At 58.7% G+C, this 56,212-nt stretch carries 62 protein-coding genes (1 of these 62 cut by a window edge); 41 read left to right on the forward strand and 21 right to left on the reverse strand.

What is annotated here, in order from left to right; all coding sequences use genetic code 11:
• Positions 1-187 precede the first annotated feature (187 nt).
• Entirely contained in the window at positions 188-1,462 is a 1,275-nt protein-coding gene (locus tag PAF17_RS15805) for a tyrosine-type recombinase/integrase (RefSeq protein ID WP_271890071.1), read from the forward strand.
• A gap of 11 nt (positions 1,463-1,473) precedes the next feature.
• Here the strand turns inward: PAF17_RS15805 and PAF17_RS15810 are convergent, their stop codons facing one another.
• From PAF17_RS15810 to PAF17_RS15905, 20 genes are all read right to left on the reverse strand, one after another.
• On the reverse strand, positions 1,474-1,869 hold the full coding sequence (locus PAF17_RS15810; RefSeq protein ID WP_271890072.1) for a hypothetical protein: 396 nt from the start codon (positions 1,867-1,869) through the stop codon (positions 1,474-1,476).
• 241 nt (positions 1,870-2,110) lie between these two features.
• The gene (locus PAF17_RS15815; RefSeq protein WP_271890073.1) at positions 2,111-2,401 is read right to left on the reverse strand and encodes a hypothetical protein; all 291 of its coding nucleotides are present in this window, start codon (positions 2,399-2,401) and stop codon (positions 2,111-2,113) included.
• 20 nt (positions 2,402-2,421) lie between these two features.
• Positions 2,422-2,742 (reverse strand): hypothetical protein, encoded by a 321-nt coding sequence (locus PAF17_RS15820; protein WP_271890075.1) that lies wholly within the window; start codon positions 2,740-2,742, stop codon positions 2,422-2,424.
• Between the two features lie 12 nt (positions 2,743-2,754).
• Complete coding sequence (locus PAF17_RS15825) at positions 2,755-3,030, reverse strand: hypothetical protein (RefSeq protein WP_271890076.1); 276 nt, start codon at positions 3,028-3,030, stop codon at positions 2,755-2,757.
• Positions 3,031-3,032: 2 nt separating this feature from the next.
• A complete protein-coding gene (locus tag PAF17_RS15830) occupies positions 3,033-3,731 on the reverse strand; it encodes a hypothetical protein (RefSeq protein WP_271890077.1) in 699 nt (232 codons plus the stop codon).
• Positions 3,728-3,856, reverse strand: a complete 129-nt coding sequence (locus PAF17_RS15835) for a hypothetical protein (RefSeq protein ID WP_271890078.1) — start codon at positions 3,854-3,856, stop codon at positions 3,728-3,730. The genes PAF17_RS15830 and PAF17_RS15835 overlap by 4 nt, the downstream gene beginning before the upstream one ends.
• Positions 3,856-4,074 (reverse strand): hypothetical protein, encoded by a 219-nt coding sequence (locus PAF17_RS15840; RefSeq protein ID WP_271890079.1) that lies wholly within the window; start codon positions 4,072-4,074, stop codon positions 3,856-3,858. The genes PAF17_RS15835 and PAF17_RS15840 overlap by 1 nt, the downstream gene beginning before the upstream one ends.
• Positions 4,071-4,361: a hypothetical protein gene (locus tag PAF17_RS15845; RefSeq protein WP_271890080.1), complete on the reverse strand. Its 291-nt coding sequence runs from the start codon at positions 4,359-4,361 to the stop codon at positions 4,071-4,073. Before PAF17_RS15845 ends, PAF17_RS15840 begins: the two co-directional genes overlap by 4 nt.
• Positions 4,354-4,605 carry a hypothetical protein gene (locus tag PAF17_RS15850; protein ID WP_271890081.1) on the reverse strand — a complete coding sequence of 84 codons (252 nt, stop codon included), beginning with the start codon at positions 4,603-4,605 and terminating at the stop codon, positions 4,354-4,356. Before PAF17_RS15850 ends, PAF17_RS15845 begins: the two co-directional genes overlap by 8 nt.
• On the reverse strand, positions 4,598-4,810 hold the full coding sequence (locus tag PAF17_RS15855) for a hypothetical protein (protein WP_271890082.1): 213 nt from the start codon (positions 4,808-4,810) through the stop codon (positions 4,598-4,600). The genes PAF17_RS15850 and PAF17_RS15855 overlap by 8 nt, the downstream gene beginning before the upstream one ends.
• Positions 4,810-5,007, reverse strand: coding sequence for a hypothetical protein (locus PAF17_RS15860; protein ID WP_271890083.1), 198 nt, complete (start codon positions 5,005-5,007; stop codon positions 4,810-4,812). Before PAF17_RS15860 ends, PAF17_RS15855 begins: the two co-directional genes overlap by 1 nt.
• The gene (locus PAF17_RS15865) at positions 5,004-5,387 is read right to left on the reverse strand and encodes a VVA0879 family protein (RefSeq protein ID WP_271890084.1); all 384 of its coding nucleotides are present in this window, start codon (positions 5,385-5,387) and stop codon (positions 5,004-5,006) included. The genes PAF17_RS15860 and PAF17_RS15865 overlap by 4 nt, the downstream gene beginning before the upstream one ends.
• Positions 5,387-5,635, reverse strand: a complete 249-nt coding sequence (locus PAF17_RS15870) for a DUF2312 domain-containing protein (protein ID WP_271890085.1) — start codon at positions 5,633-5,635, stop codon at positions 5,387-5,389. Before PAF17_RS15870 ends, PAF17_RS15865 begins: the two co-directional genes overlap by 1 nt.
• 81 nt (positions 5,636-5,716) lie before the next feature.
• A complete protein-coding gene (locus PAF17_RS15875) occupies positions 5,717-6,757 on the reverse strand; it encodes a hypothetical protein (RefSeq protein ID WP_271890086.1) in 1,041 nt (346 codons plus the stop codon).
• Positions 6,757-7,521, reverse strand: a complete 765-nt coding sequence (locus tag PAF17_RS15880; protein ID WP_271890087.1) for a hypothetical protein — start codon at positions 7,519-7,521, stop codon at positions 6,757-6,759. The genes PAF17_RS15875 and PAF17_RS15880 overlap by 1 nt, the downstream gene beginning before the upstream one ends.
• Positions 7,522-7,535: 14 nt before the next feature.
• On the reverse strand, positions 7,536-7,916 hold the full coding sequence (locus tag PAF17_RS15885) for a hypothetical protein (RefSeq protein WP_271890088.1): 381 nt from the start codon (positions 7,914-7,916) through the stop codon (positions 7,536-7,538).
• Positions 7,917-8,013: 97 nt separating this feature from the next.
• Positions 8,014-8,160, reverse strand: coding sequence for a hypothetical protein (locus tag PAF17_RS15890; protein WP_271890089.1), 147 nt, complete (start codon positions 8,158-8,160; stop codon positions 8,014-8,016).
• The gene (locus PAF17_RS15895) at positions 8,157-8,510 is read right to left on the reverse strand and encodes a hypothetical protein (RefSeq protein WP_271890090.1); all 354 of its coding nucleotides are present in this window, start codon (positions 8,508-8,510) and stop codon (positions 8,157-8,159) included. Before PAF17_RS15895 ends, PAF17_RS15890 begins: the two co-directional genes overlap by 4 nt.
• A 379-nt stretch (positions 8,511-8,889) precedes the next feature.
• Positions 8,890-9,045 carry a hypothetical protein gene (locus PAF17_RS15900; RefSeq protein WP_271890091.1) on the reverse strand — a complete coding sequence of 52 codons (156 nt, stop codon included), beginning with the start codon at positions 9,043-9,045 and terminating at the stop codon, positions 8,890-8,892.
• Positions 9,042-9,680 (reverse strand): LexA family transcriptional regulator, encoded by a 639-nt coding sequence (locus tag PAF17_RS15905; RefSeq protein ID WP_271890092.1) that lies wholly within the window; start codon positions 9,678-9,680, stop codon positions 9,042-9,044. Before PAF17_RS15905 ends, PAF17_RS15900 begins: the two co-directional genes overlap by 4 nt.
• 145 nt (positions 9,681-9,825) lie before the next feature.
• On the opposite strand from PAF17_RS15905, the gene PAF17_RS15910 reads away from it, so the two are divergent.
• The 16 genes from PAF17_RS15910 (at position 9,826) to PAF17_RS15985 (ending at position 18,501) form a co-directional block, all read left to right on the forward strand.
• Positions 9,826-10,044, forward strand: coding sequence for a hypothetical protein (locus PAF17_RS15910; RefSeq protein ID WP_271890093.1), 219 nt, complete (start codon positions 9,826-9,828; stop codon positions 10,042-10,044).
• A 244-nt stretch (positions 10,045-10,288) separates the two neighbouring features.
• Positions 10,289-10,660, forward strand: a complete 372-nt coding sequence (locus tag PAF17_RS15915; protein WP_271890094.1) for a hypothetical protein — start codon at positions 10,289-10,291, stop codon at positions 10,658-10,660.
• Positions 10,661-10,862: 202 nt separating this feature from the next.
• Positions 10,863-12,437 carry a DNA cytosine methyltransferase gene (locus PAF17_RS15920; protein WP_271890095.1) on the forward strand — a complete coding sequence of 525 codons (1,575 nt, stop codon included), beginning with the start codon at positions 10,863-10,865 and terminating at the stop codon, positions 12,435-12,437.
• On the forward strand, positions 12,434-12,628 hold the full coding sequence (locus tag PAF17_RS15925; RefSeq protein ID WP_271890096.1) for a hypothetical protein: 195 nt from the start codon (positions 12,434-12,436) through the stop codon (positions 12,626-12,628). The genes PAF17_RS15920 and PAF17_RS15925 overlap by 4 nt, the downstream gene beginning before the upstream one ends.
• Positions 12,625-13,596 carry a phosphoadenosine phosphosulfate reductase family protein gene (locus PAF17_RS15930; RefSeq protein ID WP_271890097.1) on the forward strand — a complete coding sequence of 324 codons (972 nt, stop codon included), beginning with the start codon at positions 12,625-12,627 and terminating at the stop codon, positions 13,594-13,596. Before PAF17_RS15925 ends, PAF17_RS15930 begins: the two co-directional genes overlap by 4 nt.
• Positions 13,593-14,144 carry an MT-A70 family methyltransferase gene (locus tag PAF17_RS15935; protein WP_271890098.1) on the forward strand — a complete coding sequence of 184 codons (552 nt, stop codon included), beginning with the start codon at positions 13,593-13,595 and terminating at the stop codon, positions 14,142-14,144. The genes PAF17_RS15930 and PAF17_RS15935 overlap by 4 nt, the downstream gene beginning before the upstream one ends.
• On the forward strand, positions 14,141-14,440 hold the full coding sequence (locus PAF17_RS15940; protein ID WP_271890099.1) for a hypothetical protein: 300 nt from the start codon (positions 14,141-14,143) through the stop codon (positions 14,438-14,440). The genes PAF17_RS15935 and PAF17_RS15940 overlap by 4 nt, the downstream gene beginning before the upstream one ends.
• Complete coding sequence (locus tag PAF17_RS15945; RefSeq protein WP_271890100.1) at positions 14,437-14,910, forward strand: DUF1064 domain-containing protein; 474 nt, start codon at positions 14,437-14,439, stop codon at positions 14,908-14,910. Before PAF17_RS15940 ends, PAF17_RS15945 begins: the two co-directional genes overlap by 4 nt.
• Positions 14,907-15,236 carry a hypothetical protein gene (locus PAF17_RS15950; protein ID WP_271890101.1) on the forward strand — a complete coding sequence of 110 codons (330 nt, stop codon included), beginning with the start codon at positions 14,907-14,909 and terminating at the stop codon, positions 15,234-15,236. Before PAF17_RS15945 ends, PAF17_RS15950 begins: the two co-directional genes overlap by 4 nt.
• Positions 15,236-16,051: a hypothetical protein gene (locus tag PAF17_RS15955; RefSeq protein ID WP_271890102.1), complete on the forward strand. Its 816-nt coding sequence runs from the start codon at positions 15,236-15,238 to the stop codon at positions 16,049-16,051. Before PAF17_RS15950 ends, PAF17_RS15955 begins: the two co-directional genes overlap by 1 nt.
• Before the next feature lie 10 nt (positions 16,052-16,061).
• Positions 16,062-16,415, forward strand: a complete 354-nt coding sequence (locus tag PAF17_RS15960; RefSeq protein WP_271890103.1) for a hypothetical protein — start codon at positions 16,062-16,064, stop codon at positions 16,413-16,415.
• Positions 16,412-16,708: a helix-turn-helix domain-containing protein gene (locus PAF17_RS15965; protein WP_271890104.1), complete on the forward strand. Its 297-nt coding sequence runs from the start codon at positions 16,412-16,414 to the stop codon at positions 16,706-16,708. The genes PAF17_RS15960 and PAF17_RS15965 overlap by 4 nt, the downstream gene beginning before the upstream one ends.
• Positions 16,696-16,923, forward strand: coding sequence for a helix-turn-helix domain-containing protein (locus PAF17_RS15970; RefSeq protein WP_271890105.1), 228 nt, complete (start codon positions 16,696-16,698; stop codon positions 16,921-16,923). Before PAF17_RS15965 ends, PAF17_RS15970 begins: the two co-directional genes overlap by 13 nt.
• 120 nt (positions 16,924-17,043) lie before the next feature.
• Complete coding sequence (locus tag PAF17_RS15975; RefSeq protein ID WP_271890106.1) at positions 17,044-17,682, forward strand: terminase small subunit; 639 nt, start codon at positions 17,044-17,046, stop codon at positions 17,680-17,682.
• Positions 17,672-18,319, forward strand: a complete 648-nt coding sequence (locus tag PAF17_RS15980) for a hypothetical protein (protein WP_271890107.1) — start codon at positions 17,672-17,674, stop codon at positions 18,317-18,319. The genes PAF17_RS15975 and PAF17_RS15980 overlap by 11 nt, the downstream gene beginning before the upstream one ends.
• Positions 18,319-18,501, forward strand: a complete 183-nt coding sequence (locus tag PAF17_RS15985) for a hypothetical protein (protein WP_271890108.1) — start codon at positions 18,319-18,321, stop codon at positions 18,499-18,501. The genes PAF17_RS15980 and PAF17_RS15985 overlap by 1 nt, the downstream gene beginning before the upstream one ends.
• A 105-nt stretch (positions 18,502-18,606) precedes the next feature.
• Here the strand turns inward: PAF17_RS15985 and PAF17_RS15990 are convergent, their stop codons facing one another.
• Positions 18,607-18,792, reverse strand: coding sequence for a hypothetical protein (locus PAF17_RS15990; RefSeq protein ID WP_271890109.1), 186 nt, complete (start codon positions 18,790-18,792; stop codon positions 18,607-18,609).
• A 78-nt stretch (positions 18,793-18,870) separates the two neighbouring features.
• Here PAF17_RS15990 and PAF17_RS15995 point away from each other — a divergent pair, with 78 nt between their 5' ends.
• The 24 genes from PAF17_RS15995 to PAF17_RS16110 form a co-directional block, all read left to right on the forward strand.
• On the forward strand, positions 18,871-20,115 hold the full coding sequence (locus tag PAF17_RS15995) for a hypothetical protein (RefSeq protein ID WP_271890110.1): 1,245 nt from the start codon (positions 18,871-18,873) through the stop codon (positions 20,113-20,115).
• Entirely contained in the window at positions 20,112-20,612 is a 501-nt protein-coding gene (locus tag PAF17_RS16000) for a hypothetical protein (protein WP_271890111.1), read from the forward strand. Before PAF17_RS15995 ends, PAF17_RS16000 begins: the two co-directional genes overlap by 4 nt.
• A 64-nt stretch (positions 20,613-20,676) precedes the next feature.
• Positions 20,677-22,869 carry a portal protein gene (locus PAF17_RS16005; protein WP_271890112.1) on the forward strand — a complete coding sequence of 731 codons (2,193 nt, stop codon included), beginning with the start codon at positions 20,677-20,679 and terminating at the stop codon, positions 22,867-22,869.
• Positions 22,870-22,882: 13 nt separating this feature from the next.
• Positions 22,883-23,983, forward strand: coding sequence for a hypothetical protein (locus PAF17_RS16010; protein WP_271890113.1), 1,101 nt, complete (start codon positions 22,883-22,885; stop codon positions 23,981-23,983).
• Positions 23,984-23,998: 15 nt separating this feature from the next.
• Positions 23,999-24,217, forward strand: coding sequence for a hypothetical protein (locus PAF17_RS16015; protein WP_271890114.1), 219 nt, complete (start codon positions 23,999-24,001; stop codon positions 24,215-24,217).
• A gap of 61 nt (positions 24,218-24,278) precedes the next feature.
• Positions 24,279-25,391: a N4-gp56 family major capsid protein gene (locus PAF17_RS16020; protein WP_271890115.1), complete on the forward strand. Its 1,113-nt coding sequence runs from the start codon at positions 24,279-24,281 to the stop codon at positions 25,389-25,391.
• A 71-nt stretch (positions 25,392-25,462) separates the two neighbouring features.
• On the forward strand, positions 25,463-25,909 hold the full coding sequence (locus PAF17_RS16025; RefSeq protein WP_271890116.1) for a hypothetical protein: 447 nt from the start codon (positions 25,463-25,465) through the stop codon (positions 25,907-25,909).
• 66 nt (positions 25,910-25,975) lie between these two features.
• Positions 25,976-26,506 carry a hypothetical protein gene (locus tag PAF17_RS16030; protein WP_271890117.1) on the forward strand — a complete coding sequence of 177 codons (531 nt, stop codon included), beginning with the start codon at positions 25,976-25,978 and terminating at the stop codon, positions 26,504-26,506.
• A gap of 12 nt (positions 26,507-26,518) precedes the next feature.
• Positions 26,519-27,217, forward strand: coding sequence for a phage adaptor protein (locus tag PAF17_RS16035; RefSeq protein ID WP_271890118.1), 699 nt, complete (start codon positions 26,519-26,521; stop codon positions 27,215-27,217).
• 6 nt (positions 27,218-27,223) lie between these two features.
• Complete coding sequence (locus tag PAF17_RS16040) at positions 27,224-27,874, forward strand: hypothetical protein (RefSeq protein WP_271890119.1); 651 nt, start codon at positions 27,224-27,226, stop codon at positions 27,872-27,874.
• A 1-nt stretch (position 27,875) separates the two neighbouring features.
• Positions 27,876-29,453, forward strand: a complete 1,578-nt coding sequence (locus PAF17_RS16045; RefSeq protein ID WP_271890120.1) for a hypothetical protein — start codon at positions 27,876-27,878, stop codon at positions 29,451-29,453.
• Positions 29,450-32,800, forward strand: coding sequence for a hypothetical protein (locus tag PAF17_RS16050; protein ID WP_271890121.1), 3,351 nt, complete (start codon positions 29,450-29,452; stop codon positions 32,798-32,800). Before PAF17_RS16045 ends, PAF17_RS16050 begins: the two co-directional genes overlap by 4 nt.
• A complete protein-coding gene (locus PAF17_RS16055) occupies positions 32,797-33,423 on the forward strand; it encodes a hypothetical protein (RefSeq protein ID WP_271890122.1) in 627 nt (208 codons plus the stop codon). Before PAF17_RS16050 ends, PAF17_RS16055 begins: the two co-directional genes overlap by 4 nt.
• A 12-nt stretch (positions 33,424-33,435) precedes the next feature.
• On the forward strand, positions 33,436-33,927 hold the full coding sequence (locus PAF17_RS16060; RefSeq protein ID WP_271890123.1) for a GNAT family N-acetyltransferase: 492 nt from the start codon (positions 33,436-33,438) through the stop codon (positions 33,925-33,927).
• A 5-nt stretch (positions 33,928-33,932) separates the two neighbouring features.
• Positions 33,933-34,889 carry a tail fiber domain-containing protein gene (locus tag PAF17_RS16065; RefSeq protein ID WP_271890124.1) on the forward strand — a complete coding sequence of 319 codons (957 nt, stop codon included), beginning with the start codon at positions 33,933-33,935 and terminating at the stop codon, positions 34,887-34,889.
• Positions 34,890-34,999: 110 nt separating this feature from the next.
• The gene (locus PAF17_RS16070) at positions 35,000-35,620 is read left to right on the forward strand and encodes a hypothetical protein (protein WP_271890125.1); all 621 of its coding nucleotides are present in this window, start codon (positions 35,000-35,002) and stop codon (positions 35,618-35,620) included.
• A 4-nt stretch (positions 35,621-35,624) separates the two neighbouring features.
• Positions 35,625-37,415 carry a hypothetical protein gene (locus tag PAF17_RS16075; RefSeq protein ID WP_271890126.1) on the forward strand — a complete coding sequence of 597 codons (1,791 nt, stop codon included), beginning with the start codon at positions 35,625-35,627 and terminating at the stop codon, positions 37,413-37,415.
• 95 nt (positions 37,416-37,510) lie between these two features.
• Entirely contained in the window at positions 37,511-51,700 is a 14,190-nt protein-coding gene (locus PAF17_RS16080) for a PLxRFG domain-containing protein (protein ID WP_271890127.1), read from the forward strand.
• An 82-nt stretch (positions 51,701-51,782) separates the two neighbouring features.
• Positions 51,783-52,025, forward strand: coding sequence for a hypothetical protein (locus PAF17_RS16085; protein WP_271890128.1), 243 nt, complete (start codon positions 51,783-51,785; stop codon positions 52,023-52,025).
• The gene (locus PAF17_RS16090; protein WP_271890129.1) at positions 52,025-55,357 is read left to right on the forward strand and encodes a fibronectin type III domain-containing protein; all 3,333 of its coding nucleotides are present in this window, start codon (positions 52,025-52,027) and stop codon (positions 55,355-55,357) included. Before PAF17_RS16085 ends, PAF17_RS16090 begins: the two co-directional genes overlap by 1 nt.
• Before the next feature lie 11 nt (positions 55,358-55,368).
• The gene (locus PAF17_RS16095; RefSeq protein ID WP_271890130.1) at positions 55,369-55,596 is read left to right on the forward strand and encodes a hypothetical protein; all 228 of its coding nucleotides are present in this window, start codon (positions 55,369-55,371) and stop codon (positions 55,594-55,596) included.
• A gap of 4 nt (positions 55,597-55,600) precedes the next feature.
• Complete coding sequence (locus tag PAF17_RS16100) at positions 55,601-55,771, forward strand: hypothetical protein (RefSeq protein ID WP_271890131.1); 171 nt, start codon at positions 55,601-55,603, stop codon at positions 55,769-55,771.
• Positions 55,761-56,198 carry a hypothetical protein gene (locus PAF17_RS16105; RefSeq protein WP_271890132.1) on the forward strand — a complete coding sequence of 146 codons (438 nt, stop codon included), beginning with the start codon at positions 55,761-55,763 and terminating at the stop codon, positions 56,196-56,198. The genes PAF17_RS16100 and PAF17_RS16105 overlap by 11 nt, the downstream gene beginning before the upstream one ends.
• Positions 56,195-56,212 carry the beginning of a hypothetical protein gene (locus PAF17_RS16110; RefSeq protein ID WP_271890133.1) on the forward strand. It continues 399 nt past the right edge of the window, so only the first 18 of its 417 coding nucleotides appear in the window; its start codon is at positions 56,195-56,197; the stop codon falls past the right edge of the window. Before PAF17_RS16105 ends, PAF17_RS16110 begins: the two co-directional genes overlap by 4 nt.

Genomic DNA, 56,212 nt, shown 5'->3' on the forward strand with positions numbered 1-56,212 from the left:
AGTGGCGGAGCGAGAGGGCGTCATAACAGAACACCTAAAAACCAATTTCACCCAACATATGCTGGACTTTCCCACATTCACCCCCCGAAATCAATGGCATTTCCGCCACACAGGTTCACATTCAGGTTCACATTTGGGACCACAATAAATGTTGCCGAATCCATCGTTTTCGGGGCATCAGATTAGCATGAAAAAGCCAAAGATCATCATGCGGAACGGCCTGTGGTATATCAGGCGCCGCGTCCCGTCCCGATATGAGCATGTAGAACGGCGCAGCATCGTGCAGATATGCCTGTTCACGGACAGCAAGGAAATGGCCGAACACAAGGCCGCGCAGGTTTGGACGGAAATGCTTGAGGCATGGGAGGCCAAGCTAGAGGGAAAGATTGCACTTTCCACCGAGCGAATGGCCGCGGCGCGAAATCTGGCGCAACGTCTTGGCTATCGCTACATGTCGGCAGATGATGTTGCCCATTTGCCGACGAACGAACTGATTGAACGCATCGAGGCTGTCGTTGATGGAAAAGGTCGCATTGACCACCAGGAAGCCGAGGCGCTTCTTGGTGGGGTGAGCAAGCCGACAATCTATGTATCTGAGTCGCTGGACGAATTTTACAGGGTCGAGGCTGGCCGGCTTGTCGGGAAAAGCCCCGATCAAATGCGCAGGCACAGGGCCCCGCGGCTGAAAGCGATCAAGAACTTCATATCAGTCATCGGTGATCGTCCTATCCACGAAATCACCACGCGCGACATGTTCGATTTTCGCGCCTGGTGGCTGGAAAGGATTGCCGCGGGCGAAGTCACGAAGAATAGCGCGAACAAGGATTTCAGCTATCTTCTGGCCATGTGGCGGGCCTGCGCGCGGGCGCACGATCTGGAACTGCCGTTCAAGACAGACGGTCTGGCCTTCCCCGAAGGCAAGCAAGCAACCCGCCCACCCTTCTCTGTCAAGTGGATCAAGGACAAGCTGCTTTATCCCGGCGCACTGAACGGGCTGAACCTGCAAGCCAGAACCATCCTCATGGTGATGATAAACACCGGCGCCAGACCGTCAGAAATAGCCGCGCTGTCCGAAGAAAGGATCGTCCTCGATGCACCGATACCGTTCATCAGGATCGCTGCGGAAGGCAGGACGCTGAAATCTGAATATGCCGATCGGGACATTCCGCTTGTCGGAGTCAGCCTGGACGCGATCAAGAAATGCAAGAAGGGCTTTCCGACATATGCGGATAGCCCTGTTCTTTCAGATACGGTCAACAAGTTCTTGAAGGAAAACGGGCTTCGCGAAACGCCCGGCCATAGTCTCTACAGCCTTCGACACAGCTTCGAGTCTAGGATGATGAAGGCCGACTTTCCCGAGCGGCTAAAGGCCGATCTGATGGGGCACAGGCTCAAGCGCGAGAGATATGGCGAACTTGAACTTGCGCATGTGCGGGACTGGCTTCTGAAAATCGCAATATAGGCCGATCAAGGTTATCTGGACGGCTCGGCGGCGCGGTTCATGATGTCGTCAAAGGCCAGCTGATCTATGATGATCACCCGGCTCCAATCCTCGTAGTAGGTGACGCAGGTCTGCTTCTTGTTCCATGCGGTAATGAAGGCCACCAATTCGTCGGCATCAACGACCTGATCTGCTGCCGCCTCGTGCATGTCGTCTGTCGCGTTTTCCAGAAGGTTCACCGGGTCGATCTTGAGGGGGCGGCATGTGCAGGGATGGCAGTATGCGGGGACCGGCTCGCCGGCGTCATGGCAGGATTCGATCATCGCGCCGATGTCAGTAGAGTATCCCTCGCCCCATTCCCCGTTGCACTTCGCGCTGACTGGGCCCTTGTATTCCGTCGCGTCAATGACCGTGGCCTTGGCCAGCATCTTGCGCTCACGACATGGCGCGCAAGCGGTCCAGCTTGTGTCGAGTTCAGTGCCGCATGCGCAGAAGCGCGGCTTGCAGCATTCCTCTGCGGTGCGACGGGCGGCGGCGTGGGATATGTCGTCGCGCGCGGCGTAGACCTTGGGAGAGTATGCTTTCCCGCATTTTCCGCAAGCGTATAGCTTCGGATCGCTCTCGCCTTTGAATGTGAGTTCTCGGACTTCCATAGGTGTCTCCCGGCGGTTAACTGGATTGTTCGGCCAGCATGGTTTCAAGTTCGGCAATCCGCCGGCGGAGGCGGCGCTGCATGTTCCAGCTCGCCTTCTGTTCATCGAGCCGCCGGTCTCGCGCTTCGCAGAGCCGCTGAACCTGTCGCTCGGCCTCTGCGCGGCCGCGTTCTGCCGCTTCGATCCGGCTCTCTGGCACAGTGCAGGTGCAGGCGTATGATCCGTAGACGGCGCCGCCGCAGCACATTGGGATGAGAATTTCTTCGCCGTCCTCGTCCTTGAGCCAATGGCAGCGGTCTGGTGTCACAGTGGCCTCCTTGGGGTTTTTTAGGACTGTTCGCTGTCGAACAGGTCTGGTTCGTAAAACTCGCAGACCAATTCGGCAGTGTTCGGGTCGAATGTGACGGACTTGTAATGTGCGACGTTGTGACCAGCGCGGGCGATTGCCGCGAGGTTTTTGCCGATTATTTGCCCGCGCAGGGAGTTTGCCTCCGCGCCGATAGTTGCAATGGCCAGTGCCACGCCGGGGGTCTGGCGCAGCCCGTCTGGCAAGTTTTCCAGCTGCTCGTGGGCGTCCATCATTCCACTCGCGTGGGCCATGTGGAACAGGTGCTTTGGATCTTCGATTTTTACTCTGACTTCGTTCATGGGGTTTTCCTCTCAGGTTCGTTGGGGCTTATTTTCGTCAAAAAGCGGCAATGGCTCCGAGACAGATGCCGCGCGAATAGCCTGCGCTTTCGTCCGTGGCACATATCCGTAGCGCACCAGGTAATCCCGCCGTGCTGATTGCCATGCCTTCTGCGGCCAACTCATTGTGCGCCACGATGATGGGCAGGCATCGGCAATAACCTTTTTCCGTTCGGACAGCGTGGCGTCATCAGGCAGGCAAGCAGTAGCCTGACGGATGATTTCGGCGGCTTCGGCTTTCCATGTCACAGCTATTCCCCCTTCTGTGCGAGGGCGCGGCGATCCTTGGCGGCGTCAATTGCCTCCTGCCGTGTGGCGAAGTGAAGGAACTCGTCATCATCGCTTTCAGGGTCAAGAACTGGCGCGATGAATCCATGTCTAACTGGACCGGTATAACTGCTTGCAATTTCGCAGACACAGTACTGACCGACCATCGCGCGGTTCATTGCCTCATCTGGGCTGTCTCCGCAGTCGTCCGGGTCCATTGTTCGCCAGAACCAATCGGCGTTATCGAACATATCCGCCGCCTCTCTGACCGGATCGGCCTGCGGGGTGGGGGATAGGGCGCGGATGGCTTCACGGGTGGCAATTTTAGCGTGACGAACGCCAGCAGAAAATTCTGTTTGATGCTCAGGAACGGGGCCAACTGAGCAAGTCTGCATAGCCGCTTCGATCCCCTGCGCGAATGTGCCAGCCTGCGCCGCCTCATATTCCGGCTGCGACATTGCTGCTTCCATCACCGCGATTTCGGCGCGGGCAGCGTCACGTTCGGCAACCGCCATTTCCAGCTTGGTCCCGAGTCCATCCAGCCTGCGAAGTTCATGCTTTATCTGTGCCGCAAGCTGCATGTTGAACGGTCGCGTTCCGCTCTGCACCTGATCCAGCGCCCGAGCCAGACGTTCAGCCTTGCTAAGTTCAGACGCGGGGTATCTCATTTTTGCCGCCATCACCGCCCCTCCACATGTGCTTGCGCCTCGGCGTCCAGCGGCTTTTGCAACAGCGCCAGTATGTCCCGCTGCTGAAATGCCGCCTTGGCCCGTGGCAGATCGACGATAACCTCGTTCTTCCGTTCCATCATTGCGCCCTCGCTTGCCTGCGCTGTTCGGCCAGCATCCGTGCCTTGGAAAGCGGATCTTTCACGGCGCTGGCGCGGGCTTTCGTCAGTTCTTCTTCGATCCGCTCAAACACCGGAATAAGCTCGGGGTTCTCGGCAACGCATTCAGCCACGATTGCCTCGCACCGCTCCAAACGCTTGATGTGCGCGGGCGACGGGTGAAAGCCTGGCGTCATCATATCAGTGGCTCCGTTTGCGCCATGTCCTCGATCCGGTCGAGAACCGTGGCAAGTGTTCCTGAAATCACCGTTCGGCCGCGCGCCTCAAACTCGCCGTTGTGAAGGCGCGTCAGGGTCCATCCGTGATAGGCGCCGAGCAAGAAGATCGCGGAGTCTATCTGGTCCTTGACTTCGGCCTCGTCGGCGGCAATGCCGCCAATCGAGTTTTCATCATCCGACCAATAAAACGGGCTCGACAGCATGTCGTATTGACGGATCGAAATGCCGCGATGCTTTGACCTACGCATCGGCCCTGACCTCCTGGAAGATCCCGTATTCCCGATCTGCCTGGTTCTCCTTGATCCGGTCCAGTGCCGCTTTCGCGGACGCGTAGTCGGGGTGTTCGAAGGGAAAGCGGGACGGCCTGATGCGGCCGCTATCGGGATGCCGGCTGAACACGAAGAAACCGCCCCCGATCTTTTCATTCGGGCGAACAAGGGACGGATCTACAAACAGGTCCGTTCGTTTCTTGGCTTGATTTCGTTCAGACATTGTATTTCACCCGCTTCTTGTCTGCATATTCTCTGCTCATAACCGCCGTGAGCATCGGTTTGATTTCTCCCCTGTCGGGGATTTCGACCTCGGATTTATCCAGCCATTGAGAGTTGTAATTCTTGTCCTGCGTGACCAACCATCCGGTGTCTGTTTCATTCAGCAACCGAACCGGAACGCGGATCATTTCATTCTGGGTTTCCATCACATCAGCCCCTTATCTACGGCCAGCCACTCAGGCAGTGTTATTTCCCCGACGCCCCTGTGAAGTTCCCCAACCTCGATTTGAGACAAGGGTAGCCATTCGGCGCTTTCACGGTCGCCGTCAGTGCTGAACAGAATGGCCCGGTCGGTGCGGGCGTGGACCTGACCGCGAAGGTCGATGATTTCGCTGCGGCTCATGCTGCACCCACGTTTTCGGCAAACGCTCTGGCATGGCCTTGTGCCTGTTCGGGAGTGGCCAATTCAAATCGCGGGTGCTTGGTGCCGGATTCGTCCACGACTTCCAGCTTGTGAAGGCTGAACAGACCGCCGAGGGTCCAGTTGCATGGCTTTCCATCGGGTTCTTTGCGAGGCGCCCCAGCTTTGGTCCACCGACCGAAGCAAGAGAAGCCAAGGAACCGTTCCACGGATTCGAAATCCAGTCCTGCACCGGCCGCGATCAGATCGCGGGCACTCTGCACAGTGCCGCACATAGGGCAGATCATGGCTAAATCAGCGCGATCCTCAACGCCCTGCGCTTTCAGTTCTGCATGATATTCGGGGATCGTGAGGGTTTTCATCACGCCATCCCCAGCGCTTCGAGATACATCTGCTCGATCGCTTCTTCTTCCGCGATGTCGTCGCGGTCGCGCTTGCGCCGGGCGATGATCCGCCGCATGACCTTGGTATCGTAGCCACGCGCCTTGGCTTCGGCCATGATCTCCTTTTGGCGATCGGTGATGTCTTTCTTCTCAGCTTCCAGCTGCTCGAACTGCTCGATGAATTGACGCAGTTCGCCGGCTGCAACGCTGTAACTTTGTTCAGTCATGGGTATCTCCTGTAAAAAGGCGGGGGCTTTATTCACCCCCGCCAGGTGCCGCACGGGGACATTTCACGCGCGGGGGAAGGGTCAGCCGTCGCGCTTGGCGGCGAAACTTTTGAAATCTTCGATCATGGCCGCGTGTTCGTCGGCGTCCTGCGACCGGATCGCGTCAAGCTGCGCATCGAACATTTCCAACGCCTCATCGAGCGGCGTCCCTTCGGCCAGCAATTCGCGGATGCTGGTGTCGATCATCTTGATTTGCTCGGACAGCGACGGGGTGAACATGCTGCCCTGCCCGGCATCATCGACCTTCTTCTTGTTCCGCGATGGGCGTTGTTCCTGCGGGGTGTTGTCGGTGTGATCTGCCGCACGTTGCTGGCGCTTTTCCTCCTTCGCGGGCTGGGCATCATGTTTTGACTGTTCCGGCTGGTCATCCTCGACCGTTTCGGCGTCCTCAATCATGGATCCTTCTTGGTCGTCCGCCTCCTGATCGCCCGAAAGGTCGCGTGCAACATCGCGCGCGTGGGTCGGGGTCACGTCCCGCATCCCGTCAGTTTCGACCTCGATACCGAGCGGAATCCCGATCATCACCTCGGGGCAATACATGCGGATCAGCGCGGCGGCGCTGCGATAGCGCAGCATCGTTTCCGGGATGGACTTGTATTTGGTGTTCCGGGTCCAGCCTTCGGCTTTTGCCATTTCCATGTCGGCGGTCATCTGGACGCGCTTGCCGGTGCCTTTCATCACGGCATAGGCGGTGGCGGAAAGCTTGTCGGCAGTGCCGGTCACATCCCAATCAATCGGATCTTTGAAAACCCCGTGAAGGTTCGCCTTGGCGATCATGTAGGTGGTGTTCCAGCCGGGGCGGCCGCCAACAAAGTAGATGTTCTGGGCGACTGTGAGGGGATCTTCGCGCAGGCGCACGGCCATGTTCATCACCAGAACGCCATTGGCGATATTCTGGGCTTCCGAACCCTTGCGCAGATGCTCGGGAAACAGCGGCGAAAGAGCCAACATCTTGCCGACACGCTGCATCTGGTCAAACTGCTGGGGGTCCATCAGAGCCAGCGTCGTGCCTGCCCCGGTTGCTGCTGAGGTCGGGCGAATTGCAGTGGAATGCGCGGTCATTATGCGATGCTCCGGTTTTCAATGAAGTTGACGCCGTTGATTTCCGTGGGGCCGTCCTTGCGGCGACGGGCGGCAGAGGCCAGACGCTCCATTTCGGCAATCAATGGCTCGCGGCTGTCGGGATCAGCCAGCAAGAACCCGAAGGCACGGCGTGCGTTGCTGTCCCCGTCGATCTTCGCGGTGTAGCTGACGCGCTCAGCCATTGTGCGCCCGCCGCCAGACGCGCTGGACACGTTGACCTTTGCATCCTTGGCAGCCGCCTTGCTGGCCTTCTTGGCGGATTTCTGGGCTTCTTCTGCGCGGGCAAGGGCGATTGCGTCGTCAGCTTCTTCCGCCTCTTTGCGGAGTCGCTCTGCCTCGGCTTCTTTGCGGCGGGCTTCTTCGCGCTCGCGCGCTTTCTGCCGTTCGGCTTCGACCCGCTTGGCCTCGACAAATACGCCGAGCATCTGCTTCAATGTGGTGCCTATCTCAGTCAGCGGAACAGTGAGGGCCTTGAACGCGCTGTCAACAGCAGCGCCGGCCTCCAGATGGGGCTGCTTGGCCTTCTTGCGATGGTCCTCAATTTGCTTGTGCGCCTGCCGGGCTTGCGACAGAAAGTCGTTCAGCTTCTCGGCATTTTCTTCGGTTTCGATCGCGCCAAGCGCCAACCATGCCTTGCCGGCTTCGCTGAGTTCGCGGACGCGGGTTTCCAGATCCGCGACAACCTGCGGGTCGTAGGGCGGGGGCGCGTTGTGCCCCATTCCTGCCATTGCTTGATCGTCCATGTCGTGTCCTCCGATTAAGGTCTGATTGCGGCCAACTGGCCGAGGTCGATTTTGGTATGGGTGTCGGCCATTGCTGGGATCGACTGACGGGCCCCGGTCAGAGCGTCGTATTCTTCGGCGCTGATCGGGCGGCAGTAGGTCCAGACTTCGAGCGGGTCGCAGGGATGTGCGTTGCAGATCGCCAGATAGGTTTCGGGTGCCGTAAGTTCGCCCGTGATCGGATCTATTTCTTGATCCATCCAGATTTCGACCGGAACGAATGGCCCGTCTTTGACCATCCGACGCTTGTAAAAACCGGGCTGTGGATCGTCCTCGATGCGCGCCACGCGCTCACCGGAGACGGAACGGCGCCAGAATGAATATTGATCCTCGGCGCTGGTAGGTTGGCGGATCATAGCGCCACCCCGGGCGAACCCGTCCATGCATCCAAAACCAAAAAGGCGGTTGCCAGAAATGCCGCCAGCATTGCGGCGCAGATTGCGGCGTCTCGTATCATTGCGGCACCCCATCAATGATTGCGTCGACCTGGCGGGCGATCTTTGCCAGCGCCTCGGCGTTTTCGTCATTGGCCTTCACGGCGGCGCGGGCTGCGCGATAGGCGGCGTTGTTCAGGTCGATAAGCAATTGCTGGAGGCTCATTGCGCGGCCTCCTTTATCTCGGCGGCCGCGATCTGACAGGCTGTCGAATAAATTGCCTCAAGCTTGGCGTATTCCCCACGCAGACGCTCAATCTCGTCCTGCTGTTCGATCACCTGACGTGCTAGGCTGGGGGCAAGGGCGATCAGGCGGGCATCCGCCTCGGACAAACACCACCGTTCTTCTTTGTGGTTATCCTTGTGTCCCGTCCAGTATCCGACGACACCATGCTGGTCGCTGTAGTGATACCAGTCGAAGCCGTAGATCGGGTCTTCATCGCTGTTCTTCTTGCGAGCCTTCCACTCACCCGGCGTTGCCGCATCCAGCAGCTTTTGCAGTTCATCGACGTTCATTGCGCGGCCTCCACGGCTGCGGCGCATTCCTGCGCGGTGTAGCCGTCACAAACGGTCGGACGCTCAAGATGTGAGCCAAAGGAGTTCGCAATCTGGATTGTCAGAAATGTCCAAAAACCAATCAGGAAAGGGACGCCCAAACAGGCAATGGACAACCATACCAATGACTTGAATTTTAGATCGTCTGGGACGTGCGGTTCAGCATACTTTCGGCTGCTTGTGTGCATAATCTGCATTCCTTCGCATCGAATCTATGCGATCACTATGCATTTATGCATCTCAACCTGTCAATGCAGAAATGCACATTAGAAAAAAATCATGCATTGGCATAAAAAAACCCCGCAAAAGCGGGGCTTTAAGTGCAGTTCTTGCTCTATCGTCAGGTCATAAGCATAAGGATTCCCAATCCTCCGACTCCATATGCCACCCAGCCGAGAACCTTCTTGGCGTCGTCGCTCATTTCAAGGTCATCGCCCTTCTGGGACAAGAACCAGGCGAGAGATGCGCCGGCCAATGTCAGCACGATCCCCGTCATACTTTACGTCCGATCCAGAGGACGCGACCAAGCACATCAAGATCACTCGCAGCTGAGTTTACCGCGCTGTATTCGGTATTGTCCGACCGGACGTTCACCTGTCCCGGCACACCTCCCCGACCAATCCGCTTGATATGTATAGCCGTATTATACCGGATCGCGAAAAGCCCGTCGAAATCAAGATTCTTCTGACCTTGATCGACCAGAACCTGATCACCTTCCAGCAAAGTCGGCTTCATGGAATCGCCCACAACAGGGACGATCACAAGCATTTCTGCCGGGGAATCGGTAATCTGACTAAGTAATGAAGGGGAAAAGGACACAGCAGCTTCCTTGGTGGTTGACGGGTCACCATCGGCGTAAATCCGCCCAGCATGGGCGTCAATGGACCTTATTAGTATCTGATCTTCCCCCACCATTTGCACCACTGTCGTGTCGCCTGGGAACGGAATCCCGCTAACCTCCCTGATCTTTTCAAGAGTTCGCCGGGAAATCGAATAAGGATGATCCCCTTTCGCGTTCAAGGGGCGGGTCAGCGTCGTGCTTGATACACCGGCCCGTGCCGCTAACTCCGTAGCGCTGATGCGGTGCTTCAATAGCACATCGCGAACATAGTCTATCGCCCAATCTGTCATTGCAGCCACTCGTTTCCATTAATTACCACTTCTCATCTGCAAAAAATCATACCGCACAGCGCGGCCCTTCTTAATGTGCAGTTATGCATTGACATGACAAGTGCGCATCTGCATATCTTTTTGTGCAGGTATGCAGGAGCATGGCATGATTTTTTCAAACATTGACCAATACAAGCAGCGTCGTGCCGAGATTGAATCAAGAATCTCGGAAGCCGGGATCACAGAAGAACACTTCTTGAAAGAATCCGGCATCAACAGAACGACATGGCAACGATGGGGCCACGGCAAGTTCATGCCTCGCATGGACAAATGGATGGGGGTCGAAGCCGCGTTTTCACGGTTGATCCAGGAGCGCAAGCAATGACGAGCCTGAAAACCAAGGCCGTCGCCTTCCTGATCTGGCGCGATTGCCAAGACCATGGATGGGACCGGACCACATCGGAGATTGCGAAGGAAATCGGTGAAACAACCCAACGCGTTCGGGCGGTCCTGAAAGCTAAAGGGTGGTCGAACCGAGTCCGATCATCAAAGCCGGATTGCTCTATCGTCCCGGTCTACAACCATGAAATCGCCAGCATCTGCCAATCCGTCGCGCATGGGGTGGGCAGATGATCGATAAAGATGACCTTCGGGCCGAATGGGTCAAAGGAACCGCATCAAAGACCCTCGCTGAAAAATATGGCGTCACCTATCGCGCGGTGAACAGCGCCGCGAAAAAGATGGGACTTCCAGGCAGGGCCCATGCGTCTCAATTGAACAGGCGCGAAAATATGCGTCAGGCGCCGCGTGAGCGGGACGAAAAGTTGCTTCGGGCCTTGTTCTTGAGAAACCGTGGCCTGACGCTCAAGCAAATCGAACAGCGTGTAAGGGTTCCCGTCGCATCTTTGAGTGTCGAACTTCTCGACATTCGTAAAGCCGACATCCGCGAGAGCGGAGAACCAAAAAACGCAGTCTTGTCAAGTTATTGGAGTCAGAAATGACCCAGGACAGGAAGATTGCGCCGTCAACATCATCTCACAACATACTCAAGTATTCCCGCGTCAGTGGCGGGTCGGTGAAGGCCGCAGCCTCCATGCTGCCACGTGATGCCGCAATCGAGTTGGCGGCGGAATGCAACCGCCGCGGATGCTGCATGGCCGTTGCGCTGGTCGACAATTGGGCAAAGCACCACGGGAGCAAGGAATGAGATACCTTTCCGTGTGCAGCGGCATCGAGGCCGCAACGCAGGCTTTCCATCCGCTCGGATGGTCGCCCGTCGCCTTCTCCGAGATCGAGAAGTTCCCCAGCGCAGTTCTGGCGCACCATTATCCGCATGTCCCGAATTGGGGCGACATGACAAAATTCGAGGAATGGCCGGATGAACCAGTTGACCTTCTTTGCGGAGGAACCCCCTGCCAGTCATTCAGCGTTGCCGGATTGCGCGCAGGACTGGCTGATCCTCGCGGAAACCTCATGCTCACCTTTGGTGCCATTGCAGCAAAGTATCGGCCCCGCTGGCTGGTTTGGGAGAACGTCCCCGGCGTCCTGTCATCTAACAGCGGACGAGATTTTGGAACCTTCCTCGGGATGCTGGGGCAACTCGGGTATGGGACCGCCTACCGCGTTCTTGACGCTCAACACGTCAGAACACTGCGCTTCCCATTCGCTGTCCCGCAACGCCGGCGTCGTGTGTGGGTTGTCGCATATCTTGGAGACTGGCGCCGTGCCGCAGCGGTTCTTTTTGACCGCGAAAGCCTGTCAGGGCATTCTGCGCCGCGCCGCGAAACGGGGGAAATCTCTGCCGCGACTCTTGCGGCAAGCACTGGTGGCTGTAGCGGAAAGGACGCCGCTGATCGGAGACTGATCGCCGCGCGCATGGTCGCGTTTGGCGAATACGAGGCCGATGATACCGCCTCGACCGTGAAGGCGCGAGACTACAAGGACGCAACCGATCTGGTGGCACATAGCCTGCGCGGTGAGGGTTTCGACGCATCCGAGGACGGGACAGGGCGCGGAACGCCCATCGTGCCGGTGGCTTTCGTCCAGAACACGCGCGACGAAGTGCGCCTGATGGGCGGTGACGGGCAGATCGTGGGCGCACTTGCCGCAGAAACCGGCGCGAAACAGCAATGCTACGTCGCCACGCAGGCTATCGCGATCCAAGAACGCGCAGTCTGCGAAAACCCGAACGCGGGGCCTGATGGAAAGGGCTATCGTGAGGATGGTGCAGCCTACACGCTGGAATCTCGAACAGTGCCGCAGGCGGTGGCTTTCGACTGCCTGGCGGGTGGGGAAACTGGTTTCTCGATCGGTGATATTCCCGGTGCGCTCCATGGGGGCGGCAAGAGCGGTGGGCGCGCCGCCGTGGCTTTCGATATGCGTGGCCGCGAAGGCGGTGCCATGCCGGAAGGGCCGCACGATACGGTCAGCGTTCGCGCTGCTTCCGGTGGATCTAGCCGCAGTTACGTCGCGCTTCCTTGGGCGGTGCGCCGACTGACGCCGCGGGAGTGTGAGCGACTGCAAGGCTTCCCCGATGATTTCACGCTGATTCCGAATTGGGCTGCTCGGGCATCACGCGAGGATCTTGAGCAAACGGCCCGCTGGATTTGGACCGACGACAACCAAGCCAACGGTATGACGTGGGATGATGCCATGAAACTGGCGCGTCACCCTGACGGCCCGCGATACAAGGCTCTCGGCAACAGCTGGGCGGTCAACTGCGCGGAATGGATCGCGGAGCGTATCGCGATGGTCGATGCGATGGAGGGCGCGGCATGACCCCGCATGAGCAATCCATCGCATTTGTGCGCGCGGCGCGTGGCGCGTCTCGCACACTCCCCGAAATAGCTGACGCGGCCGGCCTGACGCTCGATCAGGCGCGCGAGGTGCTGGCGCGCGGCGTCCAGGCAAAGCGGCTGCGCGTCAATGACAGCGATCGGCAGAACATCATCATTGAGGTGATTTCGTGACCCATCACATCGTCAATATCAGCGGCGGCAAAGACTCGACGGCCTGCTACCTTCTGGCGCTGCAATCTGGCCGGCCTTTCCGGGCGGTCATGGCCGATACCGGCAACGAACATCAGATCACGATGGATTACGCGCAGAGTCTTGCGGCGAAAACTGGCGGACCAGATGTTGAGGTTTTCCGCGCGGATTTTTCAGATCGGATCGCGAAGAAGCGGCGATATGTGGCAGAGAAATGGACGCTAAAGGGGGTTCCTGACGCGACGATCGAGCGCGCACTCGCAGTGCTGCAACCGACCGGCAATCCGTTCCTTGATCTGTGCATCTGGAAGGGGCGTTTCCCATCCCGCCGCGCTCAATTCTGCACTGAGTTTCTGAAATCCGAGGCGATCCAGCAGCAGGTTGTTGATCCGGCGCTGCGCTCCGCCCCTGCGGTCCAGTGGTTGGGCGTTCGACGTGACGAAAGTATCGCCCGTCGCAATGCGCCCATGTGGCAGACGGTCAGAACGCCTGGTCAGCATGTCATGCGGTTTTATCGACCGCTGATCCACTGGACGGCTGAGAATGTGTTTTCTTTCGCCGCGCATCACGGGGTCGATCCCAACCCGCTCTATCTGGAGGGCATGGGCCGCGTCGGGTGCTTCCCGTGCATCAACGCAAGTAAAGCCGAACTGCGCGCCATTGGTCGCCGGTATCCCGAGGCATTCGAGCGCATCGAGGAATGGGAGGCGATCGTGGCGGATGCCAGCAAGAGAGGTGCTGCCACCTTCTTCGCGGCTGATGTGACGCCAGAGGGCGCGAGAATGGCGCGGCGCGGCATCACAGGGGCGCGCGGCGGTCCTCAATATCCGCGCGCCAAGCAGGTGGCGGCATGGGCGCAAACGGATCGCGGCGGGCGTCAGCATAGCTGGCTGATCGACGCCGAGGATGACGGGGTTTCCTGCACTTCACAGTATGGGCTTTGCGAATGATCGACCTTCCAGAAATAGACGGCGGCTGGCAGGTGATCTACGCAGATCCACCTTGGCGCTTTGCCAGCAACAGCGCCAGCAACCCAGGGCGGAACGCACGTCGACATTACGACTGCATGACGGTCGATGAAATTGCCGCTTTGCCGGTCAAGGACGTGGCCGCGCCCGCCGCATTGCTTCTGATGTGGGTGACGGTGCCTTTCGCGCACCGCGCCGACGAGGTGGTCAGGGCATGGGGCTTCCGCACCAAGTCGCAGCTGGTCTGGCCCAAGCAGCGGATCGCAACGGGATATTGGGCGCGCAATCAGCACGAACCCCTAATCATTGCCACGCGAGGCCGATTCCCCTGCCCGCGCCCCGCGCTGTTTCCGACCAGCATCATCCCCGGCGCGCAGCGCGAACACAGTCGCAAACCGGAATGGGTGCCGGATCAGGTCGACACCCGTTTGCCGGGCCTTCGCAAGCTGGAAATGTTCGCGCGCCGGCAGCGCGCGGGCTGGTCCGTGTGGGGAAACCAGACAGACAAATTCGAGAAGGTTGGGGAATGAGTGCGACCACGCATTTCAAGGAGCGCGTTGCGCAGCGCATCGGACCCGATGTTTGCGGTCAGGCTCTTGCAGATCGTCTGGTTAAGGCCGTGGCCGAAGGTGATGAAAAATTCGCCCGCTTCGCCTGCCGGTCGAGAAACGGGCCCGTCTACCGCATCGAGGTCGAGGACAAGGGCACGTTCTACGTCGCCATGAACCGGCTGAAGAACACAGCAATCACGATCCTGCCGGCAGGCGGGACACTGGCCCGCAAAAAGGGCCGGAGAAAAAAGAAACTGCGAGGCACGAAGAAATGACGATCCGCATGACAGCGGCGCAGTTGCAAAACATGCAAGCGCCCAAGAAAGGCAGGAAGCGCGTCCAGAACGCCCAGCCGATCGAGGTTGACGGGCATAAGTTCGACAGCAAGGGCGAGGCGCGCCGCTGGATGGTCCTGAAAGCCCTGGAAAACACCGGCCAGATAACTGAACTGCGCAGGCAGGTATCCATCACCCTGCAAGGCATGAATGGCCCGATCCTGACCCCTTCCGGCAGGCCGATGACGTGCCGGCTGGACTATACCTATATCGACGGCAAGGGGCGGCAGGTGTTCGAGGATTTCAAGGGACACCAGACCGATGAGTCCGTCCTGAAATACGCCATTCTCGCCGCCCAGGGCGTCAAGGTCAGCGTGGTCAAGAAGCCCGGCACCGCGTCGGGACGATGGACCGAGAACGATTACACGGCCTTGCACCGCCGAATTGTCGGCAAGGAGGTGAAGGTATGAGCGAACATTTCACCCTTGAGCGTCACCAGGTTCCTGAACCGCCGCATGAATCCGCGCTCTGGCCGGACTGGCTGCGCTGGCTTGTGGTCGTAATGAACCCTGACGATCCGCAGTTGCATTTTGCAGCGTCACTCCTATCGCACGCCCTGAAAACCGGATCTCTGAGCCAGAAACAGGCGGCCGCAGGAAACAGGATGTTAAACCGCGTTTTTGCGTCCTTTCAGGAGGGTGATCTTCTTTGCCTGAAAACCGATTGCGCTGGGGGGGATGTTGTTTCGTTCACCCCGCACATCGTGGTGGATAACACACAAGAGGACTCACGCTGATGGCGGGCACGGTAAACATATCCCGTGACCTCTGGCACGACGAGGCATTCGCTAAGGAGCCATTCTCGGAGCGCGAGGCATGGATCTGGATGATCTGTGAGGCATCTTGGAAGTCACGCAGGCGCCGCGTCGGTGATTTCGTGGTGGACCTCAAGAGGGGCGAATTGTCCGCTTCGGTGCGCTTCATGGCCGACATATTCGGCTGGCATCGCAGCAAAGTTCACCGGTTTCTTCAAAGGCTTACAAAACTCGAACTTATCGCGATCAAAACCGAGACAGGTGTGAACGTCATAAGTATCTGTAAATACAATGAATATCAGAATGGGCGAGACACGTCCGAGACAGATTCGAGACAGGACCGAGACAGGACCGAGACAAAACAGAAGAAGGGAGAAAGAAGGGAGAAAGAAGGGAGTGATGATGATGACGCCCCCGACCTCGAAATTCGTGAGCGTGTTCTCTCTGCGATGGGCGTCCGTCCTGATGGAGTCATCGGGCCGTCGAAATTCATCGGCGGCACCGGGGACATGTCCGAACTTCGCCGCTGGCTCGACCTTCCGAACCTGACCCCGGACGTGATCTGCGCCGAGGTTGCCAGGATCACGGCCAGAAAGCGCGATGGCCCGCCAAGTTCTTTCACCTACTTCACCGAAGCCATGCGCCGCCTGAGCGGCCAGCTTTCCGCACCCGCCCTGAAACCGATCGAGGGAACCCGACATGACCAGCAACCTGCCCGTGACCGCCGCGCATCTGCCGCCGACGACGCCTTTGTGCGCGTCATCAATGCGGCCGCAGGAACGATCCGACCATCGTAAGAAAATCGCGGTGATCGTGGATATTGAACTCGACGGCTATTTCCGCCCCGACATGGGCGAAGGGCGACGGTCGATGATCCTGGCGCGCTGGTGCGATGAACTTGAGGATTGGCCCGTCGACGCGATCCGCGCAGCCATGGCGAAATGGTGCAGGGATTTTCCACGCATCCGCCCGAACTATGGCGACATTCTCGGCCTGCTGCGCGCCGCATGGGGTGAGCGCAACGCCCACAAGGTCCGCGAGGCACTGTCCAAGGTCGAACAGCACAAAGGCATGAGCCGCGAGGATCACGAACGCATCAGCGCGGAAATGGCCGACAAGCTGGCCTCTTTCGTCAACCGTGTTCCGAAGGTGCAGGAATGAACGCCCATCTGACAGACACCGACATGCGGGCCCTGACAGAACAGGGGGCGGCATGGTCCGAGATCCGCAGCATAGCCGGAGAAGCCGCACGTGTCGCAGGAATGACCCTGGCACGTGTCACCGGCCCTGACAGGTCGGCGCAGGTGGTGCGTGTGCGTGACGTGATCGCCTATCGCGCCCATGCCAATGGCCACAGCTACAGCGAAATCAGCCGCGCCCTCGGGCGCGATCAATCAACGATCAAGGCAAGCATTCGACGCGAAAAAAGCCGGAGGCAGGAATGGACCAAGTAAAACCCGCGAAAACAATCCTCGGACCGTTCATCCGGCGAGGCAATCCAGTCGAGTTGACAGAAATGGATTATGCCAACCGCGCAAAACTGGACAAAATGAAGGCGCGGCAGACACTCACCAAGCTGGCCCAAATGGGGATGATAGATCGCGGGCAAGTCGAAGGCGGTCGCGTTTACACCCTCACAGACAAGGGCCGAAAGACCTACGACGCATGACATAAACCCGCCCTTCGGGGCGGTTTTTTAATGCCGAGCGCAGGGACTAGCGCATAAGGGCTGGTATATGCAAAAATGCATCCTGAATGTGCATCAATGCATAACCGAGATTAACCCGCCATGGCAAAGACAACACCAAAACAGACAGACTTTAGCAAGCCGCTGGATGATGACCGGCGCGAAGCATTTTGCCATGCCTACCTGCAAACATACGAACTGCGCGAGTCCGCTGTGCGCGCTGGATACTCGGAAAAGGCGGCAAAGGTCACCGGCTGCAACATCTACAAGCGTCCAGACGTGCAAGGCCGTATTGCCTACCTCAAGGAGCAGCTGACCGAGCGCATCAACATCCAGTCTGATGACGTGCTGCGCGAATGGGTCCACATGGCCACCGCCAACATCTCTGATGTGATGGATTGGGGGATGGAGCCCGCGACCGATGATGACGGAAACCCGATCCTGTTCAACGGTGTCCAGGTCGAGCGTCCCTTTGTCACCATCAAGGACAGCAAGAAACTTGCCCGCCACATCAAGGCCGGAATCGCTGAAATCACCCTGACCGACAAAGGGTCGTTCAAGGTCAAGATGCACGACAAGAACAAGCCGCTCGAAAGCATGGCCCGCTATCTCGGCATGTTCAAAGAGGACAACGAGCAGGCCGGCGCCGCCGCGGCTGGGACCGTCGCCGCGCTGATCGCCAGCGTCCAAGGCACCCCATTACCAATCTCAACACGTCAGGAGGACGACGATGAAGAATGAAGATAAAGGCGCTTTCAAGGTGAGCATGTCCTTGCGCGAAGGCAGCGACGAAGTTGATACAAGAGAACTGTCATCGTCAATCACGTTCGACGGCACCGGCATCAGCATCGAATACGATATGCGCCACCAGGGTTACATCGGCGCGTTTCTGCATGAGGCGCGGAAAATGCTGCCCGAAGCCCTCGATGCCGTCGCGCGAAATCGGATGGTCGATGAAATCACTTCTTCGGTGACGCTTTCGGTGCCGGAAATCAAGATCGCTACCGGCCAAGGGCCAATGATCGGCGCCGGAAATCAAAATCGCTACCGGTCAGGGGTTGATGAAAAGCCGCAGGAACCGGAGCCCGAAACAGCGCGCGGTATAGATTTGAATAGCCCGCATCAACGGCTGAAATCCAATATCTTGGATACACTGCTCATGGGTTCCTACTGTCGCGATGGCGAGATTGAGCGCGTGGCCGACAAGATTGTGAAAATGGTCGACGGGGATTGCTTGAAAGCAATTCTGAACCTCCATGAGATCTTCCGAGAACGCCCGTATCTATTCAAGGTCTATTCAAACCCTCACCCTGTTCATGCGGGTGTTTATCTTGAAATCGCAAAGATGCAGCTTCGCCAGCTTCGGGTTCTTCTTTGATGCCGCGCAAGAATGCACGGCCGCAGGCCAAGAAGGCGCAAAAGCAGAAGCTGGCGCGCATCGAGGCCAAGAAGGTGCCGGTTCATGATCGGCACCCCAAGAAGGTCATCGCACTTGCGCATGGCAATTCCCGTGCAGGGCTTATCGCGCGGCTGATGGGCCACCTTCTAGGGGCACGGTAATGCATGAGCGCGCCGCCCATCAAAGTCCGATCAAAGCCGGCCCCTGCCCCGCAAACCCCCGCGGAGTGGGAGGAACGGCTATCGGACCCGTGGTGGCGCCTCACATCAGGCGTTCTCTACAAGATCATGGTCAAAGGCGATCCAGACGATCCAGCGGCTTCGTCTGTCATGCCATTCCTGCCAAACGTCAACCAGATCCGGTTCTTGACGGGGATGCACGATCGAAACGTGATCCTGAAAGCCAGGCAGCTTGGGTTCACCACCGCCGCCAGCATCATCGCACTGGATCATGCCCTGTTCGTTCCGAACCAGCGTTGCGGCATCATCGCGCACGAACTGGACGTTGCAGCCGAAATCCTGCGCGACAAGGTGAAATTCGCCTATACCAACATGCCGCCAGAACTGCGCGATTCAATGCCGCTTCTGAGGGAGTCGGCAAAGGAATTGCTCTTTGCTCACAACAACAGCGCAATCAGGGTCGCGACCTCGATGCGTGGCGGCACTATCCACCGTCTGCACATATCAGAAATGGGCAAAATCGCCCGAAAATATCCGGCAAAGGCCACCGAGATTGTGACCGGTGCCCTTCCAGCCGTGCCGGCCAACGGCGTGGCGACGATCGAAAGCACAGCAGAAGGGACGGAAGGCGAGTTCTTCGACATTGCACAAAGGGCGGAGAACATGGCTAAGGCAGGCGTCAAGGCCGGCCCCGGCCAATTCAAGTTCCATTTCTTCCCGTGGTTCATGGACCCCGGCTATGTCGCGAACCCGCGCAAGGTGAAGATCAGCGCGAAGCAACATGAGTATTTCGACAAGCTGGAAATCGAGGTCGATCAGCCCATCAGCATGAGGCAACGCGCCTGGTATGTGCTCAAGATGGAAAACGACTTTTCCGGCGATCAGCAAAAGATGTTCCAGGAGATGCCAAGCACTCCCAAGGAAGCATGGTCGCGCAGCACAGAAGGCACATACCTGACGCCCCAGCTTGACCTTGCGCGCCGGCAGGGACGCATCGGCAATGTGCCATACATGCCAGGCCTGCCGGTTCACACGTTTTGGGACATTGGCGCAGGCGATGGCACCGGCATCTGGCTCATGCAGCAGCATGGGCTTGCCTCGCGCTTCATTCGATACATCGAGGATTGGGGAAAGGGATATTCCCATTACGTCAATGAACTGCGTCGAACCGGATTCGTGTTCGGCCAGATGTATCTGCCCCATGACGCGACACAGACACGCCAGCTGGAAACAAAGATCGGCGCACCGCTCGACATGCTGCAAGACCTCGCCCCCGACTGGTCTTGGCAGATCGTGCCGCGCGTTCACGATTTTCAGGCTGGCATAGAGATCCTGCGCAACCGGTTCTCGGAGGCGTGGATAGACGAGGAAGGATGCAAGGAAGGAATCCAGCACCTCAGCCTCTATCGAAAGAAGTTCAACACCCGCCTTGGTCAATTCATTGACGAACCGGAAAAGCAGGACGGTCATTCCGAAGCGGCGGATGCAATCCGCCAGTGGGCACAGGGCTTCACCCCGTCACTCATTCCCGCAACGGGCGGGAACAGGCGCAGCGGCGGGCGCAAAAGAACTCGCTCAACAGGAATGACCGCATGACAAGCAATTCTATCAGCGTGAGCCGCAGGCCCGTCCTTGATCTGGAACTGCGCGACTTTGAAACGACAATCAACGGAATCCATGTGATCGGCACCTGGTTCATGGACGAGGAAACGCGGCGCAGCCAGCCATGCCTTGTCCTGATGGACGCGACACGCCGCACCAAGCGCGGCCGCGTCATCCCTTGCGTCATCACGCTCGATCAGGCTTGGCGATGGGCCCCCGACATTGGAGAACCCGAACACTGCTGGCCGATCATCCGCGACTGGATCAAACGCGGCGCCCTCCCCGGCAGCGCGGCGAACGATCGCGACCTGTGGGCGGTTCTCGGCGCTGTTCATTCCCGACTGCGCGACATGATGATGATGCCCCCGATACCCGCGAAAGGGGCGATCAAGCACAAATCGTCACCGGAAACCCCTTTCGGCATGGTCACGATCCGCAACGACAGCACCGGCAAGGTGCTGCATCAGGCAGAGGTGACGGGCCATGTTTGAGAGTGATTTCAGCGGCAGGCTTATCATGCCAAAGGGACAGTCTTTCCGGCGCCCCGGAGAGGTCATGTTCAAGGCAGACGGCGCGGCCGCGCAGATCGCCCGTGATCGGGCCGAGGGTCGCACCAGCCAAAGGATGACGCACCCGCTCGATAGCGAACCGGCAATCGCATTGCACAGGCGATTGCTTGCGATCTATCGGTTTGAATTGGAGCGCCAGCTTTCCAACCGCCTCGAAATGGCGACTGATGAAGATTTCTATGACCATATCCAATGGTCAGCCGAGGAAATCAGCGAACTGAACAACCGTGGCCAGTATCCCCTGGTCATGAACCTGATCCAGACAACCGTGAATTGGGTTCTCGGGACGCAGCGCAGATCGTTGCAGGACTACAAGATCCTGCCGAGACGAAAGGACGGGCTGGAGTCAGCCGAACGCAAATCCGAACTTCTGCGCCACCTGCGCGACGAGAATTACGAAGAACAGAAGATCGCCATGGCGTTCACCGATGCCGTCAAGGCTGGCATTGGCTGGCTGGAAACAGGACAAGGTGATCCGGCAGACGGCCCTATCGTGTTCTCTGGCTCGGAGTCCTGGCGCAACATGCTTTGGGACAGCCGCGGCACCGAAGGCTTTGATACCGAAAAGGGCCGATACATCATCCGCTCAAAATGGCTCGACGCGGACACAGGCGCCGCGATGTGGCCGGATCGGCAAGCCCTGATCGAGCAATCGCGCGAACACCTGATGATCGCATCAGGGACAAGCGATTATGGCGACGAGCCCATGGATTCGATCGAGGATGACAGCGAAAGTCACGCCAGCATCGTCACCGCAGGCGGCAGCAGCTTGCGCGACCGTATCCGCGTCATGGAAGTATGGTTCAAAAAGCCTACCATGGTGCCGGTCATGTCGGGCGGCGACTTCTCGCGCGAACTGTTTGACGAATACAGCCAAGGCCATTGGCACGACCTGAAACGCGGCGCGGCAACGCTGGTTCTGCGACCCCGACAGGTCATGAACGTGGCGCTGATGACCGAACGCGGCCTGTTGTCGGTCCAGCAATCGCCATACCGGCACAACCGTTTCCCGTTCACAGCGGTATGGGGCTATCGCCGCGCGCGTGACGGGATGCCCTACGGCCTGATCCGTGGCCTTCGGGGCCCGCAGAAAGACCTGAACAAGCGCGCGTCCAAGGCGCTGCACCACCTTTCAACCAATCGCGTCTATGTCGAGGAAGGCGCGGTCGATGATATTGAGGAACTGCGCGACGAGGCCAACCGGCCGGATTCCGTCATCGTCAGCAAGGCGGGACGCAAGGAACCAAGGATCGAGAACAACACCGAAGTCGCGCAGGCGCACATGGAACTCATGTCGATCGACGCGCAGATGATCCAGCAAGTTGGTGGCGTCACCGACGAGAACCTTGGCCGAAAGACCAATGCCAGCAGCGGCAAGGCCATTGTCGCGCGTCAGGACCAGGGCGCGCTGGCCACGTCCCATTTCTTCGACAATCTGCGCGTGTCCCTGATCCAGCATGGCGAAAAGAAGCTGGTCAACATCGAGCAGTTTTATACCGAAGAACAGCAATTCAGGATCACGGACAGCAGGGGAAACCCGAAATACATCACGATCAACGACCCGTCAGGGCGCAATTCTATCGACGTGTTCAAGGCTGATTTCGTCATCACCGAAGAAGATTGGCGGGCGACGACACGTCAGGCGCAGGCGGAAACCCTGGTCGACCTTCTCAGCCAGCTTGCACCAACCTCCCCCGAGGTTGTCATGGCTGTTCTCGATCTTGTCGTTGAATCGCTCGACGTGCCGAAGCGCGATGAAATGGTGAAGCGGGTCCGTCAGATCACCGGCCAGGCCGATCCCGACGAAGATCCGAACAACCCCAGCCCCGAAACCATCGCAATGCAGGAACAGAAGGCCGAGCAGGCCGACATGCAGAAGCGCGCCGCAGATGCCGAACTGCGCGAGAAGGAGGCCAAGGCATCAAAGAGCGAAGCCGAGGCAAAGCAGATCAGTTTCGATCTACGCGGCGCACCGCTCAAGCACCTGAAAGACGCGATCGACGCAGCCATGCAGATCGCGGGTGCGCCTGCCGTTGGCCAAGCCGTCGACCAGTTGATGCAGCGCGCAAAGGCCGAAGCCGATGCCGACCTGATGAACGAACAACCGCAGCAGGACGGGATGCAAATGCCGTCGCCCGCCATGGGCAGCACCCCGCCGCAGCAACAGCAAATCATGTGAAAGGAGAAAGCGCATGAATACCCAGACCGATGAAGATCTGAAAGCCGCCGCACTTCCCCCGCGGTTCACCTTTGACGAAATCAAAGACATTTTCGAGGATGACGAACTTGTCCGCATGGCGGATGATGGCGAGGTTGATCTTCCCGACGACTTCAAGCGCCCCCAGCCGCGCGAAGAACGCCAGAGCGCGGCACAAACCATCATGGCCGGCGCGCAGCCGGCCGAAGATGATGACCAGGCAGACAACGACCAGACCGGCGAGAATGAAGGTAAAGGCGACGAGGGAGCGCCCGATGGTGACGGGCAATCCGATGCCGATGCCGATGCCTCAAACAAGCCCGAGGACGAGGACGACGCGAAAGCCGAGGACAAGGCAGGCGCGGAAGATGACGCCATGTCGAAAATCCCCGAGCCCGAGCGCGACATTCGGGACGCCAGCGACCACCAGAAGGTCATTGACGAATTTGATGACCGGCTGACCGAAATCAATGATGCATATGATGACGGCGAACTGACCAGCGCCGAAATGCGCGAGAAGATCAAGGATCTGAACAAAGAATACGCGACGGCGCAACGCGAGGTAGGCGACATCGAGCGCCACAACGAACGCCAGGAAGAAGAATACCGCAGCGCGTGGTTCTCGAAAACCGATGCCTTCATGCAGCAGCATCCCGAATATGCCGGCAAAGAAAAGATCGACGGCGTGGACGGCAGCGCGATGGAAGTGTTTGACCAGTCGTTGCGCTTTGTGACCGGCAACGCGAACTATCAGAGCATGACCATGGATCAGAAGATCCGTGAAGCAGCCAAGATCGCGGATGCCTATGTCGAGCAGCAGACCGGCAAGAAGCTGACCGACCCAGCGCCGAAACAGGATGTCGGGAAAGATGGTGGCAAGGCGAAGGAAGCCGATACCGAGACGATTGGTGACGGTCCCAAGCGCGGCCCGCGTCCCGAGGCTCCGCGCACATTGGCGAACGTGACTACCGCGACGGACAATGAAATCACCGATGGCCGCTTCGCTGCCGTCGATCGGGCTGACGGGCTTGAGGCAGAGCGGGAAATTTCCCGAATGTCGGAAGCCGAACGGGAAGCCTATTTGCGCGGCGAATAAGGATCAGGTGCATCAATGCTGGTGAAGAATGTTCAAATGGCGAATGGACCGGTCAGGATCAAGGTCGGGGATACCACCTTTGTCCTGATGCGCGCCCGTGGCCGAACCGTGAAGATCGGCATTGATGCGCCCCGCGAAATCGCCGTCGAGGTCAATTCAGGCGATGACAAGGAAGCCCTCTTGGATGCTGTTGAGAAATCAATTCAGTCTGTGGTAAAAGGGGATCACGACTGATCCGCATAGGACGTGCCGACTAGTCACAAACCCGTTGGTCTGTGATTGAAAGGAACAACCTATGCAGACGATTGTTGGCGTAAACGACCCGCGCGCCGTGAAGCGTTGGGCAAACGCCCTCGCAGCCGATACCGAAAAACAGATGTATTTCACCCGCTTCATCGGCAAGGGTGAAAACAACATGATCGAACGCAAGGTCGAACTGGAATCCGATGCCGGCGACCGCGTGTCCTTCGACCTGTCGATGCGCCTGCGCGGGGGCATGTCCTATGGTGACGAGCCCGTTGAAGGTCGCGAGGAAAGCCTGACCCTCTACACCGATGAAGTTCTGATCGACCAGGCCCGCAAAGGCGCCGACGCGGGTGGCCGCATGTCGCGCAAGCGCACCCTGCACGATCTGCGCATGATCGCGAAGGACCGCACCGCCGAATACGTCGCTGAATGGGGCGATGAACTGTTCATGGTCTATCTGTCGGGCGATGCTGCCATGTCGGCCGCGAACGAGGACGCCAAGATCAAAGGCCCGTTTGCCGGGAATCCGATTCAGGCTCCCGATCCGGCACATATGGCCTATGGCGGTAGCGCAAACTCCAAAGCCACGCTGACCAGCGCCAACAAGATGACCCGTGACTTGATCGAGCGCGTCAGCGTCATCCCCCGGATGATGAACGCAATCGACCCCGATACGGTCAAGATGTCGCCCATCACCGTCGAAGGTGGCGGCAAGCACTTCGTCACGCTGATGTCGCCATGGCAGATGCACGACATGCGCACCGAAGCCGGGGAACGCTCCTGGTCCGAAATGCAGAAGGCCGCAGCTGGCGCCGAAGGCCGCAAGAACCCGATTTTCACCGGCTCGGCCGGCATGATCAACAACGTGGTTCTTCACGAGCATGAAAACGTGCGCCGCTTCACCGATTACGGTGCCGGTCAGGACGTTCATGCGGCGCGCGCGCTGTTCCTCGGCCGTCAGGCCGGTGTGGTTGCCTATGGCGAAGCCGGGAACAAGACCCGTTTCCAGTGGACCGAGGAAACCAAGGACGCCGGCAACCGTGTCGCGATCTATGCAGGTTGCATCATGGGCGCCAAGAAAACCCGGTTCAACGGCCGCGATTTCGGCGTCATCGCCGTCGACACCGCGTCCACGAACCCGAACCCCGTCATCGCAGCGTAAGGGCTGACCTGACCGTGATCCGGTCCCAATAACGGGGCCGGATTCCACCCGCCAATCGCAGGAGAAACGAAATGGCGATCAAGAAATCCAATTTCACGGGCGGCAATGGTCGGCTGCAACTGCACTCGCCCTATGTTGCCAAGGTGCCCGCTGTCGCGATCATCGAACACACCTTCACCGAGGCTGTCGGCGCTGCCGATATTCTCGAACTGGCATATCTGCCGCCCTACTGTCGCATCCTTGAGGCCGAATTGCTGACGGTCGGGACCGCCGCAGTCACCTTCGATGTTGGCCTCATGTCCGGCCCGGTTGGCTCGAACGATCCGGCCCGGACCTGTGGCGCAGAACTGTTCGATTCCGTGACGCCCACCACCCAGGAGAATGCCGAACTGGCCGACCTTGTGGCGATCAGCAAGGCGCAGGAAGCCCGCTCCATCGGCGTTGTTCCTTCCGGCACCGTGGCCGCAGCCGCAGGCACCAAGCTGTATCTGCGCCTCACCTATGCGGTGAACGACTAAGCCCGAACGGGCGAAACATATCCCCGTGCCGCCAAGGCGCGGGGTCTGTCAAACGGAGAGGAACCAATGGAAATCGAACGGATCATTCGCGAACCCAAGGGATCTGTCATCACCCTCGGCGCCGCATCGTATCATTTCAGGCCCATCGAGGTTGACGGCCCCCATGTGGCGAACGTCGATGATAAGGGCCACGCCCGCCTGTTGCTGGGCATCAAGGAAGGCTATCGCCCCTTTGGCGATGACGCAGCCAAGGCGGCAGAAGAACTGTTTTCGACCAGCCAGGCCGGCACCGCGAACAAGCTGGATGGCGAAGAAATCACCAAGGCACTCGCAAAGGCCGCTGATGCGGAAGTCCAGAAGGCCAAGCAGGATCAGCAGGATCAGCAGGGCCAGACTGACACCGAGGCCGACGCGGGCGCGGGCGAAGATGCCCCGAGCGGCGAGCCTGTCAGCGAAGGCGAAGCCGAATTGCAGGCCTTGTCCGATGACGAACTGCGCGCGCGCTTCGAGGAAGCCGTTGGCCGCAAGGCGCATCACCGGATGCTGGCTGAAACCATGATCGCGCAAATCCTCGCAAGCGCCGACTCCGAAGAATAAGGAACCACCCCCATGGCGTTCACGGCTGCATCGGTGATGAAGCGGGCGAATACGATCCTGCAAGACGTTGGTGCAGTCCGTTGGACGGCCCCTGAACTGCGCGACTGGCTGAACGAGGCGCAGCGCGCAATCGTGCTGGCAAAGCCGAACGCCCTCAGTGGATCGGTGACCCTGACACTCGCATCAGGAACCAAGCAGACAATCCCCGCGCAATATACGGTCCTGTCACGGGTCGTTCGCAATGTCGGGAACGGCAACCGCGCCGTTCGGACCATGGCGCGGCGCGAAATCCTCGATTCACAGATCCCCGGTTGGCACGACACGGCCACCCTGCCCTTCGCGGCATCTGTCCAGTATGTCTGGCAAGACCCCATGAGCCCCCGCGAGTTCTATGTGGTCCCCGGAAATGACGGGAATGGAGAGGTTGAGGCACTTGTTGGCCGGAACCCGACCGACATTCCGCTTGCCCCGGGCGGCGGTCTGGACATTGACGATTACACGACTACAAGCGAGTTCGAGGATATTTACCAAGGTATCCTGCTCGACTTCGTGCTGTTCCGCGCCTTCTCGAAAGACGGGGATGCGCCCGACGCCGCGGCGCAGGCCGGAAGCCACCTGACGCTTGCCACCAATGCGCTGACCGCCCTTGGTGCATCGCAGACGGCCGCAAGCCTTGCCATGCAGTATATGACGGCAGCGGCAGCGGGGTAACGGCTCATGCCGACAATGGTAAGCACCCGTGAACTGTTGCCCCTGATCGCGCCTTTCGCGCCGACCTGTCCTGATTTCATCACGGCACAGCAGGCGCGGTTCGCTGCGATCGAGTTCTGCGAACGCAGCCGCGCATGGCGACATGTCGTCACGACCACCGTGACGGATCGGGAAATGACGCCCGTTGTCCCTGACACCGCGACCATCCATGAAATCGAGTTCGCGGAATGGGGCGAAAGTCGCGACAAGCTGACCCCCGTTCAGTTCTCGACCATCAAGGGCGATATTGAAGGCCGGCCGCACTACGTCACGCAGGTAAACCCCCACGCGATCACGGTCAGCCCGTTTGAGGAAGGGGAAATCAGGATCAGCATGTTCCTTAAGCCCCTGTCCGCAACCGAGTATGGAAGCGACCCGGCCAACCCGCTTGAGGATCGGTTCAACGTCATCCCCGATTTCTTTGTGTCGATACATGGCTCGACCCTCGCAGCCGGAACGCTGGCGCGCATCCTGTCTATCCCCGACGAGCCATGGACCAACCCGCAAGAGGCGCAGCGATACTGGATGATCTTCCAGGACAAGCTGAACCAGTCTTTCCGCGCCAACATGCGCGGCCAGCAAAGGGCCCCGATCAGGACCAGATTCAAGGATTTCTGACATGCGGATAAAACTGCAAGGCTTCTCGGGGGAAATGCCGCGTGTCGAACCCTACTATCTTGCCGATCAGGTTCCGGTATCGAACCGCAACGCTGCCATGCGGGGCGGTTCTCTTTCGCCATTCCGGCAAAACTCGCTGACAGTCCATACATTCCCCGCCAACCGGCAATCCATCTATCTTCACGGGGCCGAATGGATCGGCTGGGATCATGTCGTGAATGTGGTTCCCGGTCCCGTCGCTGATGACCGCCTTTACATAACTCATGACAACGCCGCGCCCACGCTGCGATACAATGGCGCTGAATACCCGCTTGCCCTCAACGCCCCCACGCAAAGGCCTGTCCTGACCATCGTTGGCACCGTGGATCAGGATATAGCGGACTATGTGGCCTATGCTTACACATGGGTGACGCAGCTGGGCGAGGAAAGCGCACCGTCGCCCCTGTCTGCCCGCATCCTGTGGTCCGAAGGCACTGACGTTCAGGTTGACAACATGGACGGAACGCCACCGGCCGGTAGGCTGGTGACGCACAAGCGGATCTATCGCGCCGTCACGTCGACAACAGGCGCAACCGATCTGTTCTTCGTGAAGGAAGTCCCAGCCACCGATACCGTCTTTGTCCACGACATCGAGGCCGACCCGATAGCAGAGGCGATACCGACCGCAGATTTCGGGCCGGTGCCAAGCAACCTGCGCGGCATAACGGCAATGCCCAATGGCATCATGGCAGGATTTCGGGGAAAGGAACTGTGGTTCTGCGAACCTTACCAGCCACACGCCTGGCCATCGTCCTACGTCCTGACCACCAATGACCCGATCGTGGGTCTTTCGGCCTTTGGCACCACCCTTGCGGTTCTGACAACGGGAACGCCCTATGTCGTTCAAGGTCTGCACCCTGACAGCATGGCCATGGAAAAGGTCGAACAGCCTTTCCCCTGCATGTCGGCGCGTGGCGTTGTGGATATGGGATATTCCGCCGTTTTCCCGTCGACTGACGGGCTTGTCAGCCTATCCGCCCAAGGTGGCGCGCTTCTGACCAGAAACATCTGGACGCGTGAACAATGGCAGGAGATGCGGCCGACAACGATGCGCGCGGCGCGGTTCGGTTCACTCTATGGGTTCAGCTATATCCCCGCCTCGGGCGGCGGGCGGCGCATGTGTTTCATCGACCCGGCGGCAAGTGAACCATCCGTCATGCGCGTGAACGACAACGGCACGGCATTTTATACCCATGTCGAAAGCGGATTCACCTATATGCTGGCCGACAATCAGCGCGAAATTGTCGCCTTCGATGACGCGACACGTCCAAAGCGGTCTTATGTCTGGCGCTCCAAGCCGTTCCGCCTGCCCTATGAGCAGTCGATGGGCGCGCTAAAGATCGAGACTGACGGCGCGGACGGCGAAACCGTGACCGCATCCATCTATGCAGACGGACAGCTTTTCCATTCCACCAGCACGACCAACAGAGACGCCAGATTGCCCGCAGGTCTGGCAAGGACATGGCAGGTCGAACTTTCAGGAACCGCAACCGTCCTTAGCTTCGCCATGGCGCGCACGATCAAGGAACTGAACCAGTGAACGCCGCGATCGACCCGAAGCTGAAATCTCGCATCGAGGAAGTCTTGGGCTTGCGCGGGCGCAAGGACAATCATGCCGTTCGGTTCAAAGACCTGTCCAAGATCGTCACAGCCACAAATTCGGCGGAAGTGTCAAAGATTGCCGAGCGTGTCGCCCGCGAAATCGCGGAGGGATATGACAATGCGAATGTCGATCTTTCACAGTTGGAAGCGGACATCGATGCAGCCATGCAGCAGGCGGCAGCGGCGGCAGCGGCAGCGGCGAACGCCCAAAGCACCGCAAACAACGCCAACGCATATTCCGACCAGGTATCGCAGCAGGTGCGCGATGATTTGGCGGTTGAGTTCGCGGCAGCACAGCAGGCAGCGGCACAGGCACTTGAACATGCCGACGAAGCCGAGCAATGGGCCATTTCCTCAGAGGCGAATGTTACCCGCCTGTTCCCCAGCGATTTCGGGGATGAAGGTCGGTTCTGGACCAGCGACCGCAGCGCGCGGCCGGAAAATCCGGCAGTCCAGCCCGACGATTCAGAGTTCCTGCAAGAAGCCATCGTTGGGGATTTCATCCGCCTGCACGACATTGCCGATGACAACCAGTTTGTTGTTTCCAGAGGCGTGACCGAGTTCATCCCCGGAAACACCTTGCGCATTACCGTGGTCACACGCCACCTTGGGCAAACATCGTCCAAGCTGCGCACCGTCCTGTGCGGGTTGAGGTCGGATTACTCTTTCCGCCGATCGACGGGTTCCAGAAACGTCATGCCGACCGCCCCGGATGAATGGCAGACGGTCGTTGCCGAGGTCGAGGTTCCAGAGAAGCTGGGCGGCGAGGTCTGGCTGCGCGCGGGCGTTTACACGGCCTCGGGCGCAACACCGGACTCCACGATCGACGTTGCCATGATCCGCATAGAGGATGTGACCGCGCTGAAAGCGGCCGAAGGATCGGCGGCGGCGGCGGAAATCGCCCGCAGCGATGCCGTGGTTGCCTCAGGCAATGCGCAGGGCGCCGCATCGGCAGCAGCGACAAGCCAGAGCCTTGCGGCAGACAGCGCCGCGCAGAGCGCCACCGAGGCGGGTGTGGCAGAGGGTGCAAGGCAGCAGGCCGAGAATAGCGCATCGGCAGCAGCGGACAGCGCCACGACCGCCAGCAGCGCGGCCACGACCGCAGGCAGCAGCGCCTATGCCGCCGATCAGTCCCGCATCGCAGCAGAGGCAGCGCGCGACGGCGCCGATGATGCCAGATCAAGTGCTGAAATCGCGCGCGATGATGCCGTGCTTGCGAGGCAAGATTCCGAGGACGCGGCGGCGGCGGCCCAAACCAGCCTCGAACTGACGGCCGAAGTGTCCGGGCGTGACATGTCGGTAATCAACGACACGTTCCTAATTTCGTCGGACTGGTCAAGATGGTCCAGCCAAGGCGATCTTACGCAGCTTGAAAACAGCGTCTATCCGATCGGACGTGATTGGCGCTTTCAGGTTACGGATACGCAAAGCGACGGCTTGCAAATAGATAGTTCAGCAGATTCAACCTGGTTGGGACAAGTCAACGCCGATGCCTACGCGGTTGAGGTGGAATTTACCTTGAGTTCTGGTTCGTTGGATGGCGCGGCAATCGGCGTAAACTGGACAACGACTCAGGGAGGATTCCACCCTGATAGAAAACTCTTGAAAGATATTGTATCAGGACCAGCCTACATCGGCAAAACACAGCTTGCGCGCGCGATCTTCAAGCGGCCACCAGGTTATCCAAGTTCTCAAGACCACGACAAGACAATCCTGATTGTCAACGCGAATACAGATTGGAACGGCTGGACCCGCGCCGCCAAGACGATCACCTTCCACCGCGTTTCAATCCGGCCGGCATCGCAGGAGGAATTGGGGTCAGGCGAGGTCGAGGCGGGTGTTCGGGCCAATATCCTGCAAGAATACCTGACGGCCGCAGATACCCAGCAGGCGATTGCGGACGTGCAGCAATCCCTGACCGCCAGCATCGGTCAGGTAAGCGCAACGGTCGACAGCCATTCGACCGCGATTGCCGATCTGAACGGGAACGCCAGCGCAATCGTCGGGTTCGCTGTTCAGGCCGGCAATGCTGTTTCCCTGCTCGACCTGATCGCGGGTGACGGTTCGGCGGGCTCTTACTCGATCGCCAAGATTGAAGCGCAACAGATCTTGCTTAAAGGCAGCGTGTCCATGGATATGCTGACGATCATGGACCTTTCGGGAAACATGGTTCCCGATGCGGCAATGGTCAGCGCGAGTTCCTGGGATGTAGAAAATTCCAGCGATTGGACTATGATTTCGCCCCAATCATTTAATTGGGTCAAAGGCGAAAGTGCCGGAGAAATCCGCACCACCCGCACCGGATCTTATCAAGCCAAAAACAGCCTGCCCTTCTCTGTCAAAGAAGGTGAGAGCTACGCGTTCAAGGGACTTATCCGGTCCATCGGAAGCGGCAACCCCTCTGCACAAATCACGGTAGGGTGGCTCGACAATAATGAAACCCTTCTCAGCCAGGATGTGATCGTAGGTCTAGGCGAAAGCGGCTTTAGCGAAGATGAAGGCGTATTTGCTGCCCCGGAAGATGCCCGCAAAGCGATGATCCGCTTGCGAGTGTTTGACTCCAATCAAGCCACCATCGGTTTTTCATCTGTAAGTTGCGTTCGGCAAAGAAGCGGCGTGACGCTTCTTACACCTGACAGCATCACCACCCCCCTTGTCGCTACGGATGCGATTATCGCGCGGCATGTGCGCGCCGGGGAGATAGAGGCGGATCACGTCAACACCAACTCCTTCAGGAGCGCGGGCCTTGCCGTTTTCGGCGGCGACTTGCGATCGGAAAACTATAACGCATCGAACGGAACCGGCTGGCGCATCACGCAATCCGGCAACATGTATATGCCACATGCCAGCGTCGGAACGCTTGAAATTGCCGGGCGCGCGATCACCGCGCCGAGAATTGCAAGAAGGTCATCAGACTACACAACGCCTGCTAATGGGAACTGGCATACAATTCTTTCCTTCACCTTCACCCCGGCATCTTCCAATTCTGATCTTTTGATCATCGCCTTGGTAAACGGCATGTCAGAAAGGTGGGCAAGGATAAATGGTCAAGAATACAGGCCAATCTCTCAAATGCGGGTAACTTGGCGAGGGTCAGGTTTAGGTCTGTATGATCCAAAGGAAAAACGAACGCACATAGACGTTCTGACAAATGTTGGCGGATCTTCAGGGACACTCGCCCTGCAAGTCAGAAACAACGGAGACACATCAGCGCCGGGAGGTGTTGATATTGATTTCAGTCTCAGGGACGGAGTTGATTTTTTCTGTTGGGAAATGAAACGATGATTCAGGTCACGATATACGACGACACAGGAGAAATCCTGCAAACAATGGAAGTTGCGGACGAAGCCGAAGCCGCAATGAATGTTCCATCAGGCGGCGGGTATATTCTGGGTTCATATAATGACGCAGAGTATTACGTTCAGAATGGGGTTATCGCGGCAATACCGGAAAAACCGGCCGATCATCTGATTTTCAATAAGGTCACGGGCCAATGGGAAGATCCGCGCAGTCAGGCCATGTATGATGGTGCGCTGCATCAAGCACGTTTGGCGGCCGAAATCCCGACGAACCTTGCTTTTCTGCGTTTTGCCGAGGCTGGGGCATTCCCCATGTCAGAACTGGCTGACGATACCACCTCGCTTCCCGCTACGGTCGAGGAGTTTCTGAACCTTCCCGGATTCACGCCGGCACAGCATGACGCGATCAAGGCCGGTCTTAAATCGTGGCCAACAGTTTCAAGAGGTCTGACAAGACTCGTCGGCCCCTTGCATCCCGATGACCCGGGCGACGGGTTGCCGTATTTTGTCCCGTGGCTTTCCTCGGAGAAGGGAATCACGATCACGGATGAAACTCTGGATGGGATATTCGAAGTCGATATGCCGCCACCCATCTACACACCGGAATAGGAAGGGGAACCAGTGTCTAAGATCATTTACAGCACCGAAATGCAAAAGAACCACTTGAAAGCCGCGGAGGAACTGACCGGTTCCGATGGCTTCATGAAGGATGCGGTTTCCATCGCGGCATATCGCGCCGATGATAAAGGAAAGCCTGGCGATCTTCTTTGCGTTGCCGTGTTCGAGTCGTTCCGAGGTGGCCGCGCCGAGTTCCACCTTGGCATGTCGGGTGGCAAGAATATGAACCTCGAAATCATCCAGGCACTTACCTACATTTCATTCCATCCCCGGCACTTCGATCTTGATTGCCTTCTCGCGCGCATCCCCGTCGAAAACGTCAACGCGATTTGCACCCTTCTGAAAATCGGTTTCCAGATCGAGTATCGTGACAGGGGTTCCGTTGCAGGCGGCGGCGATGGTATTGTGCTGTCATTGTTGAGGGACAATGTTTTGGCCGCTGCCGGGCCTTCTGACAAAGACTATCGGTCGCAGATGACCGATCAGCAGGAGTAAGGCATATGGGCGGCGGAGGCAGCGCACCTAGTCCAGACAAGAATATTGGCATCGCCGCACTGAAATCGGCAGATGTCGGTGAGCAGCTTCTTTCGTTCATGAAAGATCAGTCTGAGGTCACGAATGAATGGGCCGAAGAAGATCGGTCACGTTTCAAAAACGTGTTCGAGCCATTGCAGGACCAATATATCGCGGATGCGAAATCTTGGGATACCGAGCGCAGGCGCAGGAGCGAAGCGCGCGATGCGATTGCCGATGTTCGCCTGCAAAGCAGAACGGCCAACGGAACGCGGGTTCGACAGGCCATGGCTATGGGCGTCAATCCGGCGTCTGGCCGGTTCCAGTCCGCAAGCCAGAAACAGGGCATGGACCAGTCCCTTGCCGCGATCGGTGCCGGAAACCTTGCGCGCGATCGCGTTCAGGCGCAGGGCGAACAGAAGGTTGCCAACGCGATCAACCTTGGCTCCGGCATGGCGGTAAACCCCGCAACCTCGATCGGCCTATCCAACGGCGCGATGCAGGCCGGCGCGGGCGGTGCCATGTCGGGATACAATACGCAGGGAAGTCTGCTCAACACGCAGTATCAGCAGGAAATGCAGGCATATCAGGCCGATCAAAGCAATGCATCCGGCATCATGGGCGCAGTCGGCACGGTTGCAGGCATGATGTCAGGAAACCCGCTTGCCATGCTGTCATCCAAGGACGCAAAGACCGACAAGAAGGCGATGAAAGACGGTGAAGCCCTTGGCGCGGTTCGCAAGATGCCGGTCGAAACATGGTCCTACAAGCCAGGCATGGGCGATGGTGGCGCGCATGTCGGGCCCTATGCCGAGGATTTCCTCCAGGCGACGGGAAAAGGCGACGGCAAGTCTATCCCTGTTCAGGATCTCGTCGGCCTGACCCTTGGCGCAGTCCGCGACGTGGCAAACAAGGTCGATCGTCTTGAAAAGAGGGCATCGTAATGGCGGTAGGTAATTCACTCGCGGCATTTGCCGAAGGCTTTGCCGGATCGCGCGAACGCATCAAGGAGCGCAAGGAACGGGAACTCGACCGCGCCGACCGTGGCCGGATGATGGACATAATGGAAATGCAGGCCCAGAACGGGCAAGCCTTCGCCGGTCCACAGCATCAATATGGCGGCATGGGCGCGGTTCCTGATCCGGCATCTTCGATCGGCGCAGATCCGGGGAGTTTCCGCGCATCCAATGGCGGTCTTTTTGACCTTCTCGACCAACATGAAGGCGCAGGTGGGTATGATACCCTTTATGGACATGCGCAAAAGAATGGACCGTTCTCGGGAACAAAAGTCAGCAACATGACAGTTGGGGAGGCTATCGACTTCTCAAGACCTGATGGAGCCTATGCCCAGCACGTCAAAGGACAGGTCGGACGCATCGCCACGCCTATGGGCCGCGGACAGATCGTCGGGACAACTCTACGACGCACGGCCGAACAGATGGGGATCGACCCATCCACACCGTTTAATGCGGCAACGCAGGATGCCATGATCAACCACCTTGCCGCAAACCGCCTCAGATCAGCCAGAACTATGGACGGAAAGATCAGAGGGCTTCGGGCTGAATGGGAAGGTTTCAAGCATGTTCCTGACGCGCAGCTTGCATCAGCCATCACGAATTTTGAAAACACGCATATGGGCCGGTCTATGGGCGCACGACCGCCAGTGAAAGGGTGATGAAATGAGCGGATTGGGAGCAGGCATTGCGGCTCTGGTCAACGGGTATGTCGGCGGCAAGGACATAAAGCAACGCTGGGAAGATCGAGCCGACCAAAAGGAATGGAACAAGGAACTGCGAGACTTCCGGCGAAAAGCCGAGGGCCGTCTTGCAGATCGGCATGGATGGGCGGGTGAACAGCAAGGCTGGGCGCGCGATCGGCATGGCGCGTTCATGGACCAGTCCGAGCAGCGGAGCCGAGCCTTTGAACAGGCATGGAATGATGACCAGTCGATGCGTGGCGCGTTCGACGGCGCAGTTTCCGCGGCTGAATCCGGCCTGGTAACTCCGACAGAGCCCGAACAGGTCACGTCAGCCTCAACCAAGGGACCGGTTCAAGCGGTTCCTATGGGGGTTTCGCCCGATGCCCCCCAGGTTAGCGCCCAATCCCCACAGGTTAGCGACCAATCGCCCCAACTTGGCGCCCAGCCTCCGCAGGTCGATCCTCTTTTCTCGGATGCCGGTGACGGCAGGGTCTATTCCATGCGCCCGCCACGCAATGCCGAGGAAAAGGCGCAGATCGCGCTTGCGGCGAAAGAGGGGCGGCTGATCGTTGATGACGCGACCGCCCAACGCCAAGGCGAGATTGACCGCATCGGGAACGCGCGGGCGACAGCAGGACCGGTGCAGCAGGCTATCATGGCCGACCCCGATCACCGATATGGACAATCGGGCGGCGCGGGTGCCGATGTGGTCGAGGCCGGAAAGGCTGTTGCCCGAGGCGCGGCCAATACCGTCGACGCGGCGGCGAATATCGGCCTGCGCGGGGTTCGTCAGGTCAACAAGGTGGTCAATCCTATCAGCGAGTGGATCACCGGCAAAAACTTCGGGGAGCCTGCAAACGCGGATTGGAGCGGCGGCGCGCGGGATCAGATGCCGGCACCCGCACGACCCAAAGGCGCCACGAAGGTCGAGGCCGACACCGCAGCCGGCGCTGCGCAGGTGATCGACCAGGTGGGCGACAGCCCCGCTATGCAGGCGGCGGCAGAGGCAACACCGCTTGGCGTGAAGCCCGGTCAGCCAATGACGGTCAGGCAGCGCAAGGACGCAGCGGATTCGTTCATGCAAAGCTACATCAAGAACGGTGCGCCCGTGGTCATCAAGGAAATGATGCGCCAAGGCAAGTTCAGCGAAGCGGAATCGCTTCAAGCATTCATCAAGGATGAGTCCGCACAGGAAGGCTTGCGCCAATGGTCGGGCGCGGTGTTCGCGGCGCTGAATGGCGATGTCGAGACAGCCGCCGAGGCGATGATGGATGCCTATAACAGCGCGGGCTATTACGATGACGGGTTTGAAATCCTCAAGGACGAGACTTCTTTGATCCGCGATGACAGCGGTGAAGTGACCGGCGTTAGACTGGCGATGAAGAACCAGCAGACCGGACAGGTTTCGATTCAGGAAGAAAGCATTTCTGACGTAATCAACAAGGGGCTTTGGCTCACGTCGCCCGAGCAGGCGATGCAAAGCTATATCGCCCGGCAACAAGCGGTTCAGGACAGGCTTCTTGAAGCCGATCAGAAGCGTCAGGAAGCCGCGATCGAACTTATCAAGAATGCCCCGAAGGAAATCAGGGAAATGGCCCAATTCCTGATGGAACAGGACGTGGAACGCCGGAAGAACTCCTTTGGACGGGATGAAACACCCCCGCTCACGCCCGAGGAAGCCATGGCGCAGGCGCAGGCTCTTATCGCAGGAGGCGGCGCGGCACAGCCGCAGGCGGGTGGCGAAACCCCGGTTCTCCGTAGAGGGGGGTGAGGCTTGAGGCGCGGGTTCCTGTTGTGGCATAAAGACGGGAACGGGCGGCATAGGACGTGACCCCGTAGGACATTCTCAACCTTCGGGGTTCCTACATGGACAATCGCGTTCCTGGCACGTCGCCGCTGCAATCTGCACTTTCCCAACTTGGCGCCACGCCAGAACCAGCCAAACCCGAAAACGTCAAAGACGCATTCGACGGTATCGCGCGCAACAGCAAGATTCCCGCGAACGTCCTGATTGCGCTGGATGAAGTCGCGGGCGGCAAGGGTTCCGTGGAAGGTGCGCAGCGCAATGCGGCCGCTCTGTCCAAGGCCGTCCAATCGGGCATGTCCATCCAGGACGCGATCACGCAATTTTCGGGTGACGGTGCGCGGGCAAGCGCAATCCTCGACCGGTCCTATGAAATCGCTGACCAGATGTATCCGCAGGATACCGCGCCCGCCCAGCCTGACAGCGCGTCTGACGGGCGCCTGAGCGCAGGCGAGGTTGCGGGCGGGCTTGGCCGGGACGTGGCGACGGGTGCCGTTCGGGGCGTCGGATCGGGCATCCGTGCGGCAGGCGTTGCGGCTGATGAAATGGCACGGTTCGGGGATGAGTCTGGGAAAAGCGACCCCACTTTGCTGCGCAAAGCCGGCGCCTACCTTGGCGATGCAGTTTCTCGCTTCGGTGAAGGCATCGCAGAGGGACGAACGCAGGATTACAAGGACAAGCGCGACGGAACGCAGATTGGCGGCAGTCTGGCCGACCCGTCAAGCTGGACGCTTGGCGAAGATCCTTCACTGATCGGCCTCTTGGGTGTTGCCGCCGAGGGCGCAGGCTCGATGTTGCCCATGGTGGCGGCACCTGGCCCGCGCGTTGCTGCCGTGTTTGGTGGCCTCATGGCAGGCGGTGAAGGCGTCGACAACGGACGAAAGTTTGTCGAGGACGCGGCCAAGACTCTGGACGAAAACGGCCGGCCGGAAATCGAGAAGCTACCAACCTATCAGGAATTGACCGGCGCGGGCGGCATGAGCCCCGAGGATGCCGTCGAGGAAGTGGCGCGCAGGGCCGAGAACAACGCCGGATTCCGTCAAGGCCTGTTCGGTTCCCTTGGTGGTGCTGCAACAAACCGGATCATGCGCGGCGCGGATGGTTGGCTTGGCAAAGGTGGCCGTCTGACCAAGGCGGTGAAGAAATCGGCGGCAGGCGCGGCAGAAGAAGGCACACAAGAGGCTTTCGAGGGGGCCGCGTCACAATCCGGCATCAACGCCGCGACCGGCGCAGAAACCGATATTCTTCAAGACAGTTTCGGAAATTTCGTCGCAGGTGGCCTTGCAGGCGGCGGCATGGGTGCCGTTTCCGGCGCGCTTGGCGGCGGATCGGACGCGCAGCAGGATGGGCCGATAGATCCTGAAACCGGTGAAGTGCTTGCCCTTCCCGCCCCCGACGCGCCGCAGGGTGGCCCGCTCGTTTCGGCACCGCGTTTGATCGAGCAAGATCCGAATTTCTCGAATCTGAACCGGCCAGAAATGGTCGATGACATTGGAACGCCCATTGCTGACGGCAGCGGTGATGGGCAAGCCGCCGCGCCCGATGGGGTTCCCTTTCCGCCCGATCAAGGCGCGGCGGCAACTGGTGACGCTATGGGGGCATTGCCGCCCCCTGCCGCGCCCGCAGGACTGCTGCCGCCCCCGGCTGGCCCTATCGAGGCGATTGCGCAAGGTCTGGCCCAGAACATGCCGCAACCAGAGCCGGAATTTCCGCCCCTGTTCCCTGACCAGAAGCCTGGCGGTGCGGTGCGCCTTGGAAACCCGGCAAGCGGAAATATCACTGACGCTGTTTTCATGGGCGAAACGCCCGAGGGCATGGCGCAGGTGCGCATCAACGGTGCCGTGGTCGAACTGACCCCTGAAGAATTTGACGGCGCGCGCAACGCGGTGACTGAAATCGAGGCCGCGCAGAAAGCAGGAAATACAGGGGGTAAGGCAGATGTTCCAACTGGATCAACACCTGAAGATATTGGGAGCCCCGAAGGGGGATCTTCGCTGCGTCCAACGGGGGATGCCGTCCAAGGAATCCGCGAACCAGCTTCGACTGATGGGGATTCTATCGGGGAAGGAAGCGAACGAGGTCAAGAAGTTCATCAAGGCGGGATGCCCGGACGAACTGAAAACGGATCGGGTGAACCTGATGACCTGGGCAGTGTGGCTTTGGGCGTCCAACCCGGCAAATTGGGAAATACATTAGCCTCGGCCAAAGCATCCGGCACGGTCCAGCACGTCACCAAGAAGGGTAAGACCAAGACCGGCTATGTCCTGAAAGGCGTGACCAAAGAACAAGCCGACCAGATCGACCCCTACAGCTTCAAGAAGGACGGGGGATATTTCGTCAACCAGGCGCGCGCCGATGCCTTTGACGACGCTGGCGCGCTGAATGGCGAGATTTCCACGCCCGATCAGGTGCAGGCTGAAATCGAGCAGGCGTCAGGCATCAAGGTTTCACAGGCGCCAATTCCATCACGGGCCCCGTGGCACAATGCCAGCGCCGATGTGCGTCAGGCCATTCTTGACGAAGCCGGCCCGCAAGCTGTCAGCGAGTATCGCCGCGCCGGTTCCTGGTCTGGCATGTCTGATGCCGCAAAGCGCGCTGTCATCGAGGCAAATTCGCGCCTTTATCGCGCAGGTGCGATCAACAATACCGGCACGATAGAGCAACCGAACTATACGCTGTCACAACCGCAAAAGCCGGCGTCCATTTCCCAAGCCGCGCAGGACGCAGCCACGGACCCGACCGATGGGCAGAAGGAGGCGGGAAACTATCGCAAGGGACACGCCCGCTGGAACGGGCTTGAAGTGTCGATCGAGAACGCCAAGGGCAGCACTCGCAGCGGCACGGACCCGAGCGGCGAAGCATGGTCTGTCACCATGCCGGCAGACTATGGCGACTTCAAAGGCACCAAAGGCGCAGACGGCGATCCGGTCGATTTCTACAACGGCGGTGTGGAAGATTCCGACTATGTGCTGATCGTTGACCAGGTGGACGCGGAAACCGGCAAGTTCGATGAACACAAGGTCATCATCGGGACCACCGCGCGCGGCGCAGCATTGAAGATTTACCGTGATGGTTTCTCCGATGGGAAAGGTGACGCCCGTATCGGAGCGATCACGGAAACCACGGTCGACGGTCTGAAAGCATGGCTTGGTGGCGGGCAGATGCGCCGCCCCGCTGCTGGCAAGCTGGATTATCCGTTCAAGCGCCGTGCCAATATCAAAAAGAAAAGCGAACAGGCGGCACCGAAGGCAGACGGCAAGCCCGTCAGGACTCGCCCGAACATTGGCGATCCCAATTACACGCTCATTGACGCCATGAACGATCTGCAAGACGCCGAAGCCGAATACTCCGCGCAGGGTATGGTCAAGAATGCGCGGACAGGTGAGCGGATGCGCCAACTGCGCGATCTGGTCAAGAAGATGCAGGCCGATGCCGACAAGCTGAGAGAGGAATCGCAACAGCAGGCCGAGCCGCCGAAAGCCTCTGCCCCTGGCCTTCTGGGATCGCTGTCGCAGGAGAAGCAGGACCGCGCTGCCGAATTGAAAGCCCGCCTCGCAGCCAAGGCGCGCGGCCAGGCATCGAGTGGCCTTGATCCCGAATACATCACCCTGGGCGGCGAACTGGTGTCCCTCTACATCGAGGCCGGCACCAAGCGGTTCGGCCAGATGCTTCGCGACTTCGCGGAAACCACCGGCCTGACGCTGCGCGAGGCGCAGGCACCCATGCGCGCGGCCTATAACCATGTCCGCGACGATATGGACCTGAACGGCGAGGACGTGTCCGACATGGATGACGGCGCTGCCGTGATGGTCGAGGTGCGCGCCGCGCTGGCCGAGGAAGATGGTCGCACGACGACGAAACCGGCAACCACCGATGCGGTGAAAGATAGCGGGGGAAAAAAATCCCCTCCCCCAGCTATGGACACCAAAGAGGGTTCCATCAAGAAAAACGCCCTTAAATCCGCCATTGCCGTGACGGCGCGCGGGCGAGAGATTCCAGTTCAATACGCCATTGTCGAATTGGGCGACCTGATCCCGTCGCAACTCATGGATGGTCGTTCCAATCCAGAATACGATCAGCGTTTGCAGCCGCGCGACCGGTCAAGAGAGGCATCGCAGGATCAAATTCACCGGATCGCGCGCGACCTGAACCCGGAACTGTTGGGTGAAAGTCCGCAAGCAAGCAATGGCGCCCCGATCATACTTCCAACCGGCGAGGTCTTGAGCGGCAACGGAAGGACGCTGGCCCTTCAATCCGCCTCAATGGATTGGCCTGTTTCAAGCGGCAGATATTCCGATTTCATTCGCGACAAGGGTTATCCGGTCAAGGGCATGTCGAGTCCTGTTCTGGTCCGCATCGTCACCGGATCACCCTCAATGCAGGAAGCCGCGGCGATCGCGCGCGAGGCAAACGAGCGCGACCAGGCAGAAATGAGCATTTCCGAGCAGGCCATGGCGGATGCTCAAAACCTGACGCCCGCAATTCTCGACCTGTATCAAGGCGGAGATGTGGACGGCACCCGAAATGCCTCCTTTGTCCGGGCATTCGCTCAAGGCGTCCTGTCGCCAAATGACGCGGGGAAAATGCGCGACAAGGACGGGCGCATGACGCAAGACGCGGTGCGCCGCATCAATGCCGCGCTTCTGGCTTCCGCTTATGGTGATGCCGGTATCGTTGCATCCGTTCTGGAAAGCACGGACACCAATATCAAGGCCATTGGCGGCGCACTGATGGACGTTGCCCCCCGTTGGGCACAGATGCGCGCGGAGGCAAAGAAAGGCACCATTGCCGCCGATGCGGACATGACGCCCGCCCTCATGGAAGCCGTGAAGCTGGTTGATCGCGCACGGCGTGAAAATCGCCACCTGACAGAGTTCCTGAACCAGACAGATATGTTCAGCGGCGATAGCGTCAGCCCCGATGCCGTCGCAATTCTCGGGCTCATGTATCGCGGATCGGAATCAAAGCCGTTCAGCCGACCCTATGGCCGCGACAAGGTTGCGGATGCGCTCAACTTCTTTGTGACCGAGGCTATGAAAACCAGCCCCGGTGTTGATCTGATCGGGGAAAGCGCGGATATTGGGGCAATCATCCAATCCGCAGGGGGCCGCATCAATGGCGAAGGCGAAGGACAACAACTCGACCTTGACGGCGGGACAGGAAATTCTGGTCAAGGCGCTGCGCAATCAGGCGAACCAGGAGCCGGGCCCGAAAACCAGCAAGGCGAAACAGGAGTTCGCGGACAAGGCGGAAGCAGCGATGCAGCGCAAGACGGCCTGACGCCAGACGGCGACGGTTCCGACAGAAGCCGCATCGCATCCGCCTTCTACGAGCGGTGGGGCCTTGGAAATCAGCCTTCCAATATCAGGGCGGCGCGGGCAATGGCGCAGGAGGTTCTTGGAAGAACCCCCAGCGACAAGGAAATCGAAGAAGGCATTGAAGCCGGAATCGTCAGGGCGGCGAGACAGATTGTCGATGACGGTCGCTTGGCCGGCTTGGCGAATGAGAAGATATTCGATGCCCTCGTTTCGCTTTACCAAGCCCAACCTTTGCTGACGACGAGGACAAGCACCAGCGTCGAGCAACAGGCATACAGCACGCCCGCGCCACTGGCATATGCCGGCAGCGTTCTATCAGGCATCAGCGGCACGACAACCGTGTATGAGCCTTCGGCTGGCAATGGTATGTTGCTGATCGGTGCAGATCCGGCAAACGTCACGGCAAACGAACTCAATGATGATCGTTTCGGAATGCTTCAGGAGGCGCTTCCGGGTGCGGTTCTGAACCATGGCGACGGGACGCAATACGATCCTGAAACATTGGTGGACCGGGTTATCGCCAACCCGCCATTCGGCAAGGTGAAGGACGGGCGAAAATCAATTCGGTTCCCGATGGACGGCGTTTTCACAACCGAGATTGACCACGCCATTTCGTGGAAGGCCCTGCAATCCATGAAGCCGACCGGTCGAGCGGTGCTTATCATAGGCGGTCATCAGGGTAGCGCGGCCGATCGGGCAAAGGCCTATATGGGCCGAAACCATCACCCGTTCATGACGAAACTCTATGACCAATTCAATGTGACGGATCATTTCACGGTCGACGGGAAAATGTATCAGCGTCAGGGTGCTGGCTGGCCGGTTGACGTGATCGTTATTGAGGGCAAGGGCAAGTCTGCGCTATCATATCCCTATGTAAAAGCGCCCCGCATGATGGTGACTTGGGGTGAGGTTAGAAAGGTTGTCGAGAATGCCAAAGGTGACATGGACGCCGCGCCCGCATTGCCGAACGGTGACGGTGGTTCTGCCGGATCGGCCGGAACAACCGCTGACCAAGGGCCAGTATCTCAACCTTCTGGAAAGCCGTCTGGATCAGATGTTCGAGGCGGCAAGCCAGGAGGATCGAACAGCAGCGGAGTCGGCAGCGTTCGCGGTGGATCGTCTGGTTCTGGATCGAATGCCGGGAACGGTTCTCGTGGAGAACTCGATGGCACTGGTCAATCTGATGAATCTGGACGGGGTGACGTTCCCGATCAATCCGGCCAAGATGCGACCGGATCAAATGGACGTTCAGGAAACAGAAAGCCTGACGCTGCCGGAAATGGTGGACGAACTTTACAGCCTGTAAAGAAGGTCAAGCGCGAGAACACCGAAGAAGAAACCGGTTTTCAGGTCCAGTATTCGCCGCATTCCAATGCAGGCTTCGCGGTCGGCACGCTGGTTCCGCGCGCGATGCAATCCGCAGCTGACGATGCCCTTTCATCCTTGCGCGATGAAGTCGGTGACATTGACCAGTTTGTTGCCGACAAGCTGGGCTATCCCGTGTCCAGGATCACCGGAAGCGACGGCAAGCCCGGCTACTTTTCCGCCGAGCAGGTTGATGCGCTGGCGCTGGCAATCAAGAATATTGAAGATGGTGCCGCCTTTATCATTGGCGACCAGACGGGAGTGGGCAAAGGCCGCGTTGTCGCGGGCGTGCTTCTCTATGCCAAGAAAAACGGCAGGTTCCCCGTCTTTGTAACCAAGCAGCCAGGTCTTTTCGCGGATATGGTTCGCGATCTGCGCGATATTGGCGAGGCGGGATCAGAAAAGCGCATCCTGTCCACGAAGGATCTGCGCGGCGCGAATGTCATTCCGCTTTCGAACGAACCGGGCGACGTTCTTGAAACCGAGTCCGCGCCAAAGCTGAAATCGCTTATAACCGGCATCGCAAAAACCGGCCGCTTGCCTGATGGGTATGATTACTTCTTCACCACCTATTCACAGATGCAATGGGAGGCCGGATCAGCGGGACAGGCGACCTATCGTCAAACCGCCATGCGTTCGCTTGCCAGCAATGCTGTGATGATCCTGGACGAAAGCCACGAAGCGGGCGGGACAGAACAGCGAAAGGTCGACCCTGAAACCGGAGAGATCATTCCGACACGGGCCGACTTCTTCCGCGATGTCCTGAGCCACGCGCATGGCGTCATGTATTCATCGGCAACATATGCCAAGAACCCTACCGTCATGTCGCTCTACAACAAGACCGACATGCGGCTGTCGGTCGATGACATGAGCAAACTTCCCAATGCCGTGAAGGCCGGTGGCGTTCCACTTCAACAGGTCATCGCGAACATGCTTGTGAAGGCAGGCCAGTATATGCGCCGGGAACGGTCATTTGCCGGCGTGGAGATGTCGATCAACCAGTTGGAAACCGACAAGACGATTGCAAAATCAGGCGCCAAGGTTGTTCAGGGCATCTTCCGTCTTGATCTGGATTACATGGAGGATGCGCGAGAGCGTTTCCAGGATGAACTGGCATCCTCGGGCATGAAGGGGGCTCAGGACAATTCCACGGGCAGCAGCGGCGCGGGCAGCGTCGGGTTCTCGTCGGTGATGCACAACCTTGTTGCGCAGATGCTTTTCGCGCTGAAATCCGACGCCGTTGCAACGCGCGCCATTGATCTTTGGAAAAATGGCGAGAAGCCCCTGATCGCGGTATCGAACACGAATGAATCCATCCTTTCGGATTTCATCGACGGGTCGGGAATCGGGTATGGTGACAAGGCTGATTTCACGTTCAAGGAGTTGTTCCTGAGATACCTGAACAGGCTTCGCCGCGTCACGCTGAAGGATGCAGACGGAAAGGCGCACCACGTCCACATGAAGGATGATGACATTCTTCGGATTGCCGGTCCTGATGCTCTTTCTGCCGTCAAAGACATGGAAAAACAGATCGCAAAATCCCCCATCGGCGGGATGCCGGGATCGCCCCTTGATTACATCATGGACCGGATGCGCGATGCCGGAATGAAGGTTGGCGAAATCACCGGACGCGGAACGGTGATCGAAGGCGGCATTCTGAAATCTCGGAAAGCCAGCGATGCCGAGAAGAAAAAGACCATGAACGCCTTTAACAGCGGCGCCATGGATGGAGTCTTGCTGAACCAATCGGGTTCAACGGGGTTCTCGCTCCATGCGACCGCCAACAAGGGGAATGACGGGAAGCAGCGACACATGATCGTGTTGCAGCCCGACCCCAACATTGACGTTTTCATGCAGATGCTTGGCCGCATCCACAGAACCGGCCAGATCAAGTTGCCAAAATACACGATCGCCATTTCCGATCTGGCCATAGAAAAGCGCGTTGCCGCAAATCTCATGCGCAAGATGGCTTCACTCAATGCCAACACGACCGCAAACAAGGACTCGGCAGTTTCGCTGAACAACGTCATCGACTTCATGAACAAGTATGGCGATGAAGTCGTGAACGGCATCTTGAAAGAGGACAGCGAGTTGTCCGCTAAGCTGGGAATCGGCCCCGCAAAGGGCAATGCGTTCGATGGGATCGCGTCCAAGTTCACCGGCCGGCTGGCCGTCCTGGACCCCGACGAAGTGTCCGAAATCTATGATCGCATCGAGGGCGAATACAAAGCGTTGATCGAGACACTTGACCGAATGGGGTTGAACACCCTTGAGGCCAAAACGCTGGACCTTGAGGCGCAGACCATTTCCACCGTGAAACTGTCTGAGGGCGACCCAAATTCTTCGAGCCCGTTCGAGGCCGGCGCCACAATGGAAACCGTTTCAGCCAAAAGGCTCGGAAAGCCGTTCACCTTGGAGCAGCTTTCGGACGAGTTGGCGAAGGAAATGGGTGAGGACACCGAAAAGCAATATGTCGAGAATGCCGTTCGTCGCATTCGCGACCTTATCCCGGCATGGCAAGAAAAGCAGTCCGAAGGAATCAGGAAGGCGGAAACGGCGCTGTCAGCTGCCAATACCGAGGCCAAGAAGAAGGCCGCAGAGAAGATCCTGAAAAGCCGCAGGGAATCCATGGAGCAATCCGGCGCCCGCCTGAACTCCATTATCGAGAACATCCGTCAAATTGGCATCAATCGCTCGTTGATCCTGCGCATGTCCGAAAACGGTATGGAAGTTCAGTTGCCGGCCCGAAGCATCGGGTTCGATATGAAATCCCTGAAAGACAACCCGACCGCAGCAAGCGCAATTCGCGTCAGGATCGCGGTTGCAGATGCCGCTCGGGAGGTTCTTCTTCCGCTATCAAAACTGATCGACCCTGAAAGCCCGTTCGACTTCACGCAGGCCAGCGCCGCCTACGTGGACTCGGCATTCGAGAACGGATTGAGCGATAGCAGGGAAGAACGCTCGATCATCACCGGAAACCTTCTTTCCGGGTTCTCGAAGTTCCAGAAAGGCCAGGTTGTCATGTTCACGCGCGAAGATGGGCGCGTTGAAAGCGGCATCCTCATGCCAAAGAATTTCGATCTGGACACCGCGCTTGCCGAAATCCCCGTGAAATTCGACAAAGCCCAAGATGCGATCAAGTTCCTTCGCGAAGGCGATGGTCAACGCATGGTATCCACGGATGACAAGGTTGCCACGATCAAGATGGACAGCCACGGCGCCTTTGTTTTCGATGTGAAGAAGATCGGCGGCAAACCTTACTATCTGAACAAGGGGGTCCGTGACGTTCTTGGAGAATTCACAGCCGGAAGGTCCGGGAAAGGCATGTTCACGGCAAGGACGAGTTCACCCGAGAAGGCGGCATCTGCCGCGAAGGCCTGGCAAGACCAGATCGGCGCCACGCTCGAAACCACGTCATTCAAGGATGAAGCCCGAGAAATCACGGGCGAGGAACTTCCCGAAACGAAGGAATCGCGTTTCGACAATGACCGTCCTGTTGTCGCGACACTGACCGGGGACGAGTTGGGCGAGTGGGCTGATATTCGCGACCTCGGCCGGAAAGCGTTCAACTGGTATAGGGAGAACCTGGTTGCAACGACCACGATCATGAACGGCACTGGATGGAGCGTCGGATACACCCGCCGTGGTGCCGGTAAGATCAGCGGTCGAAAGGGTGAAGATCTTCTTCGTCTTGTCCCTGCAATTCCAGCAATCATCGAGCGCGGCCAGCATGTAAGAACGGAGCAAAACCGAAAGGATGACGGGGTTAAGGCATATCACAAGATAGCTGCCCGTGTTGAATTGGGCGGCAGGCTCAAGGATGTGATCGTTACCATTCGAGAAATGAACAACGGCACATTCCACTATGACCTGTCTCGGGACAACAGCGAGGGCGCGTTGTTCCAAAGAATGGGCGATCAATCTGAAATGAATGTGGCGGGATCGCGGCCCAGCTCTCCGATATTCGAAGTCGGTGCGAGGGCCGCGAGCCCCGCCAACATCAATATAGAGATCTCCGAAGCCGAAATCAACGGCGACCCGACCCTGACGCCGGCCAATGCCCGCGCGATCAACACGGCCGCTCGGGCCGAACTGGTGAAGGTCGGCATTTCCGGGCGCGTTCGGGTTGAGGTGGGCGGCAATGGCCGCTCACAAGGCACCTACCGGCGCGGCGTCATCCGCATCCTGCGCGCTGGGAAGGACTGGAAACACACGCTCGACCACGAAATCATCCACGCGCTTCGCGACGGCAATATGTGGAACAAGGACTATGGCTTGTTCACTGCCGACGAATGGCGGTCATTGGTGAAGGCGGCACGGGCAGACAAGGCAATCCGCGATCGTGTCACGGCCGCATATCCCGACCTGTCTGCCGCGGCGCAGGCCGAGGAAATGGTGGCCGAGTTTTATGCAGATTGGGCACAAGGCCGGCGAAAGGCACCACAAGGGGGCATGACGCGGGCACTCGGTCGCATTCGGTCCTTCTTCCGCGCTGTGGCCTCTGCGCTGCGCGGCGAGGGCTTCCAGGATGCGGCAACGATCATGGAGCGTATCGCGAATGGCGAGATCGGCGGGCGCGGTCCTGATGGGCCTGGCGGCGGTCGAGACAGTGGCGTGAAGGAACAGCGCGACATGACTGCCCTGCGCGGTGCGATGCAGGCCGGCCGCGCCAAGGCGGCGGGCCTTGTCAGTCGCGAGTTCTGGCAAAAGTCGCCCGAAATGTTCTCGAACTGGTTGACCGATGCCATGGGCGCGAACAGCCGGTTCAATATCCTCGGGATGGTGCCGGGGCATCCGCTCTTTGCGGAATTGGGCAAGAATATTTCCGCTGCGCAAGCCTATCTGCGCAACAAGCAGGAAATGGACGCCATGCGCAACGATTGGCAGGCGCGGGCGTCATCTGCCGTCGACAAGTGGCATAGCGCAGGCCGGAAAGATCCGGCATCGAATGATGCGCTGATGGACCTGATGCACCGCACCACCCTTTCCGGCATTGATCCAAGCAAGCCCGATGACTGGAAGCACCCGCACGAAACCAGTGCGCGGGCGGCTTTGGCAAGCGGAACCGCAACCGGTGATGCGAAGGCACAAGCGCAGCAGGTGATTGACGAAATCCAGGCGCGCCAAGACGCCTATGAAAAGCTGAAACGGCGATATGACGCCATGCCGGCCAATTTCCAAAAGCTGTATCGGGACATTCGAGACGAATACAGCGCCCTGGCCGATGCAACCGACAAGGCGCTTCTCGACAACATCGAAACAGCGAACCGCATTGCGCTGAAACGTGCGGAACGGCGCCACCGTCAGGAAATAGAGCGTATTCGAGACGAAGGGCTTGAAGGGGATGCGCGGGATCAGGCACTTGAAAAGGCCGATGCACGGCTTGCCGCGGCACAAAAAAGGGCCGGTGCTGGAAAGGCCGCACGTTTGGCCTCGATGCGCGCTGCGTTCGAGCAGAACAGACTCAAGGGTCCGTATTTCCCGCTGGCGCGGTTCGGAAACTACTTTGTCACCGTTCGGGATGATGACGGTAAGGTGGTTTCATTCAGCCGCTTCGAGAAGAAAGCGCAGATGGATGCCGCTTTGCGTGAGTGGGCCGACCACACAGGACGTGTCGAGCATGGTGTTCTTGGCGCTGGGGCCGATCTGCGCGGCATGGTCGACGCCAAGTTCGTCAGCGACGTGATCGAAACTATTGGCGAGGCCGGCGCGTCCGATGAAATGCTGGACACGATCTGGCAGCATTGGCTTGAAACCCTGCCCGATCAGTCTGTCCGCAAGAGCCAGATCCACCGCAAGGGGCGCGCGGGCTTCAACCGCGATGCGATCCGGGCTTTCTCACACTCCATGTTCCATGGCGCGCACCAGCTGGCGCGTCTAAAGTATGGCCTCGAAATGGATGAAAACCTGAACGATGCCGAGGAACAGGCCGCGCGTCAGCGAAACCCCGAGCGGGCCGGGTTCGTGGTCAGGGAAATGCGGCAGCGTCATGAGTTCACCATGAAGCCGACCAACAACCCGCTTGTCACGGCGGGCACGTCGCTTGCGTTTGTCTGGTATCTCGGCATGTCTCCCGCATCGGCAATGGTGAACCTTTCGCAAACCACCATTGTCGGGGTTCCCATGATGGCCGCACGGTTCAAGAAAGCCGGCGTGACCGGATCGGCCGATGCCCTATGGAAAGCCTTGCAGGACTTCGGCAAGGGAAAGGGGCATATCGACAAGGCGCCGAGTCTGACGGCGGATGAAAAGGCCGCAATGGCAGAAGCCTATCGCCGCGGCACGATCGACAAGACGCAGGCGCATGACCTGGCTGCGGTCGCGGAGTCTGGCGTGGCCTACAACCCCGCCCGCGAAAAGGCCATGCGGGTGATTGGCTACCTGTTCCACCACACGGAGCGGTTCAACCGTGAGGTCACTTTCCTTGCGAATTACAGGCTGTTGAAGGCAGAAGGCAAGAACCAGCAAGAGGCGATCGAGGAAGCGGATTCCTTGGTCAAGAAGATCCACTTCGATTATCAGAACACCGCGCGCCCAAGGGTGATGCAGGGCGATGCCGCGAAGATGCTGCTGGTATTCCGCAACTTCACCGTGAACATGCTCTACCGCCTGTTCCGAGACACGCACCAGGCGTTCAACGGCGAAAGCAAGGCCGCGCAAAAAGAGGCGCGCGACCAGCTTGTTGGTGTCACCCTGTCGATGATGGCACATGCCGGTATCAAGGGCGTTTGGGGGTATGGCCTGATCATGGGGCTTCTCGGAATGTTCTATCCGGGCGGCGACGGTGACGACCTGGAAGAATGGTTGCAGGATGCTTTGCTGATGGAGGGCGACACGCCTGCCACGGCCGCTTGGAACTGGACGATGGGCATGGCGCTGAACGGGGTGCCGGGCAACGTCCTTGGCGTCAGCCTGACCAACCGTATCGGGATGCCGAACCTTTGGTTCCAACCGCCGCGCGCCGGCACAGAAGGCCGCGACGTGTGGACCCATTACCTTGAACAGATCGCGGGTCCGGTTGCGGCAATCCCCGGATCGTTCCTGTCTGGCATGTCGATGATTTCCGATGCCTGGGGCGAAGGCAATGGCGACAACATGATGCGTGGTCTTGAGCGCGCGACACCGGGATTCATTGGCGACATTGTGAAGCCGGTTCGGATGATGACGCATGGGGCAAACACCTATTATGGCGATCCCCTGATTGATAATGTCTCGGTTCTCGACGCATTCAGGTCTGCACTCGGGTTCACGCCCGCAAAGCTGGCCGAGCGGTATGACATCAACAATCGCCTCAAGGCGAAGGAAAAGGAAATCACGTCACGCCGGGCGCGGATTCACAAAGCTATTGGCGATGCCATGTCGAGCGGCGAGGATATTCCAGATCGGGTGATGAAGGATCTGCAAAAGTTCAACTCGGAATATCCCGAATATCCAATCACACCGGAAACGGCGCGCGCCTCGATACGAAGCCGTGCGCGGATGAAGGAAAGAAACGAGTTCGGCGTGAGCCTCAACCCGAAGCTGAACGACCGAATCCGGTCTGAAACGCCGCCCGCGATATATGGGTAGCGCAACGGGCGCGTGATCTGATAGATTGGCCGTGACGGCATAGGATGTGCCTTCCAGCAAACATGCAGGAAAGCGGCATCCTATGGCAGATTATAACGACATTACGCTTGGCGCGGCGCCGGTTTCGGTTCCCGTAGCTACGGAAGATACGATCATCTATGCGTCGGGTGGGCCTTTGCGGTTCACGTCGCATCAGACACCGGCCGGAAACACGGTCGGCATCCCCTTGCAGGAAGGCCAGGCCCATCTGGTGAAAGCGGACAACGCTATCACCGCATGGTCGGATACGGGCGTGTCCGTGAAACTTGTTCGGACCACAGCCTGATGCGCTGGCTTCTCGGGGATAGTTCCAACACGCTGGGGCGCGCGCTTGAAACGCTTGGCGCAGGCAGCGCCGTGTTGCCGCCGAATTACTCGGAGCCTGCGGCCGTCCAGGCACCGCAAATCCCCGAGAGATCTTATACCGAGGGCGAAACGATCACCGCGACGGCAGGTGTGTTCACGGGAAGCCCGACTCCAATCATATCCCGCCGCTGGCAATATCGCCATGACGCCGGATGGTCAGGCATTGCAGATCATGAGGAATTGTCTCTGTATCTGGCCCCTTACCTGATCGGCGCAGAAATTCGGCTGCAAGAGCAAGCCAGCAATATCGAAGGATCTACGGCTTGGATCACCAGCAATCTAGTCGGTCCTGTCTCTGAAATCATTGATCCCGCGGCCTTCACCGACGCGCCATCAATCGCCCCTGGAACGGCAAGCCCTGGGCAGGTTTACAGCCTCGACCTTGGGCAATATTCCGGCACCGGCCCTATCACGGTCGATTGGTCACTTGATCTTGATGGGCAAGACGTGACAGGCGACGTTTCGTCGCTTTCATACGATAGCACGGGCGTCGATGACGGAACCTTGACCCTTACGGTTCGCATCAGCAATTCGGCAAACGCGCAACCGGTCGTGCAAACCGCAACCGCCCGTATTCAAACAGTCGTTACTGCACCACCTGCACCAGACGCGCCCACCGCTTCGAATATCACGCATGAAAGTGCGGAAATCTCATGGTCTGACCTGACCTCTGGCGGATCGCCCATCACGCGCGTGGACATGCAATGGCGCGATGCATCGTTCAATGCGCAGATCGTCAACGATGCATCTTCGCCGGAAACCCTATCGGGGCTTGATCCTGATAGCTTCTACCAGGTGCGCATCCGTGCGACCAACGCGGTTGGAACCTCTGACTGGTCGGGTTGGGCGAACTGGACCACGGAAGAATTGGTGACAATTCCCAATTCGGGGGTTGGCACCGACACACCGATGATGATTGCCGGCGGGTCATACCCGGTCGGTCTGGCATATAATTTCTGGGGTGGCGATGACGGTCTGCAAGCCGGCACCGAGAGCCACGGAATCCTTGCCGATACGCGGGGCGATTACGCCGGGGCGATCACCTCGGCCGCTTTGGGTGAGACACTGGCGGGCGTGGGATTGGCATGTGCAGTCGGTCCTCAAAATACATCGCAATGGCTTTGGAACCGGTATCACGGTGAATGGGCAGAATACTGCGATCCGCGCAACGACCTGCCGCTGTATTCTGGCGGGGCTTTCATCCTGTATGAAGGCGAGCAGATGAACAGCGAGGATTGGATTGCCCGTGAGATCACCGGCAAGCTGGCTATGCCATATGTATGGCGCTCGAACGGTCACCGGGTCACATTGCCCCGAGATCTGGATTATGAATATCGGCTGGTAGAGCTGGCCGCACAAAATGGTGTCCAGACGTATATCGGCGGTCACTGGCCCCCGATGGTGATCAACCCGCCCGATGATGCAGAATGGCGTGGCCGGTTTGATGGGTATGATAAAGCGCTGCGCTATCGGCGTGAGTATCTATCGGCCCAGCTTGCTGCCAACAGCCTGCCCTCCGATGTCTGGATCGTTCCGACGCACTGGATCTATGCCCGCGCATATGATGACGATCAGGCAGGTAATTTGCCGGCTGGCATCGCCTCGCACTTGGATTTCCATGCGCTTGAGAATGGCTATTCGGCTGAAAACAGGGGGCATCATCCCTATATGCCGTCGCGGCTGGCGATCTACTGCGCCCGTGCCATGATATTCGATGTGGTCGAGGGCCAAGACGCATTGGCGCTGCCTGACAATGCCGCCGAGGGCATCACCGGCACCGTTGCTTCATACCTGCGCCAGATGGCCGCAGACATCGTGTCAGACTATGCACCGGCCGGCCGTGGCGGTTCGTCCTATGCAGATCCGGCTTTGCTGACCGCAACGCCTGCACGGCCGTCTGTGGCTCTTGCCAATTGCGTAGGCGAATGGGTCACGGGCGATGCGTCTGTCACAACGATCGCCAGCGCATCCCCTGTCCACTTCGGTGCCTGCATCATCAATCTGGATGACATTGGCGATCTTGCTGAAAACGAGCAGGTCGAGATCATGCGTGTGGCTGGGGCCGGATCATCGCGGATCGTCTTTGAGGTGCTGAATCCAGATTGGCGACCAGCCCCGATTATTCGCGTTGAGGCGTTCAACGAGGCAGGCAGCTATCAGCAAGGAACCTTTATCGACGCGCCGACCGGAGGTGATCAGCTTATTGAATGGTGGATCACCGATCAGCTGACTTTCCGCGTTGTCGATCTGTCGCTGCCCGGCACTGACGCAAGCAAGGTGAACGCACCTCAATACGTGTCGTCTGCACCGGATTACATTTCTTCCTGCGCATCGTTCACGGCAAACATAACCGAGTCCCGCATCCCGATCACGGCGGCATATGCCAGCGAAAACATCCCGACATCGCAAGAGCAGGTTGACCTGAATGCGTGGATCGATGGAATGAACCCCGCATGGGTTGCATGGGAAGGTGAACCGGAAGTCGTTGCGGCACGGGCTGCGATTTCTGACGCAACGGCTACCGGTTATTCGGCGCATTCGTTCCTGGACACGGCAACCGGTGTCGAGGGAACCCACGGCGGGAACCTTGGAGTATTGCGGACAGGGACACTGAACCAGTCCTTTATCGGTGGTTCGTCTGAAATGGCCAGATGGAACAATCAAGGGGTCGAGGTCACGGCGACCTATGACGGGCCTTTGTTCATTGCGCTCTATGGCGATCCGTCAACAGGTATGTGGGAACCGGATAGCACCGAGGGACAAGAGCAATACCAAGCCTGCTACTACTACGCCAAAGATGCCGAAAATAAGGGCCGGGACAGCGTTGTTTTGTATACGCCCTGGGGTCCGCAAGGGTCCAATGGTGACGCCGACACCAGCGCCAAGACAGAGGCGCTGCGCCAATGGCTGCAATCGCATCTGACAATAGATGTGTGGGTGGTTCCGACGCATTTGGTTGTCCGTGAAGCAATCGACTATCTGGACCCTGCAACACCTTATGGCGGCGATGCATTCCACATGGAGTCCACCGGCGACACCACGATTGCCTTGTCGTGGATGATCCAGATGTGGCTGCAAATGGCCGAGGACGTGAATGGGTCGGATAGCGCCCTGCTTTCGCATCTGAAGGCAACGACATGGACGTTGCTGACGGGCATGGAATGGTCCGGCCTGGGTGGTGAGACGATTGTTTCGCCATATTCAGTGGATTCGCCTGTCACCACCCCCCTTGAACCACCTTCATCGTCGTAAGGATCGAAGTAATGAATCCTGAATTTGCCATAGAGACAATCAAGGGCGGGCAGCTTTCCGCACTTGTCATCGTCGCCTTGGCCATTGCGGTTGTGATGCTGTTTCGCTGGGGGTCGAAATCACAGAATGACCGGCTGACCGATCTTCGAGAAGCCAACCGGACCCACCAGGAGCTATCGCGCGAAATGTCTCGGGCGATGGACGCGCTGACGAACAGCCTTCGTGATGATCGGAGGTGAAGCAATGTCAATCTGGTGGCCCTTCGGAAAGCAGCGCACCGAGATCGAGTTTCAGCGGCAGATGGATTTTGCCGAAATGGAAAATGCAAACCGTGAACTGAGCGCAAAGGTGGACCGGTTCAAAGCGGTCCTTGAGGAAATGACGGAAAGAAAGCGGGGGCAAAATGATCGTTGAGGTGATCGCGCTTCTGGTGGCTGTGGTTGCAGCCTTTATTGTCGCTCTGGTAGTCAGGGGCTTGCTGCCGGTCGCGCTGCGCCCTGACGGTTCGGCGGTCTATCATCTGTCTATCGGGGTGATATTGCTTCTGTTCTCGATCGCAATGCGCGCCCTTTATTGGGACGGCCTGCCGGTCATGTTCGCCCTGATACACCCAGACCTTTGGACGCTGTGGGTTGATCGCTTCGGGCGCCCGATCCCGAATGTCATCATCGGCCTGATGGTGCTGGCCGGCGCGCGTCATCTTCTCATTCTTCAATGGCTTCTTATCCCCGAGGAAGATCGGGCGTCCTATTCGATCTTTACGGCGCCATTTTATCCCCAGCGTGTCTGCATTGTTCGGGGCGTCGAGGCTCTGAAAAAGGTTTGGAGGCGCGAAAGGTGATGCTGCCGGTAATC

The sequence above is a fragment of the Paracoccus onchidii genome, from assembly GCF_028294535.1.
GTDB classification, from domain to species: Bacteria; Pseudomonadota; Alphaproteobacteria; order Rhodobacterales; family Rhodobacteraceae; genus Paracoccus; species Paracoccus onchidii.

Excerpts from the sequence above, each read along its gene's own strand:
- PAF17_RS16095 (WP_271890130.1), top strand. The coding sequence starts at position 55,369 with ATGAATCCTGAATTTGCCATAGAGACAATCAAGGGCGGGCAGCTTTCC.
- PAF17_RS15820 (WP_271890075.1), bottom strand. The coding sequence starts at position 2,742 with ATGAACGAAGTCAGAGTAAAAATCGAAGATCCAAAGCACCTGTTCCAC.
- PAF17_RS16040 (WP_271890119.1), top strand. The coding sequence starts at position 27,224 with ATGCCGACAATGGTAAGCACCCGTGAACTGTTGCCCCTGATCGCGCCT.
- PAF17_RS16025 (WP_271890116.1), top strand. The coding sequence starts at position 25,463 with ATGGCGATCAAGAAATCCAATTTCACGGGCGGCAATGGTCGGCTGCAA.
- PAF17_RS15895 (WP_271890090.1), bottom strand. The coding sequence starts at position 8,510 with ATGAACGTCGATGAACTGCAAAAGCTGCTGGATGCGGCAACGCCGGGT.
- PAF17_RS15845 (WP_271890080.1), bottom strand. The coding sequence starts at position 4,361 with ATGCGTAGGTCAAAGCATCGCGGCATTTCGATCCGTCAATACGACATG.
- PAF17_RS16000 (WP_271890111.1), top strand. The coding sequence starts at position 20,112 with ATGACAAGCAATTCTATCAGCGTGAGCCGCAGGCCCGTCCTTGATCTG.
- PAF17_RS15905 (WP_271890092.1), bottom strand. The coding sequence starts at position 9,680 with ATGACAGATTGGGCGATAGACTATGTTCGCGATGTGCTATTGAAGCAC.
- PAF17_RS15900 (WP_271890091.1), bottom strand. The coding sequence starts at position 9,045 with ATGACGGGGATCGTGCTGACATTGGCCGGCGCATCTCTCGCCTGGTTC.
- PAF17_RS16015 (WP_271890114.1), top strand. The coding sequence starts at position 23,999 with ATGCTGGTGAAGAATGTTCAAATGGCGAATGGACCGGTCAGGATCAAG.
- PAF17_RS15940 (WP_271890099.1), top strand. The coding sequence starts at position 14,141 with ATGAGTGCGACCACGCATTTCAAGGAGCGCGTTGCGCAGCGCATCGGA.
- PAF17_RS16080 (WP_271890127.1), top strand. The coding sequence starts at position 37,511 with ATGGACAATCGCGTTCCTGGCACGTCGCCGCTGCAATCTGCACTTTCC.
- PAF17_RS16020 (WP_271890115.1), top strand. The coding sequence starts at position 24,279 with ATGCAGACGATTGTTGGCGTAAACGACCCGCGCGCCGTGAAGCGTTGG.
- PAF17_RS15965 (WP_271890104.1), top strand. The coding sequence starts at position 16,412 with ATGAACGCCCATCTGACAGACACCGACATGCGGGCCCTGACAGAACAG.
- PAF17_RS15990 (WP_271890109.1), bottom strand. The coding sequence starts at position 18,792 with ATGATCCAGTGCGATGATGCTGGCGGCGGTGGTGAACCCAAGCTGCCT.
- PAF17_RS15880 (WP_271890087.1), bottom strand. The coding sequence starts at position 7,521 with ATGGACGATCAAGCAATGGCAGGAATGGGGCACAACGCGCCCCCGCCC.
- PAF17_RS15835 (WP_271890078.1), bottom strand. The coding sequence starts at position 3,856 with ATGGAACGGAAGAACGAGGTTATCGTCGATCTGCCACGGGCCAAGGCG.
- PAF17_RS15910 (WP_271890093.1), top strand. The coding sequence starts at position 9,826 with ATGATTTTTTCAAACATTGACCAATACAAGCAGCGTCGTGCCGAGATT.
- PAF17_RS16090 (WP_271890129.1), top strand. The coding sequence starts at position 52,025 with ATGCGCTGGCTTCTCGGGGATAGTTCCAACACGCTGGGGCGCGCGCTT.
- PAF17_RS16085 (WP_271890128.1), top strand. The coding sequence starts at position 51,783 with ATGGCAGATTATAACGACATTACGCTTGGCGCGGCGCCGGTTTCGGTT.
- PAF17_RS15955 (WP_271890102.1), top strand. The coding sequence starts at position 15,236 with ATGGCGGGCACGGTAAACATATCCCGTGACCTCTGGCACGACGAGGCA.
- PAF17_RS15855 (WP_271890082.1), bottom strand. The coding sequence starts at position 4,810 with ATGGAAACCCAGAATGAAATGATCCGCGTTCCGGTTCGGTTGCTGAAT.
- PAF17_RS15810 (WP_271890072.1), bottom strand. The coding sequence starts at position 1,869 with ATGCTGGCCAAGGCCACGGTCATTGACGCGACGGAATACAAGGGCCCA.
- PAF17_RS15920 (WP_271890095.1), top strand. The coding sequence starts at position 10,863 with ATGAGATACCTTTCCGTGTGCAGCGGCATCGAGGCCGCAACGCAGGCT.
- PAF17_RS15875 (WP_271890086.1), bottom strand. The coding sequence starts at position 6,757 with ATGACCGCGCATTCCACTGCAATTCGCCCGACCTCAGCAGCAACCGGG.
- PAF17_RS16035 (WP_271890118.1), top strand. The coding sequence starts at position 26,519 with ATGGCGTTCACGGCTGCATCGGTGATGAAGCGGGCGAATACGATCCTG.
- PAF17_RS16100 (WP_271890131.1), top strand. The coding sequence starts at position 55,601 with ATGTCAATCTGGTGGCCCTTCGGAAAGCAGCGCACCGAGATCGAGTTT.
- PAF17_RS15945 (WP_271890100.1), top strand. The coding sequence starts at position 14,437 with ATGACGATCCGCATGACAGCGGCGCAGTTGCAAAACATGCAAGCGCCC.
- PAF17_RS15935 (WP_271890098.1), top strand. The coding sequence starts at position 13,593 with ATGATCGACCTTCCAGAAATAGACGGCGGCTGGCAGGTGATCTACGCA.
- PAF17_RS16105 (WP_271890132.1), top strand. The coding sequence starts at position 55,761 with ATGATCGTTGAGGTGATCGCGCTTCTGGTGGCTGTGGTTGCAGCCTTT.
- PAF17_RS15860 (WP_271890083.1), bottom strand. The coding sequence starts at position 5,007 with ATGAGCCGCAGCGAAATCATCGACCTTCGCGGTCAGGTCCACGCCCGC.
- PAF17_RS15840 (WP_271890079.1), bottom strand. The coding sequence starts at position 4,074 with ATGATGACGCCAGGCTTTCACCCGTCGCCCGCGCACATCAAGCGTTTG.
- PAF17_RS16065 (WP_271890124.1), top strand. The coding sequence starts at position 33,933 with ATGGGCGGCGGAGGCAGCGCACCTAGTCCAGACAAGAATATTGGCATC.
- PAF17_RS15805 (WP_271890071.1), top strand. The coding sequence starts at position 188 with ATGAAAAAGCCAAAGATCATCATGCGGAACGGCCTGTGGTATATCAGG.
- PAF17_RS15975 (WP_271890106.1), top strand. The coding sequence starts at position 17,044 with ATGGCAAAGACAACACCAAAACAGACAGACTTTAGCAAGCCGCTGGAT.
- PAF17_RS15890 (WP_271890089.1), bottom strand. The coding sequence starts at position 8,160 with ATGAGCCTCCAGCAATTGCTTATCGACCTGAACAACGCCGCCTATCGC.
- PAF17_RS15980 (WP_271890107.1), top strand. The coding sequence starts at position 17,672 with ATGAAGAATGAAGATAAAGGCGCTTTCAAGGTGAGCATGTCCTTGCGC.
- PAF17_RS15915 (WP_271890094.1), top strand. The coding sequence starts at position 10,289 with ATGATCGATAAAGATGACCTTCGGGCCGAATGGGTCAAAGGAACCGCA.
- PAF17_RS16055 (WP_271890122.1), top strand. The coding sequence starts at position 32,797 with ATGATTCAGGTCACGATATACGACGACACAGGAGAAATCCTGCAAACA.
- PAF17_RS15865 (WP_271890084.1), bottom strand. The coding sequence starts at position 5,387 with ATGAAAACCCTCACGATCCCCGAATATCATGCAGAACTGAAAGCGCAG.
- PAF17_RS15950 (WP_271890101.1), top strand. The coding sequence starts at position 14,907 with ATGAGCGAACATTTCACCCTTGAGCGTCACCAGGTTCCTGAACCGCCG.
- PAF17_RS16030 (WP_271890117.1), top strand. The coding sequence starts at position 25,976 with ATGGAAATCGAACGGATCATTCGCGAACCCAAGGGATCTGTCATCACC.
- PAF17_RS15985 (WP_271890108.1), top strand. The coding sequence starts at position 18,319 with ATGCCGCGCAAGAATGCACGGCCGCAGGCCAAGAAGGCGCAAAAGCAG.
- PAF17_RS15925 (WP_271890096.1), top strand. The coding sequence starts at position 12,434 with ATGACCCCGCATGAGCAATCCATCGCATTTGTGCGCGCGGCGCGTGGC.
- PAF17_RS16010 (WP_271890113.1), top strand. The coding sequence starts at position 22,883 with ATGAATACCCAGACCGATGAAGATCTGAAAGCCGCCGCACTTCCCCCG.
- PAF17_RS16075 (WP_271890126.1), top strand. The coding sequence starts at position 35,625 with ATGAGCGGATTGGGAGCAGGCATTGCGGCTCTGGTCAACGGGTATGTC.
- PAF17_RS16005 (WP_271890112.1), top strand. The coding sequence starts at position 20,677 with ATGTTCAAGGCAGACGGCGCGGCCGCGCAGATCGCCCGTGATCGGGCC.
- PAF17_RS15850 (WP_271890081.1), bottom strand. The coding sequence starts at position 4,605 with ATGTCTGAACGAAATCAAGCCAAGAAACGAACGGACCTGTTTGTAGAT.
- PAF17_RS15970 (WP_271890105.1), top strand. The coding sequence starts at position 16,696 with ATGGACCAAGTAAAACCCGCGAAAACAATCCTCGGACCGTTCATCCGG.
- PAF17_RS15870 (WP_271890085.1), bottom strand. The coding sequence starts at position 5,635 with ATGACTGAACAAAGTTACAGCGTTGCAGCCGGCGAACTGCGTCAATTC.
- PAF17_RS15885 (WP_271890088.1), bottom strand. The coding sequence starts at position 7,916 with ATGATCCGCCAACCTACCAGCGCCGAGGATCAATATTCATTCTGGCGC.
- PAF17_RS16045 (WP_271890120.1), top strand. The coding sequence starts at position 27,876 with ATGCGGATAAAACTGCAAGGCTTCTCGGGGGAAATGCCGCGTGTCGAA.
- PAF17_RS16070 (WP_271890125.1), top strand. The coding sequence starts at position 35,000 with ATGGACATAATGGAAATGCAGGCCCAGAACGGGCAAGCCTTCGCCGGT.